This window comes from Arthrobacter sp. 10N44_2, assembly GCF_056394385.1.
The window spans coordinates 1-55,419 of record NZ_JBFTHT010000021.1 but is presented as its reverse complement, the minus strand read 5'-3'; the positions used below and the strand labels follow the sequence as shown (position 1 = coordinate 55,419).

The 55,419-nt window shown below is 68.7% G+C and carries 53 protein-coding genes (1 of these 53 only partly in view); 22 read left to right on the top strand and 31 right to left on the bottom strand.

The features are described from left to right. The 5 genes from ftsH to dacB form a co-directional block, all read right to left on the bottom strand. Positions 1-846, bottom strand: partial view of an ATP-dependent zinc metalloprotease FtsH gene (gene ftsH / locus AC1DBX_RS18435; RefSeq protein ID WP_476932410.1) — the start only. 1,221 nt of this gene lie to the left of the window's left edge; the window shows 846 of its 2,067 coding nt (coding positions 1-846); it begins with the start codon at positions 844-846; its stop codon lies beyond the left edge, outside the window. 198 nt (positions 847-1,044) lie between these two features. Continuing rightward, positions 1,045-1,596 (bottom strand): hypoxanthine phosphoribosyltransferase, encoded by a 552-nt coding sequence (gene hpt, locus AC1DBX_RS18430; protein WP_018774939.1) that lies wholly within the window; start codon positions 1,594-1,596, stop codon positions 1,045-1,047. A 30-nt stretch (positions 1,597-1,626) separates the two neighbouring features. After that, entirely contained in the window at positions 1,627-2,661 is a 1,035-nt protein-coding gene (gene tilS, locus AC1DBX_RS18425) for a tRNA lysidine(34) synthetase TilS (protein ID WP_476932416.1), read from the bottom strand. Positions 2,662-2,759: 98 nt separating this feature from the next. Continuing rightward, a complete protein-coding gene (locus tag AC1DBX_RS18420) occupies positions 2,760-3,899 on the bottom strand; it encodes a zinc-dependent metalloprotease (RefSeq protein WP_476932409.1) in 1,140 nt (379 codons plus the stop codon). 126 nt (positions 3,900-4,025) lie between these two features. Next, positions 4,026-5,519, bottom strand: a complete 1,494-nt coding sequence (dacB, locus tag AC1DBX_RS18415; RefSeq protein ID WP_476932408.1) for a D-alanyl-D-alanine carboxypeptidase/D-alanyl-D-alanine endopeptidase — start codon at positions 5,517-5,519, stop codon at positions 4,026-4,028. Positions 5,520-5,661: 142 nt separating this feature from the next. Between dacB and AC1DBX_RS18410 the strand changes: the two genes are divergently transcribed. The 3 genes from AC1DBX_RS18410 (at position 5,662) to AC1DBX_RS18400 (ending at position 7,715) form a co-directional block, all read left to right on the top strand. Beyond that, complete coding sequence (locus AC1DBX_RS18410; protein WP_018774943.1) at positions 5,662-6,153, top strand: inorganic diphosphatase; 492 nt, start codon at positions 5,662-5,664, stop codon at positions 6,151-6,153. Positions 6,154-6,280: 127 nt separating this feature from the next. Next, a complete protein-coding gene (locus AC1DBX_RS18405) occupies positions 6,281-7,036 on the top strand; it encodes a DUF429 domain-containing protein (RefSeq protein ID WP_476932415.1) in 756 nt (251 codons plus the stop codon). Between the two features lie 79 nt (positions 7,037-7,115). After that, positions 7,116-7,715 (top strand): hypothetical protein, encoded by a 600-nt coding sequence (locus tag AC1DBX_RS18400; RefSeq protein WP_223915353.1) that lies wholly within the window; start codon positions 7,116-7,118, stop codon positions 7,713-7,715. A 51-nt stretch (positions 7,716-7,766) separates the two neighbouring features. Here AC1DBX_RS18400 and AC1DBX_RS18395 read toward each other — a convergent pair whose 3' ends face one another. Beyond that, positions 7,767-8,702 carry an HAD family hydrolase gene (locus AC1DBX_RS18395; protein WP_476849918.1) on the bottom strand — a complete coding sequence of 312 codons (936 nt, stop codon included), beginning with the start codon at positions 8,700-8,702 and terminating at the stop codon, positions 7,767-7,769. Positions 8,703-8,847: 145 nt separating this feature from the next. Beyond that, positions 8,848-10,128, bottom strand: a complete 1,281-nt coding sequence (gene serS / locus AC1DBX_RS18390; RefSeq protein ID WP_230008894.1) for a serine--tRNA ligase — start codon at positions 10,126-10,128, stop codon at positions 8,848-8,850. A gap of 78 nt (positions 10,129-10,206) precedes the next feature. On the opposite strand from serS, the gene AC1DBX_RS18385 reads away from it, so the two are divergent. After that, positions 10,207-11,271 (top strand): diacylglycerol/lipid kinase family protein, encoded by a 1,065-nt coding sequence (locus tag AC1DBX_RS18385; RefSeq protein ID WP_476932407.1) that lies wholly within the window; start codon positions 10,207-10,209, stop codon positions 11,269-11,271. A gap of 50 nt (positions 11,272-11,321) precedes the next feature. Here the strand turns inward: AC1DBX_RS18385 and AC1DBX_RS18380 are convergent, their stop codons facing one another. The 3 genes from AC1DBX_RS18380 to AC1DBX_RS18370 form a co-directional block, all read right to left on the bottom strand. Further along, complete coding sequence (locus AC1DBX_RS18380) at positions 11,322-11,543, bottom strand: hypothetical protein (protein WP_018774949.1); 222 nt, start codon at positions 11,541-11,543, stop codon at positions 11,322-11,324. Positions 11,544-11,637: 94 nt separating this feature from the next. Then, positions 11,638-12,621 carry a prephenate dehydratase gene (pheA, locus tag AC1DBX_RS18375; protein WP_223914712.1) on the bottom strand — a complete coding sequence of 328 codons (984 nt, stop codon included), beginning with the start codon at positions 12,619-12,621 and terminating at the stop codon, positions 11,638-11,640. Between the two features lie 18 nt (positions 12,622-12,639). Beyond that, positions 12,640-12,966 carry a rhodanese-like domain-containing protein gene (locus tag AC1DBX_RS18370; RefSeq protein WP_223914713.1) on the bottom strand — a complete coding sequence of 109 codons (327 nt, stop codon included), beginning with the start codon at positions 12,964-12,966 and terminating at the stop codon, positions 12,640-12,642. Positions 12,967-13,254: 288 nt separating this feature from the next. On the opposite strand from AC1DBX_RS18370, the gene AC1DBX_RS18365 reads away from it, so the two are divergent. From AC1DBX_RS18365 to AC1DBX_RS18350, 4 genes are all read left to right on the top strand, one after another. Further along, on the top strand, positions 13,255-14,730 hold the full coding sequence (locus AC1DBX_RS18365; RefSeq protein WP_476932406.1) for an amidase: 1,476 nt from the start codon (positions 13,255-13,257) through the stop codon (positions 14,728-14,730). A gap of 477 nt (positions 14,731-15,207) precedes the next feature. After that, a complete protein-coding gene (locus AC1DBX_RS18360) occupies positions 15,208-16,353 on the top strand; it encodes an alcohol dehydrogenase catalytic domain-containing protein (RefSeq protein ID WP_476932405.1) in 1,146 nt (381 codons plus the stop codon). 127 nt (positions 16,354-16,480) lie between these two features. Next, a complete protein-coding gene (locus AC1DBX_RS18355) occupies positions 16,481-17,986 on the top strand; it encodes a peptide MFS transporter (protein ID WP_218670209.1) in 1,506 nt (501 codons plus the stop codon). 4 nt (positions 17,987-17,990) lie between these two features. Next, the gene (locus AC1DBX_RS18350; RefSeq protein WP_476886761.1) at positions 17,991-18,845 is read left to right on the top strand and encodes a phosphotransferase; all 855 of its coding nucleotides are present in this window, start codon (positions 17,991-17,993) and stop codon (positions 18,843-18,845) included. Between the two features lie 31 nt (positions 18,846-18,876). Here AC1DBX_RS18350 and AC1DBX_RS18345 read toward each other — a convergent pair whose 3' ends face one another. After that, a complete protein-coding gene (locus tag AC1DBX_RS18345; RefSeq protein ID WP_476886762.1) occupies positions 18,877-19,584 on the bottom strand; it encodes a DUF4190 domain-containing protein in 708 nt (235 codons plus the stop codon). A 148-nt stretch (positions 19,585-19,732) separates the two neighbouring features. On the opposite strand from AC1DBX_RS18345, the gene pgm reads away from it, so the two are divergent. After that, positions 19,733-21,382, top strand: a complete 1,650-nt coding sequence (pgm, locus tag AC1DBX_RS18340; protein WP_476886763.1) for a phosphoglucomutase (alpha-D-glucose-1,6-bisphosphate-dependent) — start codon at positions 19,733-19,735, stop codon at positions 21,380-21,382. 1 nt (position 21,383) lies between these two features. Here the strand turns inward: pgm and AC1DBX_RS18335 are convergent, their stop codons facing one another. The 3 genes from AC1DBX_RS18335 to AC1DBX_RS18325 form a co-directional block, all read right to left on the bottom strand. After that, positions 21,384-22,532 carry a GGDEF domain-containing protein gene (locus AC1DBX_RS18335; RefSeq protein ID WP_476932404.1) on the bottom strand — a complete coding sequence of 383 codons (1,149 nt, stop codon included), beginning with the start codon at positions 22,530-22,532 and terminating at the stop codon, positions 21,384-21,386. A gap of 173 nt (positions 22,533-22,705) precedes the next feature. Continuing rightward, positions 22,706-23,275, bottom strand: a complete 570-nt coding sequence (locus AC1DBX_RS18330; protein ID WP_476932403.1) for a hypothetical protein — start codon at positions 23,273-23,275, stop codon at positions 22,706-22,708. Positions 23,276-23,619: 344 nt separating this feature from the next. Further along, a complete protein-coding gene (locus AC1DBX_RS18325) occupies positions 23,620-24,225 on the bottom strand; it encodes a malonic semialdehyde reductase (RefSeq protein ID WP_476932402.1) in 606 nt (201 codons plus the stop codon). Positions 24,226-24,456: 231 nt separating this feature from the next. Between AC1DBX_RS18325 and AC1DBX_RS18320 the strand changes: the two genes are divergently transcribed. Beyond that, positions 24,457-25,812, top strand: coding sequence for a uracil-xanthine permease family protein (locus tag AC1DBX_RS18320; RefSeq protein ID WP_223914722.1), 1,356 nt, complete (start codon positions 24,457-24,459; stop codon positions 25,810-25,812). 139 nt (positions 25,813-25,951) lie between these two features. On the opposite strand, the gene AC1DBX_RS18315 is transcribed toward AC1DBX_RS18320, so the two are convergent. Then, positions 25,952-26,473, bottom strand: coding sequence for a hypothetical protein (locus AC1DBX_RS18315; RefSeq protein ID WP_476932401.1), 522 nt, complete (start codon positions 26,471-26,473; stop codon positions 25,952-25,954). 83 nt (positions 26,474-26,556) lie between these two features. Then, positions 26,557-27,474, bottom strand: a complete 918-nt coding sequence (locus tag AC1DBX_RS18310) for an SDR family oxidoreductase (RefSeq protein ID WP_476859527.1) — start codon at positions 27,472-27,474, stop codon at positions 26,557-26,559. Between the two features lie 218 nt (positions 27,475-27,692). Between AC1DBX_RS18310 and AC1DBX_RS18305 the strand changes: the two genes are divergently transcribed. Both AC1DBX_RS18305 and AC1DBX_RS18300 read left to right on the top strand, forming a co-directional pair. After that, complete coding sequence (locus AC1DBX_RS18305; RefSeq protein ID WP_028275968.1) at positions 27,693-28,193, top strand: DUF6328 family protein; 501 nt, start codon at positions 27,693-27,695, stop codon at positions 28,191-28,193. Continuing rightward, positions 28,190-28,897, top strand: coding sequence for a DUF6766 family protein (locus AC1DBX_RS18300; RefSeq protein ID WP_476849932.1), 708 nt, complete (start codon positions 28,190-28,192; stop codon positions 28,895-28,897). The genes AC1DBX_RS18305 and AC1DBX_RS18300 overlap by 4 nt, the downstream gene beginning before the upstream one ends. A 37-nt stretch (positions 28,898-28,934) precedes the next feature. On the opposite strand, the gene AC1DBX_RS18295 is transcribed toward AC1DBX_RS18300, so the two are convergent. After that, positions 28,935-30,059: a glycerate kinase gene (locus tag AC1DBX_RS18295; protein WP_476870219.1), complete on the bottom strand. Its 1,125-nt coding sequence runs from the start codon at positions 30,057-30,059 to the stop codon at positions 28,935-28,937. Between the two features lie 184 nt (positions 30,060-30,243). Between AC1DBX_RS18295 and AC1DBX_RS18290 the strand changes: the two genes are divergently transcribed. After that, positions 30,244-30,975 (top strand): histidine phosphatase family protein, encoded by a 732-nt coding sequence (locus AC1DBX_RS18290; protein ID WP_476932400.1) that lies wholly within the window; start codon positions 30,244-30,246, stop codon positions 30,973-30,975. 77 nt (positions 30,976-31,052) lie between these two features. Here the strand turns inward: AC1DBX_RS18290 and AC1DBX_RS18285 are convergent, their stop codons facing one another. From AC1DBX_RS18285 to AC1DBX_RS18245, 9 genes are all read right to left on the bottom strand, one after another. Beyond that, positions 31,053-31,895: a glycerophosphodiester phosphodiesterase family protein gene (locus tag AC1DBX_RS18285; protein ID WP_476859532.1), complete on the bottom strand. Its 843-nt coding sequence runs from the start codon at positions 31,893-31,895 to the stop codon at positions 31,053-31,055. Between the two features lie 92 nt (positions 31,896-31,987). After that, on the bottom strand, positions 31,988-32,251 hold the full coding sequence (locus tag AC1DBX_RS18280) for a hypothetical protein (RefSeq protein ID WP_476870222.1): 264 nt from the start codon (positions 32,249-32,251) through the stop codon (positions 31,988-31,990). Between the two features lie 194 nt (positions 32,252-32,445). Then, positions 32,446-33,264 (bottom strand): HAD family hydrolase, encoded by an 819-nt coding sequence (locus tag AC1DBX_RS18275; protein ID WP_476886776.1) that lies wholly within the window; start codon positions 33,262-33,264, stop codon positions 32,446-32,448. 155 nt (positions 33,265-33,419) lie between these two features. Beyond that, a complete protein-coding gene (locus AC1DBX_RS18270) occupies positions 33,420-33,932 on the bottom strand; it encodes a YbhB/YbcL family Raf kinase inhibitor-like protein (protein ID WP_476886777.1) in 513 nt (170 codons plus the stop codon). A gap of 13 nt (positions 33,933-33,945) precedes the next feature. Beyond that, positions 33,946-34,899: a carbohydrate kinase family protein gene (locus tag AC1DBX_RS18265; RefSeq protein ID WP_230010142.1), complete on the bottom strand. Its 954-nt coding sequence runs from the start codon at positions 34,897-34,899 to the stop codon at positions 33,946-33,948. 96 nt (positions 34,900-34,995) lie between these two features. Continuing rightward, positions 34,996-36,357, bottom strand: coding sequence for an MBL fold metallo-hydrolase (locus tag AC1DBX_RS18260; protein ID WP_476859534.1), 1,362 nt, complete (start codon positions 36,355-36,357; stop codon positions 34,996-34,998). Between the two features lie 30 nt (positions 36,358-36,387). Beyond that, the gene (locus tag AC1DBX_RS18255) at positions 36,388-36,690 is read right to left on the bottom strand and encodes a rhodanese-like domain-containing protein (protein WP_028275958.1); all 303 of its coding nucleotides are present in this window, start codon (positions 36,688-36,690) and stop codon (positions 36,388-36,390) included. 140 nt (positions 36,691-36,830) lie between these two features. Continuing rightward, entirely contained in the window at positions 36,831-38,213 is a 1,383-nt protein-coding gene (nhaA, locus tag AC1DBX_RS18250) for a Na+/H+ antiporter NhaA (protein WP_476859535.1), read from the bottom strand. Positions 38,214-38,349: 136 nt separating this feature from the next. Next, positions 38,350-39,147 carry an alpha/beta hydrolase gene (locus tag AC1DBX_RS18245; RefSeq protein WP_223914733.1) on the bottom strand — a complete coding sequence of 266 codons (798 nt, stop codon included), beginning with the start codon at positions 39,145-39,147 and terminating at the stop codon, positions 38,350-38,352. Between the two features lie 255 nt (positions 39,148-39,402). Between AC1DBX_RS18245 and AC1DBX_RS18240 the strand changes: the two genes are divergently transcribed. Next, entirely contained in the window at positions 39,403-40,509 is a 1,107-nt protein-coding gene (locus AC1DBX_RS18240) for a GTP pyrophosphokinase (RefSeq protein ID WP_223914734.1), read from the top strand. Between the two features lie 177 nt (positions 40,510-40,686). Here the strand turns inward: AC1DBX_RS18240 and AC1DBX_RS18235 are convergent, their stop codons facing one another. Together AC1DBX_RS18235 and AC1DBX_RS18230 are read right to left on the bottom strand one after the other, a co-directional pair. Further along, positions 40,687-40,971 (bottom strand): DUF1540 domain-containing protein, encoded by a 285-nt coding sequence (locus tag AC1DBX_RS18235; RefSeq protein ID WP_028275954.1) that lies wholly within the window; start codon positions 40,969-40,971, stop codon positions 40,687-40,689. A 126-nt stretch (positions 40,972-41,097) separates the two neighbouring features. Further along, positions 41,098-42,618 (bottom strand): SulP family inorganic anion transporter, encoded by a 1,521-nt coding sequence (locus AC1DBX_RS18230; protein WP_476932399.1) that lies wholly within the window; start codon positions 42,616-42,618, stop codon positions 41,098-41,100. A 251-nt stretch (positions 42,619-42,869) separates the two neighbouring features. Between AC1DBX_RS18230 and AC1DBX_RS18225 the strand changes: the two genes are divergently transcribed. Continuing rightward, on the top strand, positions 42,870-43,949 hold the full coding sequence (locus AC1DBX_RS18225; RefSeq protein ID WP_476932398.1) for a bile acid:sodium symporter family protein: 1,080 nt from the start codon (positions 42,870-42,872) through the stop codon (positions 43,947-43,949). A 5-nt stretch (positions 43,950-43,954) separates the two neighbouring features. Here AC1DBX_RS18225 and AC1DBX_RS18220 read toward each other — a convergent pair whose 3' ends face one another. The 3 genes from AC1DBX_RS18220 to AC1DBX_RS18210 form a co-directional block, all read right to left on the bottom strand. Beyond that, a complete protein-coding gene (locus AC1DBX_RS18220; protein WP_476870227.1) occupies positions 43,955-44,530 on the bottom strand; it encodes a LacI family DNA-binding transcriptional regulator in 576 nt (191 codons plus the stop codon). Between the two features lie 81 nt (positions 44,531-44,611). Beyond that, the gene (locus tag AC1DBX_RS18215) at positions 44,612-45,232 is read right to left on the bottom strand and encodes a GNAT family N-acetyltransferase (protein WP_476932397.1); all 621 of its coding nucleotides are present in this window, start codon (positions 45,230-45,232) and stop codon (positions 44,612-44,614) included. Beyond that, positions 45,229-47,235 carry an FAD/NAD(P)-binding protein gene (locus AC1DBX_RS18210; RefSeq protein WP_476932396.1) on the bottom strand — a complete coding sequence of 669 codons (2,007 nt, stop codon included), beginning with the start codon at positions 47,233-47,235 and terminating at the stop codon, positions 45,229-45,231. The genes AC1DBX_RS18215 and AC1DBX_RS18210 overlap by 4 nt, the downstream gene beginning before the upstream one ends. 241 nt (positions 47,236-47,476) lie before the next feature. On the opposite strand from AC1DBX_RS18210, the gene AC1DBX_RS18205 reads away from it, so the two are divergent. The 7 genes from AC1DBX_RS18205 to AC1DBX_RS18175 are packed head-to-tail and all read left to right on the top strand — an operon-like array spanning position 47,477 to position 55,145. Continuing rightward, positions 47,477-48,574 (top strand): amino acid ABC transporter permease, encoded by a 1,098-nt coding sequence (locus AC1DBX_RS18205; RefSeq protein WP_476932395.1) that lies wholly within the window; start codon positions 47,477-47,479, stop codon positions 48,572-48,574. Further along, entirely contained in the window at positions 48,571-49,431 is an 861-nt protein-coding gene (locus AC1DBX_RS18200) for an amino acid ABC transporter ATP-binding protein (RefSeq protein WP_476932394.1), read from the top strand. Before AC1DBX_RS18205 ends, AC1DBX_RS18200 begins: the two co-directional genes overlap by 4 nt. An 8-nt stretch (positions 49,432-49,439) precedes the next feature. Next, on the top strand, positions 49,440-50,504 hold the full coding sequence (locus AC1DBX_RS18195; RefSeq protein ID WP_476932393.1) for an ABC transporter substrate-binding protein: 1,065 nt from the start codon (positions 49,440-49,442) through the stop codon (positions 50,502-50,504). Beyond that, positions 50,501-51,661: an LLM class flavin-dependent oxidoreductase gene (locus AC1DBX_RS18190; protein WP_476870232.1), complete on the top strand. Its 1,161-nt coding sequence runs from the start codon at positions 50,501-50,503 to the stop codon at positions 51,659-51,661. The genes AC1DBX_RS18195 and AC1DBX_RS18190 overlap by 4 nt, the downstream gene beginning before the upstream one ends. After that, positions 51,645-52,532, top strand: coding sequence for a DUF1684 domain-containing protein (locus AC1DBX_RS18185; RefSeq protein WP_476932392.1), 888 nt, complete (start codon positions 51,645-51,647; stop codon positions 52,530-52,532). Before AC1DBX_RS18190 ends, AC1DBX_RS18185 begins: the two co-directional genes overlap by 17 nt. Further along, positions 52,529-53,689, top strand: a complete 1,161-nt coding sequence (locus tag AC1DBX_RS18180; RefSeq protein WP_476932391.1) for an LLM class flavin-dependent oxidoreductase — start codon at positions 52,529-52,531, stop codon at positions 53,687-53,689. Before AC1DBX_RS18185 ends, AC1DBX_RS18180 begins: the two co-directional genes overlap by 4 nt. A gap of 10 nt (positions 53,690-53,699) precedes the next feature. Next, complete coding sequence (locus tag AC1DBX_RS18175; protein ID WP_476932390.1) at positions 53,700-55,145, top strand: NtaA/DmoA family FMN-dependent monooxygenase; 1,446 nt, start codon at positions 53,700-53,702, stop codon at positions 55,143-55,145. The last annotated feature ends 274 nt before the right edge of the window (positions 55,146-55,419 follow it).

The following is a 55,419-nucleotide window of genomic DNA, read 5'->3' as shown; positions in this document are numbered from 1 at the left end:
GCCGATTCCGGCGCCGCGGTGCCGGCCGACGGCGTCGATCTCATCGACGAAGATGATCGCCGGCGCGTTGGACTTGGCCTGCTCGAAGAGGTCGCGGACACGGGAGGCGCCCACGCCGACGAACATTTCCACGAAGTCGGAGCCTGAGATGGAGAAGAAGGGTACGCCGGCCTCGCCGGCAACCGCGCGGGCCAGGAGGGTTTTGCCGGTGCCCGGAGGGCCGTAGAGCAGCACGCCCTTGGGGATCTTGGCGCCAACGGCCTGGAACTTGGCCGGTTCCTGCAGGAATTCCTTGATCTCCTCGAGTTCCTCGACGGCCTCATCGGCGCCGGCGACATCGCTGAAGGTCACCTGGGGCATGTCCTTGTTGACGAGCTTGGCCTTTGACTTGCCGAACTGCATCACCTTGGACCCGCCGCCCTGCATCCGGGAGAGCAGGAACCAGAACAGGACGCCGAGCAACAGCACGGGCACCAGCAGGGAGAAGAGCCCGGAGAACCAGTTGTTTTCGATCGGCTGGTCGGTGAAGCCGCCGGACGGTTTGGAGTCCGTGACGGCCTTGACGACGTCCTGGGCGCGGGCGTTGACGAAGTAGAACTGGACGTTCTTGCCCTTGTCCTGCCCGTCGACCTGAAGGTTGTCCTTCAGGACCAGGTCCACCCGGTTCTCGGCGTCAAAAATCTTGGCCTGTTCAACCTTGCCGCCGGCTGTCAGCAGCTCAAGGCCCTTGTCGGTGTCGATCCGGCTGGCGCCGCCCGGCGCAAGCGTGGCAAATGCCAGCAGCAGCATGGCCACCACGACGACAATCCAGATGCCGGGGCCCTTGAAGAAACTCTTAGCTTTCATCTGTTCGGGGCTGGCCCCGTCCCTCCTGGTAGTGCTGCACGGCGACCGGTCTGCGCGCGTGTGGTGCTGCGTCAGCTTCTAGCTATACACCGTCGGACTACCTCACGCACGGCAAAGGGCAAAAGTTCCCTGTGGGCGTAGCGGGGCCGGGCCTCCGGCCGCCCGGGGCCCGGGCGGGGTTGCCATCGCGTGAACGATTTACTCGTAGACGTGCGGAGCCAGGGTGCCGACGAAGTCCAGGTTGCGGTACTTCTCGGCGTAGTCCAGGCCATAGCCCACCACGAACTCGTTGGGGATGTCATAGCCGACGTACTTGACGTCGATCTTGACCTTGGCGGCCGTCGGCTTGCGGAAGGCGGTGCAGATTTCCACCGACGCCGTGCCGCGGGATTCCAGGTTCGTCTTGAGCCAGGACAGCGTGAGACCGGAATCGATGATGTCCTCGACGATCAGGACGTCTTTGCCCATGAGGTCGGTGTCGAGGTCCTTCAGGATGCGGACGACGCCTGAGGACTGCGTGCCCGAGCCGTACGAGGACACGGCCATCCAGTCCATGGAGACGTGGGTGTGCAGCGCACGGGCCAGATCCGCCATGACCATGACGGCGCCCTTGAGCACGCCGACGATCAGGAGGTCGCGGCCCTCGTAGTCCTTGTCGATCTGCGCCGCGAGTTCGGTGATCCGTTGCTGGATCTGTTCCTTGGTGTAGAGAACGTGTTTGAGGTCTGCCTGGACGTCGTTTGAATCCACCAATGGCTCCTGTGTAGATGCGGGGTGCGACTAATTTCGGGGCGGCTGTTGAGGCCGGAATACAAGCTTCCCACAGCGGGCGGCTTCGCGGGGAACACTTGCGGCGGACAGCTCCGCCGCAAGGAGCTGCGCGAGCGAGAGCCGGTAGACGCTGACCGCGCCGGGAAGCTCCACCGGGCCGGCCGATCCCTGCCGGCGCAGGAGCGCTTCCGCCGCGAGCAGCCGCTGGTAGCTGGGCTGCTGACCGCCGACGGCGGCGGCGGCCTTGGCGATCACCCGGAACCTCACGGCTGGGGCCAGGTCCCTCAGCCCGGCCTCCGGAAGGCTGATCTCCTCCCCTGTCTGCTGGCGCAGCCGCTCGAAAGTGTCGTTCGCCACGTCCTCCAGGTAATCGGCGTCGAGCTGCAGGATCGCGGCCGTGCGGGCGAGCGATTCGGCAACGCCGGGGCCAAGCTTGTCCTCCAGCAGGGGCAGCACCTCAACCCGGGTCCGGGAACGCGCGTACACGGGATCGGTGTTGGACGGGTCGTGCCAGGGCTCCAGGTCCTCCACCCGGCAGATCTCCAGGGTGTCCGCGCGCCGCAGGCCCAGGAACGGGCGCAGCAGCCGGCCGCGGGCCGGCCGCATCCCGGCGAGGGACCGGGTACCCGACCCGCGCGCCAGGCCCAGGAGCACTTGTTCCGCCTGGTCATCGAGGGTGTGGCCGAGCAGGATGGCGGTTGCACCTGCCTCGTCCGCGGCGGCCTCAAGGGCAGCATGGCGGGCGTCCCGGGCGGCGGCCTCTGGGCCCGCGCCGCTGGAGGCGACGTCGACAGTCCGGATCGTCACGGGAGAGAGCCCGAGCTCCTCGAGGGTCCGGGCCGTGGTGGCCGCGACCCCGGCCGAGCCCGGCTGCAGCTGGTGGTCCACGACGACGGCGCCGACAGAGACAGGATGGCCGTCCACGTGGCCCCGGCGCCCGAAATAGGCGGCGACGGCGGCGAGAGCCAGCGAGTCCGGCCCGCCGCTGCAGGCAACCAGGACGCGGTCCGGGTAGCCGGCCGCGGCGAGGGCGTCCTGCAGCATTTTTCGTGCCGTGCCGACCACCGGCGCGAGGCGGCCGGGCCGGCGTCGTCCGCTGGAAATCGAGGTCGAACCGGCGCCGTCGGGGGCAGTCATGGCGGCTAGAGGCCCATCCGGTCGAGCCAGAGCCGGGAGTCGTGGATCTCGGGTTCGCTGGGGAGGTGGTCCGCGGACTCCCAGACTTTGTTGAAGCCTCCCATGCCGGCGGCGGCCACCACTTCCCGGACGAACTTGGCGCCGTCACTGTACTGGCGCATCTTGGCGTCGAGGCCGAGCAGGTTGCGGATGAATTTCTCGATCATGCCGCGGTCCTGGCCGCGGTCGTTGAAACGTTGCCGGATGGTCTTCACCGAGGGAACGATGCTGGCGTCCACGGCGTCCATGACCACATTGGCGTGACCTTCGAGCAGGCTCATGAGGGCAGTCAGGCGGGACAGGGCCGCCTTTTCCTCCGGGTTCTGGAGCAGGTCCAGGATGGCGCCGCGTCCGGGCGCGGCGCCGGGTGCCGCGCGGTCCTTCAGCGATTTCGCGGCCGCCGAGGCCCGTTCCATCAGGGAATCGACATTGCCCAGCAACAGTCCGCTGAGGTTTTCGATCTCCTGGAGCATGTGGTGCCGCAACCACGGTGCGGCGGCGAACTGCACCCGGTGGGTCTGTTCGTGGAGGCAGACCCAGAGCCGGAAGTCCGCGGGTTCGACTTTCAGTTCGCGTTCCACGGAGATGATGTTCGGCGCTACGAGCAGCAGCCGTCCGGAAGCGGGGGCCGTGGAGTTTTCGGCCAGCGCGGAGAAGGGATCGTACTGGCCCAGGACTTTGCTCGAAAGGAAGGCCAGGATGGCGCCGAGCTGGCTGCCGGTGATGGCCGCGCTGACCCCGGCAGCTCCGGGGCTGAGGGAACCACGGCCCTCCAGCAGCTTTCCCATGGCGGGCTTGAGCATGACGGCGAAGCTCTGCGTGTTGGCCTTGGCCCATGAGGCCCGGTCCACGACGAGGACCTCGGAGTCGCGCAGGTCCCGGGCGGCGTCCAGTCCGGTGATGTGGTGGACGTGCGGCACGGAAATGTCCGCCATGAGCCGCAGATTTTCGACGGCGGCGCCGATCTCGGCGCTGCCCAGGACGGGGCCTGCCGGCGTCAGCCGGGCTGCCGTGGACGCGGCGAGCTCCCAGTTGATGAGATCCGGGACCTGGACCGATGCCGCACTCGGCGTCTTGGGTGATGTCTCGCTTGCAGAGGACTCCATGGGGTCCATCAGATCACAGGGCCCCGACAATGCGCCTTAATTTTCGCTGACCGGCGAACCGGCCGGGGCTCCGTGACCCCGGGCCGAAGGGCCAGACCGGCGCGGGGTCCGGGCCGGCCCGCGCTGTCAGCGGCAGCCGCAGCCGGCGAGGACGGCGGCGGAGCGGTCCAGTGCGGCTTTGTTCGCGGCGCCGGGGGTCAGCCCGTTGCCGACGAAGGAAAAGACCAGGAGCCGGCCGTCGGCGTCGACCACGGAACCGCTAAGCGCAATGACCGTGTTCAGTGTGCCCGTCTTGGCGCGGACCAGCCCGGCGCCCGCGGCCGAGGCCGCATCCGTGTAGCGGTCCCCCAGGGTGCCGGTGAGCCCGGCGACCGGGAACCCGCTCAGGGCTGCGCGCAGCCGGGGGTCTGTGCCCGAGGTCATGGCCCGGACCACGTCCGTGAGCTGCCGGGCCGAGACCCGGTTGGCCAGGGCAAGGCCGGAGACGTCCGCGGCCCGGAGCGAGTCAGTGGGAACGCCCATGTCCTTGACCTGCTGCAGCACGGCGGCAATGGCGTCGTCGCTGCTGCCGGGCCGGCCGACGCCGAGCGCGGTCATCCGTCCCATCACCTCGGCGAGGTAGTTGTCCGAGGTCTGCAGCATCATGTCCACCTGCTGCCCCACCGTGGCGGACTGGACCTCGGCCAGGACTTTGGCGTGCCCGCCCTCCGGCGCGTCACCGGTCCGGCCCCGGGCGACGCCGGGGGCAACGGACAGCCCCCCGGCCGCCGCGGCCGCCGTGAGCCGGGCGGCGAACACCTCGGCGGCGGTCATGGCGGCGTCCTGCGGGCGGGGTCCGGTGGTCTTGGCGGGATCGAACCTCGCGGAGTTCAGCGCCAGCGGGTACAGCGGGGCCATCTCCCCGGCGGCGACGTCCTCTGGGCTCCACGCCTGGCTGAGCGAGGGGCCGCTGAAGAGGGAGTCATCCAGCAGGACGGTCACCGTGCCGGTGACGCCGCCGGCTTTGAGGGCATCGATAGTGGCCTTCGCGAGCGTGGTCAGCCCGGCGCGGCCCAGAACGGCGCCCGGGGCCGATTCCCCGGCGCCCAGGAGGACATCGCCCCCGCCGGTCAGGACCACCGAGCCGGGGGTCGGCCCCGCCAGCACCCGGGTGCTGAAGCGGCGGTCGGGGCCCAGGACGCGCAGGGCCGCGCCGGCTGTGAGGAGCTTCATGTTCGACGCCGGAACGCGGGCCTCGTCGGCAGCCTGGTCGAAGAGGACCTGCCCCGTGGCGGCGTCCTGGACGATGCCGGTGAAGGTGCCGGCGCCGTCGGGCTTAAGGGTCTGGTTCAGCTGCGCGGCGAGGGCGGCCCCGGCCGGAACCGGCGCGGAAGCGCTGAGGGGCCCGACTGCCCCCGAACTGTTGCCGGGAGGGCTCAGTGTGGCGGGGATCTGCTGCCAGGGCGGTGCTGTCTGCGAGGCGTCGGAGGACCTGTCATGGCCGAGGAACGCCGGGGCGATGGCGATGCCTGCCGGCACTGCCACTGCCACCACGAGGAGGGTCTGGAGCAGCAGCGCGGGCATCCTGCGACCCCTGCCGGGCGCCGGCTGGGTACCCTCGCGGCTGGTTCTCGGTTTCATGCTGCTGCTGGTCCTTAGTCCTGAAATGTCCCCACTAGTTCCTGAAACCAGCGCCTCTCGCTATATCCTCAATAGTAGTCGGCGGCACCGACAGCCCTTATGCACGTGCCGCGCACCCCCTGAATTCGTCAAGGAGCATTCCATGAAGCATGACGTGACCATCGAGATCCCCAAGGGATCGCGCGTCAAGTACGAAGTCGACCACGAGACCGGCCGCGTCCGCCTGGACCGCGTCCTGTTCACGTCGATGCAGTACCCCACCCACTACGGTTTCTTCGAGAACACCCTGGGTGAGGATGGGGATCCGCTGGACGCGCTGGTGCTCCTGCAGGACTTCGACCTCTACCCCGGCGTGATCGTCGAGTCCCGCCCGATCGGCGTGTTCAACATGACCGACGACGGCGGCGGCGACGCCAAGGTCCTGTGCGTCCCGACCGATGCCCGGTTCGACCACATCAAAGAGATCAGCGATGTCAGCGAGTTCCTGATCAAGGAAATCGAGCACTTCTTTACCCGTTACAAGGACCTGGAGCCGGGCAAGTGGGTCAAGGCCGAGGGCTGGGGCGACCGTGCCGCCGCCGAAGCCGAACTGGCAGCCTCCATCAAGCGTTACGTTCCGGCAGCCGGCCACTGACCGTTCCTGCACTCCAGCGCGGGGTCACGTACCGCCCATCCGGGGTTCCGGAACGGGCGGTAGGTGACCCCGCGTTTTTGTTGGGCGTTTTTCGATTGGCGTTCAGTCAATTGGCTGGGGCGCGATGATGCGGACTCTCGGCGTCGACCTCGCTGCCGCCGCGAAGAAGACGGCGGCGGCCGTCATCGAATGGGATGGCGGCGCGGCGCGCCTGGCGCATCTGTCGTTGAACGTGGGCGACGAGGAGATCCTCCGCCTCTTCGACACCAGCGCCATGACGGGGATCGATTCCCCCCTCGGCTGGCCGGATGCGTTTCTTCCCTTCATCGCCGGGCACCTGAGCTTCGAACCCCATCCGGTGCTGGACCATGACGGGATCGAGGGCCGCCGGCTGCTCGCCTACCGCGACACCGACCGTTTCGTCACCGGCAACACCGGCATGATCCCGCTCAGCGTCTCCGCGGACCGGCTGGCCCACCCGGCGATGCGTTGCGCGGTGATTCAGGCGAAGATCGCAAGGGAGTACGGTCCGCAGGCCAGGGACGGCAGCGGCCGGCTTGCCGAGGTGTACCCGGCGGCGTCGCTGAAGCTCTGGGGGATCCATGCCCGCGGCTACAAGGGGCGCGGGGCGCCGGAGGCGGAAATGCTGTCCTCAGCGGTGGCGGACCTGGCCGTGAAGGCGCCGTGGCTGGACCTGGCGGAGTACCGGGCCGATCTTGCGGCGTCCGATGACATGTTCGATGCCCTCATCGCCTCCCTGTCCGCGCGGGCCGTCGCCGTCGGCGCGACGCTGCGGCCCGGGCCCGGGCACGCCGCGGCGGCCCTGACCGAAGACTGGATCCACCTGCCCTCCGGCCAGCTTTCCGGCCTCGCTTCCCGGTAACCGCCTCTGTTACGGCCCCGGCACAGCACGCCCGCCAACAACTTGCCCCGCAAGTGCCAGCAGGTAGTGTGTCATCAGAATGTTCACGCTGACCATCAATCAAACCGACAGCCGGCGCGACGGCGACCGCGTGCCGCAGCTCCTCAAGGACCTGCGGCACATTCCGGCGCGCCTTGATTTCGACCGTTCCGTCGAGGATGAGGTCCAAGGGATCCTGGACTGTCCGCATCAGACGGTGGAAGCGGCCATGATCGCCCTGCGCAGCGGCAGCTGGTACGTGGGCATTGGCGTGGGCCCGGTCAATGAACCCCTGCCGAACCAGATCAAGGACGCCTCCGGGCACGGGCTGATCTATGCCCGGCGCGCGGTGGATCGCCTCCGGAACCACAAGGACCGCGTCCGGGTGGCCGTGGAGGGTCCGCTGGCCGATCTTGCCGCAGAGGCGGAAGCCGTGCTGCGCCTCCTGGGCCACATTGTGCACGACCGCAGCCACGCGGAATGGCGCGTACTGGACTTGCTCACCCCGGGGGTGCGGGGTCAGCAGAAGGCGGTCGCAGAGGAACTCGGGATCACCACCCAGGCCGTGAGCAAGGCCGTGGCCCGGTCCCAGTGGAATGAAGAACACGCGGCCCGGCCCGCTGCGGCGCGGCTCCTGGGCCTCATCCTCGACGTCCGCTAGCCGTCCCGGCCCCTCCCCGGAACCGCCCGACCCTGCCGCGCCTTTGAGGCCTTAGAGGAGGCTGCGAAGCACGTGCGCGGCGCCGTCGTCGTAGACCGATTTCGTCACTTCGTCAGCGGCGGCAATCACCTCAACGGGGGCCTGGCCCATGGCCACGCCGCGGCGCGCCCAGGTCAGCATCTCGATGTCATTGCGGCCGTCGCCGACGGCGACAGTGCGGTGCGTTTCGATGCTGAGCCGGTCGCGGAGCTGTTCCAGTGCGCTGGCCTTCGTGACACCGGCAGCGGCGATGTCCAGCCACGCCGTCCAGCCCACCGAATACGTGACGCCGGCGAGCCCGATGTGGCGGATCGCGGTGTTGAATTCTTCGGGCGTATTCTCCGAGCTGAAGACCACCACGCGCACGGCGGTTGCCTCCAGCATGGTCTGGAAGTCGACGCCGACCGCTTCGACGCCGAAGCTGGCGTCCTGGAAGCGTTCCGTGGACAGGAAGTTGCCGTCCCCGTCCTCGAGCGCGTACTTGGCCGAGGGCAGCCGCTTGCGCAGCGCGCGAAGGACCGGCCCGGGGTCAAACGTTGCCTTGTGGAGGATTTCGTAGCCCTCGGGCAGGCCGGAGTCGACGCGCAGGATCACACCGCCGTTGGAGCACACGGCGTAACCGTTCTCGATCCCGATGTGTTCGATGACGGGCAATGTGGCGTTGAGCGAGCGGCCGGTCGCGATCATGACGTGGTGGCCTGCGGCCACCACGGCCTGGGCGGCCTCGCGGACGGGAACCGACATGTGCCCGTCGTGGTCCACGAGGGTGCCATCGACGTCCAGGGCGATCAGCATCTTGTCGCCGGCCCGGTTCCGGGAGTTTCCCACCCGGGCCGCGCTGGCCGGGGCCGCCGTGTTCTGGTCTGTCGTGTTCTGGTCTGTCGTGTTCTGGTGTGTGGTGCGCCGGTCATCGTTGCCGGCGACTGAGGATTCAGTCATTGTTGTCATCTCACAAGTAGAGCAGAGACCCCCGACTGCCGCTAGGACACACGCCACAGCGAGGCGTGAACTTGCGGTAAACACCCACGGAATGTCCCCGTTGTGGGCGTTTACCCGGCGGCCATCGGAGGCCTGGCTGGGGTCGGGACCGGGGTTAGAGGACGGGGAAGACCGTCATGCCGCCGAGGTACTTCTGCAGGGCGGCGGGGACGTTGACGGAGCCGTCGGGGTTCTGGTGGTGTTCCAGGATGGCGACGATCCAGCGGGTGGTGGCCAGGGTGCCGTTGAGCGTGGCGACTGCCCGCGTGCCCTTGGGCGCGCCGTCCTCGTTCAGAACCCGTTCCCGGATGTTCAGCCGGCGCGCCTGGAACGTGGTGCAGTTCGACGTCGAGGTCAGCTCCCGGTATGCGCCCTGGGTGGGGACCCAGGCCTCACAGTCAAACTTCCGGGCCGCGGAATTGCCCAGATCGCCGGCGGCGGTGTCAATGACGCGGTACGGGAGCTCGCACTTGGCCAGCATCTCCTCTTCCCATGCCAGCAGGCGGGCGTGCTCGGCGGCAGCGTCCTCAACCGTGGTGTAGATGAACATCTCCACCTTGTTGAACTGGTGGACCCGGATGATGCCGCGGGTGTCCTTGCCGTGCGAGCCCGCCTCGCGCCGGTAGCACGAGCTCTGGCCGGCATAGCGGATGGGGCCGGCCGAAAGGTCCAGGATCTCGTCGGCGTGGTAGCCGGCGAGGGCCACCTCCGAGGTGCCCACGAGGTACAGGTCGTCTTCGGCGAGACGGTAGATCTCGGCGTCGTGCTTGACGTCAAAGCCGGTGCCCTGCATGGTTTCCGGTCGGACCAGGGTGGGCGTGATCATGGGGACGAACCCGGCGTCGATCGCCTGTTCCATGGCCATCTGGAGCAGCGCCATTTCCAGCCGGGCGCCGACGCCGCGCAGGAAGTAGAAGCGTGAACCGGAAACCTTCGCCCCGCGTTCCATGTCGATGGCCCCGATCAGCTCACCGATCTCGAGGTGGTCCTTCGGCTCGAAGTCGGGGAATTCGCGCGGCGTGCCCACCGTCTTGACCACAATGTAGTCGTCCTCACCGCCGGCCGGGACGCCGTCCTCGATCAGGTTCGGGATGGTCCGGAGGAGTTCGTCCTGGGCGGCCTGGACGAGATCGGCCTCGGCCGATGCCGCCTTGACGGAGGCCGCCAGAGCCTTGACCTCGGCGAGGAGGGTCTGCTTTTCCTCGCCCTTGGCCTGCGCGACCTTCTTGCCGTACGCATTCTGCTCGGCCCGCAGGTTCTCGAACCGGATCAGGGCTGCCCGCCGGGCCGAGTCCCCTGCGATGATCGCGTCCACCGCGGATTCGTCGGCGCCTCGGGCGCGCTGGCTGGCACGGAACTTGTCCGGATTTTCGCTGAGGTCTTTTACGTCGATCACCAGACAAGAGTATCCAATCCGGTCACGGTTGCCCGGCAAGCCGGCCTGCATGCGCTGGCGGGATACTGTTGGATCACAATGCGCGACTGGCTGCTCTACCTCGTCATCGCTGGGGCCCTGGTCTTTGCCGTCTCCAGCTGGTGGGGGGTGCGCCGGCTGAAGGCCAAGCACACCCGCCGTGCCGTGTGGGAGGAAACCCACAGCCCGGGCCCGGGCCGCCAGAAGGTGGCCGTGGTCCTGAACCCCATCAAAGCCAAGTCTGCCGAGGCCCGGGGCCTGATTGAGGCAGCGTGCGCGGCGGCCGGCTGGCCGGCGCCCCGCGTCTTTGAAACCACCGCAGAGGATCCCGGCTTCTCGCAGGCGCGGGCTGCGGTGGCCTACGGGGCCGACGTCGTCCTGGCCGGCGGCGGCGACGGTACCGTGCGTGTGGTGGCGGAGGTCCTCGCCGGGACGCACACCGCCATGGGCGTGATCCCGCTGGGCACCGCAAACCTCTTGGCCCGCAATGTGCATCTGGAGGTCAACGACCTCGCCGGCAACGTGCAGGCCGCCCTGTTCGGGCACCAGCGGTTCATCGATACGGCGCGGCTCACCCTGGAAAATTCGCTCACCGGGGAGTCAGCGCAACACACGTTCCTGGTGATTGCGGGCATCGGCATGGACGCCGAAGTAGTCAGCGACACCCTTGACGGCCTGAAGAGGGCGGTGGGCTGGCTGGCGTACACGGAAGCCGGGGCCAGGCACCTTCTGGGGCGCCGCAAGAAGGTCTCCATCGCGCTGGATGACCAGCCTGAGCAGGCCCGGAAGATCCGCAGCGTCCTGTTCGCGAACTGCGGCCTGATCCCCGGGGGAATCGACTTCATCCCGCAGGCCATGATCGATGACGGGATGCTGGACGTGGTGGTGATGAGCCCGCGCAGTGCGATCGGCTGGCTGGCCATGTACACAAAGATCGTCCTGAAGCACAAGAAAGACCTGCCGGTCATGACGTATTACCGGTGCGGCAAGATCACCATCCGGTGCCCGGAACCTATGCCCACCCAGGTCGACGGCGATCCTTCCGGCGAGGCCACGATGGTCACCGTCGAGGTGGACCCGGGATCCCTGCTGGTGAGGGTAAAGGACGGCGCCAAAGGCCGCTAGGCCGACGGCGGCTGGAGCGCGCCAGGCTGGAGTGCGCCAGGAGCGAGGGACTAGGCGCTGGCGGCCTTCTTGGCCTCTGCCGCCTTCTTCGCCTCGGCCGCAGCCTTGGCGGCCCGGGCTTCGGACTGCTCACGGATCATTGCCTGCTCCTCTTCGAAGCGCAGGCGGTCCGCGCGGTCGGCGTCGTCGCCGTCCCAGTCCTGATTTTCAGCTGTGGGCTTGGGATTGACAATCATTCCCTGGCCGTCATTTTCTGTGCTGGTGCCTGACATGACCCGCTCCCTCCCGTAGGGGAATTCCCCAATATGGATCAGGCAAGCATACGCACAGTTGGGAGGGCGTGGAAGTGCGCCATATGGCATTTGCCTACGCTCTGGGCGAAGCCCCCGGGGTATATTCCGGCACAGCAGATGCGCCGCCCAGTATGTCTTTCACCCACGCATGCGCGGCGCGGAATGCCTGGTCGGAGGTGTGCGGCGCGACGCTGGTCCGGTGGCCGTCGGCACGCTGGTAGGACCCGAGGAAGCGGGTGGCCGGGCTGATCCGGTGAAGACCTGCGAGCGCGTCGGCCACCCGGGCGTCGGCGACATGGCCGTCGGCGTCAATGCTGAAGAAATAGTGGCCCAGGTACTGCCCGGTGGGCCGGGATTCGATCCGGCTCAGGTTTACGCCGCGGGTGGCGAACTGGTCCAGGATCTCCATCAGCGCACCCGGCCGGTCCTCGGGCAGCGGCACCACGACAGTGGTCTTGTCGGCTCCGGTGGGGGCCGGCAGTTCGCCCGGGCGGCCCACCAGCACGAACCGGGTGACGGCTCCGGGGTTGTCGCCGATGTTTTCCGCCAGCACCTTCAGGCCCGGCTGCTCGGTGGCCACGATCGGGGCGCAGATCGCGGCGTCGTAGTGGGCGCCGTCGCCATCCAGCAAGCCCATGGCGGCAGCGGCGGTGGAAGAACCGGGAATGTATTCCGCATTGGGAATATTAGAGTCCACCCAGAGCCTGCACTGGGCCCAGGCGTGGCCGTGGGTGGAGACGCGCCGGATGTCCCCGAGCGCCACGCCGGGCCTGGCCACCAGGACGAAACTGATGGGCACCAGAGCCTCCCGGAGGATCCGGAGTTCCTGGCCGGTGGCGATGGCGTCGAGGGTGGCGGTGACCCCGCCCTCGACCGAGTTTTCGATCGGTACCATGGCCGCATCGGCGGAGCCGTCCCGCACCTTGTCCAGCGCCGTGTTCACATTCGAGGACGGAATGCGGATGGCCTCCGCCGCGTCCGGGACCTGCATCAGGGCCGCTTCGGTGAAGGTGCCCTCGGGTCCGAGGAATGTGTAGGTGAGCGTCGGTGCGGGCATCAGTTCTTCCTTCTTCAGTTACAGGACAACCGGTTTGAGGCCGTTGTCGGACACCAGCGGCATGCCGGTCTCAACCCACTGGTCCATGCCGCCGGCCACATTCACGGCGGAATATCCCATTCCGACCAGCCACTGGGTGGCCCGGAAGGAGCGGCCGCCAGTGCGGCAGATGACGTAGACGTCCTCGTCCGGGTCCAGCTCCTCGATCCGGGCCGGCAACTGGTCCATGGGAATGTGCAGGGCACCCTCGGCGTGGCCCGCAGCCCACTCATAGTCCTCGCGGACGTCCACGATCTTGGCACCATCGGGGATGCCAGACACGCTTACGCTCTGGAAGTCGCTCATGTTGACCCTTTCCGCAGAATTCAAGCTCCGATCCCAGCGTATCCCCCGCCGCTGGCACCGCACCCCCGCTGGCGGCACGTTACGCTTCTGGGGACCGCAAAGGAGACCTCATGGCTGCCGAACACCCCGCGGAGCGGCCGGTCCGCGGCCCCCGCCACGGGACATGCCCTCCCCTGGCCGCGCGCGCTGGGCATGATGCCAACGTGTCCTTCCGCCGGTCCCAGGAAGGGGCATGTCCCCCGGGTAGCCGACCCGCGCGGCCCCACGTACGGCCGGAGCCCCGCCTCCTTGGCTGAAATCCACGAACTCTCCGCCGTCGAGCTCCGCGATGCGCTCCGTTCCGGCGAGCTGTCCGCCAGGGCCGCCGCCGATCATTTCCTGGACCGGATCGAAGCCGAGAATCCGCACCTCGGTGCCTTCATCACGGTCACCGCGGAACAGGCGCGGAAAGACGCCACGGCAGCTGACCGGCGCTACGCCCTCCGGAGCCGGAACGGCGGCGCCTTGCCCCTGCTGCATGGAATGCCGGTCGCCTTCAAGGACCTGACGGATGTGGCAGGGGTCGTCACCACGCATGGAAGCGCGGCCCTGGAACGCAAGCCGGCCTTGGCCGACGGCGCAGTTCCCGCCGCGCTCAAGGCCGCCGGGGTCCTCTCGCTGGGCAAGACACAGGTCCCGGAGTTCGGCCTGACCGCCTACAGCGAGAACCGGATCGCCCCGCCGTCGCGCAATCCGTATGCACTCAGCCGCAGTTCGGGCGGCTCCTCGGGCGGCAGTGCTGCCGCGGTGGCCGCGGGGCTGTTGCCGTTCGCCCCCGGGTCCGACGGCGGGGGCTCCGTGCGGATCCCGGCCGCGGCATGCGGACTGGTCGGGTTGAAGCCCGGACGTGGGCTTCTGCCGGCCGGGGAAAGCTCAGGCGATCCCGCGCAGCTCGTGGTTGCCGGACCGCTCGCCCGCTCCGCCGCCGACTCCGCGCTGCTGCTGGATGCTCTGGTGCCGGGCCCGGACAATCAGGGTGCGGGCGAACAGGGTGCGGGCGGTCCGGGCATGGGCAGCCGGACGCACGCCGGCTACCTCGAACTGACCGCCAGCGAGCCCCGACCGCTGAGGATCGGCATAAGTCTCGACAGCCCGTGGCAAGCGAAGTTTCCCTTCATCCCGGACAGTGAGGCGCTCGACGCACTCGCGGACGGCATCTCGCGGCTGGAGGCGGCGGGGCACGAGACGATGGAAGCCGCGATTCGCTACGACAACCGCTACCCGGATGCTTTCACCACAGCCTGGACGGCCGGCATTGGCAGCGCGCGCATCTCGCCGCAGCGCGAGGCGCTCCTGACACCGCTCACCAGGACTTTCCGCCGGCGGGCACAGCAGCGCAGTGCAGCCAAACTTAACGAATCCCTCGGGTTCCTCCGGCAGTTCCAGCAGGACACGATTGTCCAGTACGCCCAATGGGACCTCATAGTGACGCCGGCCCTGGCGCAGACACCCCGTCCGGTGGGCTGGTTCACGGGCGCGACCCACGGCGGAGGCTACTGGCCGGCCGCGGAATGGGCGGGCGACGCCGACGGCGACTACCGCAAACAGTGCGAGTACGCTCCCTGGTCATCCATGGTCAACGTTTGCGGGCTGCCGGCCATCAGCATCCCGGTGCACTGGACCGGCGGCGCCCCTGGTTCCGGCCTGCCGATGGGCATCCAGGTGATCGGGCCGATGGGCTCCGAGGGGCTCCTGCTGCAGGTGGCCGCCCAATTGGGCTTCTAGCCGTGGACCCGGCACTCACCCGTGGGCATGCCCACTCCTGACGCCGCGCAGGGGACATGTCCGGAACTCACATCGGGCACCGGACATGTCCGCCCGTAGCCGAGGCGGGTGGACATAATGCCATCATGTCCACGCCCGGGCGCCACGAATGAGCATGTCCCCCGGTGAGGCCCAGGAACTCAGCCAACACTCACCCCCCGGGCACCAAAAATGAGCATGTCCCCCGGTGAGGCCCAGGAACTCAGCCAACACTCACCCCCGGGCACCAACAATGGGCACGTCCCCAACGGGCATCCAGGAACTCAGCCAACGCACACCCCCGGGCACCAAAAATGAGCATGTCCCCCGCTGGGGCACAGGAAACCAGCCACCCCAAGCCCGCGGCCGCAGTCGGACCTCCCCAGCCCCCAAATGGACGCTGGCGGCGGCAGGCGGCTATCGTTCACTCAAACCCGACCAGGCCGCGAAAGAGGATCGATGAAGATCACCGGTGCAGTACTTGAGGAAATCGGCCGCCCCCGCCCCTTCGCGGAGTCCAGGCCGATCAGCATCTCCGAGCTGGAACTGGCGGCTCCCGGGCCCACCGAGATCCTTGTCCGGATGGAGGCCGCCGGAATCTGCCACTCGGACCTGAGCGTCGTCGACGGCAACCGGGTCCGGCCCGTTCCCATGCTGCTGGGCCACGAGGCCGCGGGCCGCATCGTGACGGTCGGTTCCGGCGTCACGGACCTGCAGCCCGGTCAGCGGGTGGTCATGTCCTTCCTGCCCCGATGCGAGAACTGCGCGAACTGCGCCGAGGACGGCCGGCTGCCCTGCACGGCAGGGTCCAAGAGCAACAACGACGGGACCCTGCTGCACGGATCCCTGCTCCTGAGCCGCGACGGCGAGCCCGTCCACCACCACCTGGGCGTCTCAGGCTTCGCCACCCACGCCGTCGTGGACCGCGCTTCCGCCGTGCCGGTGGACGACGACATCCCCGCGGACATTGCGGCAGTGCTGGGCTGCGCCGTGCTGACCGGCGGCGGCGCGGTGCTCAACGCGGCCCGGCCCCGCCCGCAGGACAGCATCATGATCGTCGGCCTCGGAGGGGTGGGCATGGCGGCGCTCATTACCGCCGTCTCGCAAGGAATCTCACGGATTGTCGCTGTGGACACGCTGGAGCAGAAACTCGATCACGCCCGCCGCCTCGGCGCCCACGAGACATACACCCCGCAGCAGGTCCTCGACGCCGGGGTCAAAGCCAGGTTCGTGATCGAGTGCGCGGGAAATCCCCGCGCGTTCGAGACCGCGTTCGCCGCCACCTCCGCCGGCGGCACCACCGTCACGGCGGGACTGCCCTCCCCCGAGGCCCGCGCCCAGCTGGCGCCGCTGACCGTCACCGCCGAAGCCCGGACGATCGTGGGCAGCTACCTGGGCTCCGCCGTCCCGTCGCGGGACATCCCGAGATACGCCCAGTTGTGGCGGGACGGGAAACTGCCCGTCGAGGAGCTGATCTCGGACCGCATCGCCCTGGCCGATATCAACCGGGCCATGGACCAGCTGGCGGACGGCCTCGCCATCCGGCAGATCATTATGTTCGACGCCGGCGAGCCCGCCCAGGAGCCCGCCGACGAGCCCGTCTAGGACACAGCCGCCCAGCCCGGAACGCCCCGCGAAACCGGCGGAAAGAGAGGCAAAACACGGCCGCGGTTGCTTGCCTCGAGCCTGCTCGAATGTGACAATCGCGCGTCACAATGTCACCATTAAGTAAATGAGCACAACTCATTTATCCAATCCCCCCGCTATAACGCCGGGCGATCCCTCGTTACGTCCCCCCACCAAGACACCGGGCGACACCTCGTTTTTTGGCCACCCAAAGATGCTGGCCAGCCTTTTCTCCGTAGAGATGTGGGAGCGCTTCTCCTTCTACGGAATGCAGGGGATCCTCCTTTACTACATGTACTTCACGGCTGCCCAGGGTGGCCTTGAGATTCCACAAGCTTTGGCGGCCGGCCTCGTCGGCGCCTACGGCGGCGGCGTCTACCTCTCCACAATCCTCGGCGCCTGGCTCGCGGACCGGCTCTTCGGGTCCGAGCGGGTGCTGTTCGGCGCGGCCGTCCTGATCATGGCCGGCCACATCGGGCTGGCACTCGTGCCCGGCATACCCGGCCTGATCGCCGGACTGGTGCTGGTGGGCGTCGGCTCCGGCGGCCTGAAGGCCAATGCCACCGCCCTCGTCGGCAGCCTGTATGGGGAGAAGGACGAACGCCGCGACGCCGGGTTCTCCATCTTCTACATGGGCATCAACGCCGGTGCGCTGATCGGCCCGCTGGTCACCGGCTGGCTGCAGGAAAGCCAGGGCTTCCACTGGGGCTTCGGCGCCGCCGCCGTCGGCATGGCCATTGGCCTTGTCATCTACTCGCTGGGCCGCAAGAAGCTGCCCGAAGAAGCACACCGGGTACCGAACCCGCTCCCGGCCGCCCAGCGCACCCGCTACGGCCTCGTCTTCGCCGGCATCGCCGTGATCATCGCCGTGCTGCTCGTGACCGGCACGGTGAACGCCGAAAACCTGGCCATGTCCATGGCCTACGCCGCAATCGGCGCGTCGGTGCTGTACTTCGCGCTGATCTTCAGCAGCAAGAAGGTCACCCCCACCGAGCGCGGACGGGTCGCAGCGTTTATCCCGCTGTACATCGCCTCCGCGGCGTTCTGGGCCCTGTTCCAGCAGCAGTTCACCTTCATCGCCGTGTACTCGGAGGAGAAGCTGGACCGGAACCTGTTCGGCTGGGAAATGCCTGCCGCCTGGGTCCAGTCCATCAACCCGGTGTTCATCATCATCTTCGCCGGCATCATGGCCGCCCTCTGGACCCGGCTCGGCCGCAAGCAGCCCGGTTCGGCCCTGAAGTTCTCGATCGGCCTGTTCGTGATGGGCCTTGCTTTCCTGGCGTTCATCCCGCTGGCCGGCGGTGGCAAGACCCCTCTGCTGGCTCTGGTTGGAATCCTGCTTCTGTTCACGCTTGCAGAGCTGTTCCTTTCCCCCATCGGCCTGTCTGTGACCACCAAGCTGGCGCCCAAGGCCTTCCACACCCAGATGGTGGCACTGTTCTTCCTCTCGGTGTCCCTGGGCACCACCCTGGCCGGCATCCTGTCCGGCCTGTACAACCCGCAGGACGAGCTGCCCTACTTCATCGGCATCGGCGGAACCGCAATGCTGCTGGCTGTGGGCCTGGCGGTCGCCTCACCGGCGATCAAGAAGCTCATGGGCGGCGTACGCTGACCCGATGAGCACCGCACATCGCGTTCCGGTTGCTTCGCGCGTCTACACCCCCGCCCCCGGCGAGGCGTCCGACGTCGAACTCATGCCGGCAGGCGATGTCACCGACGGCGTGGTGCGGGTTGGCGGAACCATCCGCCGCCCGCACCAGCCGCAATCCCTCGCCGTCGCCGAGTACCTCGACTGGCTGGACGACGCCGGTTTTGCGGGCTCCCCCCGCTTCCTCGGCCGCGACCCGCAGGGCCGGGACGTCCTGACCTTCGTGCCGGGAGACTGCGCCGGGACGCCGCCGGAATCCTGGGTGCAGTCCGAGGACCTGCTGGCCTCCGTGGCCCGCCTGGTGCGGCGTCTGCACACCGCGTCCGCCGGCTTCGTGCCGCGGGCCCACGCGTTTCCGCCCCGGCCGGTGCGGCCAAACCCCGCCGACGCCGCCGGACTCATCTGCCACCTGGACGTGACACCCCAGAATGTGGTGGTCCGGGGCGGCCTGGCCGCGGGACTGGTGGATTTCGACCTCGCCGGACCCGCCACGGCACTTCACGATTCGCTCAACACCGCCATGCACTGGGTGCCGCTCCGCGACCCGTCAGATAGGTGGCCGGGCTGGGAAGACCAGAATCCGTTCCGCCGGCTGCGCATCTTCGCCGATGCCTACGGCTGGAGCGAGGATGAACGACGCCGGCTGCCCGGCGCCGGGATCGACGCCGCGGCGCTCAGCTACGAGCGGATGCGGCACAACGCCGCCGCCCTGGGCGGCGGCTGGGCGCGGATGTGGCAGGAGGGCGTGGGCGGCCAGATCAACCGCCGGCGCGCTTGGCTTGAGGCCAACGCGAAGCCCCTGGTGGCCGCGCTGACAACCTGACCAGGCGCGGCTCCGGCGCCACAGGGCAGACCTAGGCTCCGTACCCGCTGTTGCGCGCGGTGCCGATGACCAGTCCGAAAATGACCAGGACCAGGATGGTGACGGCGATGCCCACGTAACCCATCACCAGGCCGGCGATCGCCATGCCCCGGCCGGCCGGTTCGCGGCGCAGGGCCATGTGCCCCAGAATCACGGCGGCCAGCTGTGGGAGCAGGAAGAATCCGAATCCCACCAGTGCCGCGATTCCGCAGCACATGCTGGCGATGCTCAGACTCTTGGGCGACGGCGGCGCGCCGTAGTACGCGGGCTGGCCGTAGGCGTTGGGGCTGCCCGGCTGGGCATACGGCGACGGCTGGCCATACGGGGCGGCCGGCTGGCCGTAGATCGGGGGGTACGGGCTTGAGTACTGGCCGCGGTCAGGTGCCGCCTGGCCGGTGTAGGGCTGTTGTCCGGTGTAGGGCTGCTGTCCGACGTGGGGCTGCTGTCCGACGTGGGGCTGCTCGCCCGTGTCGGGCTGCTGGCCAGTGTGAGGCTGCTGGCCTGTGTGAGGCTGCTGGCCCGGGTAGGGCTGCTGCGGGGATTCGGGTTGCGCGAACTGCTGCGTCGCCGACGGTCCCTGATCCTGGCCGGCGGGTGGTGCCTGCCCCGGCGAAACGTCGGGTTGCTGGTCCGGGAGGCGCAGGGTCGGCTGGTAGCCCTCCGGGGTCTCGTCTTTGCCTTGTTTTGGCTGTTCAGTCATGGCTTGTCCCCTCAAGAAGTCTCTGGATCCAGAGTACCGCCGCACGGTTGGCTTGGGACCGGGCCTATTGGCGGGTTTTCTTTCGTCACAGGAGCGGGTTTGGCGCGAAACCGTGTTGCACCCCGCCCTCGTCTGGCATGCTGGTGCCATGGCTAGCCGCGCGGGCACAGTTGCCCAACCCCAAGACCTTGTTGACCTCACTGCGCTTTTGGATGCGTACTACGACATTTCGCCGGACCTCTCGGACCCGGGCCAGCGGGTGGCCTTCGGCACCTCCGGGCATCGGGGATCGAGCCTGAAGGCGTCCTTCAACGAACCCCACATCCTCGCCATCACGCAGGCGATCGTGGAATACCGGGCAGGCCAGGGCATCACCGGCCCCCTCTACATGGCCAAGGACACCCATGGCCTGAGCGAGCCCGCACAAAACTCCGCCCTCGAGGTGCTGGCAGCCAACGGCGTGCACGTCCTCATCGACGCCCGCCACGGCTACACGCCCACCCCTGCCCTGAGCCACGCCATCCTGACGCACAACCGCAATGCCGCCCCTGGCGCGCCGCAGGCCGACGGCATCGTGGTGACCCCCAGCCACAACCCCCCGGGCGACGGCGGATTCAAGTACAACCCTCCGCACGGCGGCCCCGCGGACACCGACGCCACCGGCTGGATCGCCAACCGCGCCAACGAGCTGCTGGAAAACGGCCTGCGCGGCGTCAAGCGGATTCCGGTGGCCGAGGCCCTGGCCGCCGGGACCACCGGCAAGTTCGACTTCCTGAGCAGCTACGTCGACGACCTCCCGTCGGTACTGGATCTCAACGCGATCCGCGAGGCGGGCGTCCGGATCGGCGCCGACCCGATGGGCGGAGCGTCGGTGGACTACTGGGGCGAGATCGGTGAGCGCCACCACCTGAACCTCACCGTGGTCAACCCCACCGTCGACCCGCAGTGGGCTTTCATGACGCTGGACTGGGACGAGAAGATCCGGATGGATTGCTCCTCGCCGTCGGCGATGGCGTCCCTGATCAACCGCATGTCCGACGGCGCCAAGTTCGACGTCGCCACAGGCAACGACGCCGACGCCGACCGCCACGGGATCGTCACCCCGGACGGCGGGCTGATGAACCCAAACCACTACCTCGCCGTCGCCATCGATTATCTGTACCGGCACCGGACCGGCTGGAACCCGCAGTCCGTGATCGGCAAGACCCTGGTTTCCTCATCCATCATCGACCGCGTGGCCGAGAGCCTGGGCCGCAAACTTGTCGAAGTGCCCGTGGGCTTCAAGTGGTTCGTCCCCGGGCTGCTGTCCGGAGAGGGCGCCTTCGGCGGCGAGGAATCCGCCGGTGCCTCCTTTAACAAGATGGACGGGAGCGTCTGGACCACCGACAAGGATGGCATCCTGCTGGCTCTGCTGGCCTCGGAGATCACGGCGGTGACGGGCAAATCACCGTCGCAGCTGTACAAGGGCCTCACCGACCAGTTCGGCGACCCCGTCTACGCCCGGATCGACGCGGCCGCCACCCGGGAGCAGAAGGCGGCGCTGGGCAAGCTCTCGCCGTCGGACGTCACCGCGACCGAACTGGCCGGCGAAACGATCACGGCCAAACTGACCGAAGCGCCGGGCAACGGCGCCGCGATTGGCGGCCTCAAGGTCGTTACCGAAAACGCCTGGTTCGCGGCCCGGCCCTCCGGCACGGAAGACGTCTACAAGATCTACGCCGAGTCCTTCAAGGGTACCGAGCACCTCAAGCAGGTCCAGGCCGAGGCGAAGGCGCTGGTGGACGGGGTTATCTCGTAGTTCAGCCGCCGGTGGCCAACTCGGCGCGGTCCCTGCCAAGCGTCTTTGCCTGGTAGAGGGCCGCGTCGGCCGAGATCACTGCGGCGTCGAGGCCGCCCGGGCCGGCGCCGGTGGACGCGATACCGTAGCTCACGGTGGGCAGCCGGGGAATGACTGCGGAGCCGGATTGATGGAGCCGGACGCTGATGTCGGCAGCGATTTCCCGTGCCCGGTCCGGCGTGACGCCAGGCAGCAGGAGGATGAATTCCTCGCCGCCGTAACGGCCCACGAGGTCGGTGGAGCGGACGGTGCCGGAGCAGGCCCTGGCAAAGGCCTGCAGAGCGGAGTCTCCGGCCGAGTGGCCGAACTGATCGTTGATGGCCTTGAAGTGGTCCAGGTCCGCGAGGATGATCGATGCCGTGGTGCCGGTCCGGCGCAAACGGCGCAGTTCGTTTTCGGCGAGGTCCAGGAACGCAGAACGGTTGAGCAGGCCCGTGAGGCCGTCCACGGTGGCCCGTGCCCGGAGATCCTGGGTCTGCTGTTCGTAGCTCAGCTCGGCCATGGTGAAGGAAGCAACCACGAGCGTGATCGTCGAGAAGACGGTCATGGGGACGGAGCCGAACACCAACGTGAAGACCGCACCGTCCGGTCCGTTCGCCAGGAAAGCGACCAGGCGGCCCAGGTAGAACACGGCCAGGATGCCGGCGCCCACGGCGAGGGGACGGTGGACGCGCGAGTAGTCGCGCTCGAGCAGGAACAGCTCCCGGGATGCCAGGCCGATCAACACGGCCATGAATCCCAGGTACACCGGGCCTCCCGCCCAGACGTTGGTGGCCGGGTGGCCGAGGAAGGAAGCGACGGCGGTGGCGGCAGGACCGGCCGCGAGCTGCCAAGGCCGGAGGGAGGGGGCACGGAGGGATCGTCCGCCGGCCCAGATGCTGGCGGCACCGGCGACCAGCAGGACGTTGCCGGCAGGGATGGCCCACCCCTGCTGCGCCGTACCCTCCAGCAGGTACGCGGCGTTGCCGACCAGGAACAGCAGGAGCGCCATGCACCACCAGCCGCTGTAGTGCGACCGGGTGCGCCGGAACGTAATGAAGTAGAAAAGCATGAGCAGTGTGAGGTCGACAAGCGCCAAGGCAACCCGCAGTGTCGCGGCGTCAAGCATCATTTAGTGGTCCCCCCGGTCCGCTGTGACTTGCCCGAAATACTCACTTCGTCTTCGAATAACCGTCGAATAGCTGCCGAAGTTGACCCAAGTATGGCACCCGGTCCGCAGGAATCCAGCGCCGGCGTCGCGGATATGACGCCGGGCCCTCCCAAGACGCCGTTCTGGCGCCTCGCCTACGCCTGGCCGGCGGTCCACAACTTCAGGATCCGGCGCGTGGCGTGCCCGCCGTCGGGCGCCATGTCCACGAGCGCTATTCGGTCAAGCGCGAACGTGTCGCCCTGCCGGAGCCGCTTGTCGCCGTGGTGCGAGACGTGCGGCCGGTACCCCTCCAGGGTGTAGGCAGGCGTGGAGATCCGGCCGGGCAGCTGATCCACGATCCGGACCAGCTCGTTGTGGAGGACCTGCAGCTCGTCGCTGGGTTCAATCAGGTTGACCGGGATTGACCCTGCGCGCCCGAACCCGGCTTCGCCGCCCACGCTGATCCGGCAGCCCAGGGCAGCGGCCACCGGGTCCGCCATGAGGGCGGCGATGTGGTCGGCGAGCGGATCGCCCGCGGCCGGCGGCGTGCCCGGCGCGGGTTCGGCGCGGGTTTCCTGGCCGGGTTCGACGACGTCGGACTTCACGACGCCGGCCTTGACCACGTCGAACTTGACCAGGGTGAGATGCAGCGGCCAGTCATCCCGGGGAAACTCGAGCCCTTCGGCTACTGGTTCCACGAAGGCCACCGCGATCAGGTTCCGCATGGGAAAAGTGTGCCACGCCGCGGCGCCTCCGGGGCCGGGCAGGCGCCGCAAACTCACAGTGCCGGCGGCGACGGCGCGGACTAAAATGGGAAGTGGCCTTGGATGTGGGCCTTGCGCTGAACCGCAGAATCGCATCCCGCGTGCCTCCGGCCTGTCCCCCATGGTGCCGGAGGCACCTCCGCGGGAGGACAGTGCCGGAGGCACCTCCGCGGGAGGACAGTGCCGGAGGCACCTCCGCGGGAGGACAGCGCCGCAGGCACCTCCGCGAAAGGACAGCGCCGCAGGCACCTCCGCGAAAGGACAGTGCCGCAGGCACCTCCGCGGGAGGACGGCGCCGCAGGCTGTTAGACGGTGCGGACGACGTCCTCGTAGGCGAATTTCGGCTTGGCTTCGCCCCAGGCGTCTGCCCCGGGCTGGCCGATGTTGACCACCAGGAAGCTCTTCTGGCTCCCGTCGGGGAAGAACGCAGCGTCGATCTTGGCGAAGTCGGCACCGGTCATGGGACCTGCCGCGAGGCCCAGGGTGCGGACCGCGAGGATGAAGTAGCCGGCCTGCAGGTGGGCGTTGTTGTTGCCCGTGGCCGCGGCGAGTTCCGGCGCGGCGTCATACATGGCTTTGGGGGCGTTGTAGCCGGGAAGGAACGCGTCCCACTGGTCCTGCCACGCGGTGTCGTAGCTCAGGACCGCGACGAGCGGCGCTGATGCCGTCTTGGCGCGGTTTCCGGCGGCCAGCGCATCAACAAGCGTGGCGCGGGCTTCGTCGGAGCGCACGTACGTAACGCGCAGCGGCTGGGAGTTGAACGCCGTGGGGCCGAACTTCGTCAGTTCGTAAATCGCGCGGGCCTGCTCGTCGGTGACGGCGCCGGTGAAGGCGTTCGCCGTGCGGGCTTCGGCAAAGATGGCGTCGACGGCGGCTGCCTCGATTACTGCTTCATCGTGGGCGAGTGTCATGGGCATCCCTTTCGCTGGGCCGGCGCACTCTTGGGCGGCCGGCGTCTCCTGCTGTCAATAGTTGCAACTTCAACGGACGGCGCCTGCTTCCCGCTGCGTCCTGTGACGTCGGGCACACTGGCCCGGCCCGCAGCACGCCGGCCCGACGGGACGGCCGGTAAATGCTGCGCGGTAAAGTTGCTCGGGAAGATTCCTTCCCGCCCGCCCCACATTCTCTGAAAGGCTCCCGGCATGAGCATGCTCGGCACCAAATGGAAGCTCCACGGCAACGGCAAGTCCGTCCGCCCCGGTGAGGTCGTCAGGCCGGATGAGCGGCTCACCTGGCCCCTGACGGTAGGGATCGGGATGCAGCATGTTGTGGCCATGTTCGGTGCTACCTTCCTAGTCCCGATCATCACGGGCATGCCGCCAGCCACCACCCTGTTCTTCTCCGGCATTGGCACGCTCCTGTTCCTGGTCATCACGCAGGGACGGGTGCCCAGCTACCTCGGTTCCAGCTTCGCGTTCATCGCGCCGATCATGGCTTCCCAGCAGCAGTTCGGCGTCCCCGGGGCACTCGGCGGCGTGGTCCTGGCAGGCGCGACCCTCGCCGTCGTCGGCGCCGTAGTGCAGAAGTTCGGCGCCGGCTGGATCAACCGGGTCATGCCGCCGATCGTGACCGGCGCGATCGTGGCGCTGATCGGCCTGAACCTGGCACCCGCGGCGAAGGCCAACTTCGACCAGGCCCCCGTCACCGCCTTCATCACCCTGGCCGTCATCATCGTGGTCAGCGTGCTGTTCCGCGGCATGCTGGGCCGGCTGAGCATCCTGGTGGGTGTCCTGGTGGGCTACCTTGTTGCGATGATCCGGGGCGAGGTGGACTTCTCCAAGGTGGACAGTGCTGGGTGGGTGGGCCTGCCGCATTTCCAGACCCCCGAATTCCACCTGGGCGTCGTGGGCCTCTTCGTGCCGGTCGTACTGGTGCTGGTGGCAGAGAACATCGGCCACGTGAAATCCGTGTCCGCCATGACGGGGCAGAACCTCGACGGCGTCTCCGGCCGCGCGCTGCTGGCCGACGGCGCCGCCACCGTACTTGCCGGTCTTGGCGGCGGGTCCGGGACGACCACGTATGCCGAGAACATCGGCGTCATGGCCGCCACGAAGGTGTATTCGACGGCGGCGTACTGGGTGGCCGGCGCCTTCGCTGTGATCCTGAGCTTCTCGCCGAAGTTTGGCGAGCTTATCGCCACCGTCCCCGCCGGCGTCCTGGGCGGCGCGGCCACGATGCTTTACGGCATGATCGGCGTGCTGGGCGTGAAAATCTGGGTCCAGAACAAGGTGAACTTCTCCAACTCGATCAACCTGACCACGGCCGCCGTCGCCCTGATTGTCGGGATTGCCGACTACACCTGGACCATCGGCGACTTGAAGTTCACCGGGATTGCGCTCGGCTCGGCCGCGGCCCTGGTGATCTACCACGGCATGAAGGCGATCGCGAAGGTGCGCGGCACGGTGGCCGAACCGGAAACCGAAGATTCCGCGCCGGCCGCAGCTTCGACGGCCGCGGTCAAGGCAGCGGTCAAGCGCTCCCCCAAGAAGCGCCGCTAAAGAACGCCGCCCGGAAGCGCGCTGCGGGCGGGCAACCCCGCCGACGAGAAAGGCCGGACTCCGCCCACGGGCAGGAGTCCGGCCTTTTCGCTGTCACGGCCGGCAGCGCCGGCAGCGGCGGGGCGCGACGGACCTGGGACTAGCCGGCGTCGAAGGCGTTCTTGTCATCGTCGCGGTCCTTCGGCGACTTGTTCTCCGGCAGGTCCGTCCCGGAGCCGTCCGGCAGCCCCGCCGCGTCCTGTCCGGACTCAGAGGAGAAGGGCCGCCCGGCGTCGGGCTCTTCCGTGTTGGCACCGTCCATCTCCGCTTCCGACGACGGCACTGCCGTCTCGGAATTCTCCGAGGCGTCCGGGTCGAAGCCGGGGGTTGCGCTGGCGTTTTCTGAACTCATTTGTTCCTCCGCTCCTCCGAAGCGTCCTGCTCCGGGTTCTCCTGCACTGTCTTGGTCTTCTGCACCGAACTGGCTCAGGTCCGGCGCGCCGGCCGGATACGTCTCGCCGTCGGGGCTGTCCTGGTTCAGCCCGGCGGCGTCGAAGGCCTCCTCCTCGCGGGGCTGGGCAAATTTCTTCCCATCGCCGCCCATCTCCTGCTCGGCGGTCGGCGTGCCGTAGCCGCCCGCTTCCTCGGTGACGGTCTTGGGATCCTGCTGGTTTTCAGTCATGTCATTCCTCCTGGTACTGGAAACTCGTGCTGGAAATGGGACTAGCTGGCAGTGGACGGGTCCGGAGCGGGTTCAGAGCGGGTTCAGAGACCCTTGCCTCCGGTGACCGGAAGCACGGCTCCGGAAATATAGGATCCGTGGTCGGAGGCGAGAAGGACATAGGCGGCCGCGAGCTCCGCCGGCTGCCCCGCCCGCTGCAGGGGCGTGTCCTGGCCGAAGGACGGGAGCTTGTCGGGCCATTCGGTGGCCGGAATCAGCGGTGTCCAGATGGGACCCGGGGCCACGGCGTTGACCCTGATCCCCTTGGGTCCGAGCTCCTGGGCCAGGGCTTTGGTGAAAGCCACCTGGGCCGCCTTGGTCATGGCGTAGTCAATGAGTTCCGGGGACGGGTTGAAGGCCTGGATTGACGCAGTGGTGATGATCGACGCTCCCGCTTCCAGATGCGGGACCGCGGCACGGGCCGTCCAGAGCAGGGAGTACAGATTGGTTTTGAAAACTCGATCAAACTCTTCGGTGGGCAGTGATTCGAAGCTCTCGCGGTTCTTCTGGTAGGCCGCATTCAGCACCAGGACGTCGAGGCGCCCGAATTCGGCCAGCGTCGCCTTCACGATGTCCGCCGCGAAGTCCTCGCTGCGGCCGTCGCCGGGGAGCAGCAGGGCCTTGCGGCCGGCCTTTCGGATCCACTCGGCGGTGTCCTGCGCGTCGTCTTCTTCCTCCGGCAGGTAGGAGATGGCGACGTCGGCCCCCTCACGGGCGAAGGCGATTGCCACCGCCCTGCCGATCCCGGAGTCGCCGCCGGTAATCAGGGCGGCCTTGCCGCTCAGGGCACCGCTGCCGCGGTAGCTTTCCTCGCCGTGGTCCGGCTTGGGCTCCATGGGCGCGGTGAGGCCGGGCTGCTTCTGGACCTGTTCCGGGAACGGGCCGGAATGGTAGCCGGCGCGCGGATCGCGCGGCTGTTCGGGCTGCTTGGGCTGATCCTGCCGTTCGCTTGAGTCGCTCATAGTCCGCCTAACAACGTGTCGGTTTCCAGGATGTTCATCGGTCCCATGGGGCCTGGGCCCGCTGAATCCATCCCAGCGAAGTAATCAGTTTCTACCCTAACCACAATATCGTCAGCAAGCTTAGTACCAACTTGTTTTTGGCAACTCTCAAGCCTAGGTTGAGGGTGGGGCCGCATGTTGTGGCGGCCTTGGTTTCAGGATTTTGCGGAGGAGTACCGATGACTGGCCCAGTAGTGCCGAAGAACGACGGCAGGGACGAGTCCGTTGCGGAGCGGATGGACCGCAACTGGGTCGAACTGCTGCAGGAACTGCGCGTACTGCAGACCGGCGTCCAGATTCTCGCCGGCTTCCTCCTGACGCTGCCGTTCCAGTCGCGCTTCGAGACGCTCGATGACTACCAGACCCGCCTGTATCTCGCCAACGTCGTCTTGGCCGCCCTGACCACGGCCACGATCCTGCTGCCCGTGAGCGTGCACCGCCGGCTGTTCCGGCAAGGGCTGAAGCAGGCCCTCGTGAGCAGCGCGGACATCATCGTCAGGTTTTCGTTGACCGGGGTGGGGCTGCTGAGCGTGGGCACCACCTCACTGATCTTCGATGTCACCGTAGGCCGGACGGCGGGCGTGATCGCCGGCGTCGGGCTGCTCGCCGTGCTGGTGCTGCTGCTGGTACTTGTCCCTGCCTGGATCCGTCGACGGGCCCGCAAAGAGGAGTCGCTATGACAAACGTTTCACATGAGCGCCACACCGCAGGCACGGGAACCATGGGCAAGTGGGTCAAGGAACATGGACTGCTTCTGGCCAACATCGGGCTGTTCGTCGTGTTTTTCGGCGGCATGGTCCTGAGCGGGGCAAGCACCTACAGCGACGAGCAGCTTGCCCACGGCGAACCTGCCGTGACCGTCCTGCAGTACCTTGGCACCGGGAACTTCCTGGAGGCGACTTTCGAGAACTGGGAGTCGGAATTCCTGCAGATGGGCATGTACGTCATCCTCACCGTCTTCCTGTTCCAGAAAGGGTCCTCCGAGTCCAAGCCGGTGGGCCGGACCGCCCCGCAAGACGAGGATCCCCGGCAGGCAAAGCTCAAGGAGTCCACGCCGTGGCCGGTGCGGCGCGGCGGCTGGGTCCTCAAGCTCTATGAACACTCGCTTTCGATCATGTTCCTCCTGCTGTTCCTGGCGTCGATCGCCCTGCACGCGGTTGGCGGCGCGGAGGACTACAACAGTGACCAGCAGGCGCACGGCCAGCCCACCGTGACGGTGCTGGGCTATCTGGCGACGAGCCGATTCTGGTTCGAGTCCTTCCAGAACTGGCAAAGCGAGTTCCTCGCCGTCGCGGTCCTGGTGGGCGCCTCGGTCTACCTTCGCGAGAAGGGCTCCCCCGAGTCCAAACCCGTGGCCGAACCGCACTACGAGACCGGCGCCTAGGCGGCAAGCTGGCCGGCGCAGCCGGCCAGCAGGGGCGTCAGGCGCCTTCGAGGACCTGGCTGGTGACCCAGGTAAGGTACTTTGCGGCGTTTGCTACTGCGTCCTGGGGGCTGCCGGCGACGTCCAGCAGCTGCGCCGCGGCCACCACGCCGTGACGGGCAAGGTCCTCCGGGGTGACGAGGATCCGGCCGGCCACCACGACCACCGGAATGCCAAGGGCCTGGGCGGCATCGGCGAGGGCGATCGGCGCCTTGCCTGTCAGCGATTGGCTGTCCATGGAGCCTTCTCCGGTGATGACCAAATCAGCCACCGCGAGTTTCGCGTCCAGCCCGGTGAGGCCGGCCACCAGCTCGAAGCCGCCTTCCAGGGCGGCCGTGCTGAAGGCCAGGAACGACGCCGGGAACCCGCCGGCCGCCCCGGCGCCGGGCACGTTGACGTCCCGGCCGGTACTCTGGCGCAGGACCGAAGCCCAGTTGCGCAGGCCGGCGTCGAGCAGTTCCACCGCATCGGCGTCGGCGCCTTTTTGCGGTCCGAACACGTGTGCCGCGCCGTCACTGCCGAACAGCGGGTTTTGGACGTCGACGGCGATCCTGAACTTCACCCCGGCCAGCCGCGGGTCCAGGCCGCTGATGTCCACGGACGCGACGTCGGCAAGCGACCCGCCGCCGAGGGGCACCACGTTGCCGGCGGCGTCCAACGGCTTGAGTCCGAGGGCGCGGAGGGCCCCGCTGCCGCCGTCGCTCATGGCCGAACCGCCTACGCCCAGCACGATTTCCGTGGCACCGGCGTCCAGTGCGGCGGCGATCAGCTGGCCGCAGCCGTAGCTGTGGGCGCGCAGGGCGTTGGCCGGTGTGGGCTCCATGTGCGCCAGCCCTGAGGCCTGCGCCGTTTCAATCACCGCGGTGGCGCCGCCGAAAGCATCCGCCCGGATGGCCCACGCGGCACCGATCGGGGCCAGGATCGGGCCGACGACCGCGTTGAGCCGTTCCTCGTAGCCGGCCGCGACGGCCGCCTCGAGGGTTCCTTCGCCGCCGTCGGCCACCGGGAACTGGATGGCGTCGGCCTCGGGGTAGACGCGGAGGGCGCCTTCGGCAATGGCCGCGGCGGCTTCGACGGCGGTGAGGGAACCCTTGAACTTGTCCGGGGCGATGAGGATGCGCATGGCTCTATCCTGCCAGCCCGGCGGCCCCGGTGTTGCTCGATCGCCGGTGCAGGGGACAAATCCGCGCCACCGGGAGTAACCTTTCTGCCACACATATTCCAGCCCGGGCCCGCCCGGCAGAGGACGACGTTGGAAAGCAACGGATAGGGGGACGGTGAGCCACTATGGACACGGCGTTCCGGGCGTGAGCGAGTTACTGCTCGTGCGGCACGGTGAAAGCCAGGGCAACGTTGCCGCCACGCTGGCTCAGCAGGCCGGCGCGCATGTCATTGACGTCCCGGCCCGGGACGCGGACGTCGGATTGTCGGACACGGGACGGGAGCAGGCGCTGGCCCTGGGCAGACTCCTCGCGGACTACCCGGACGGCCGGCGCACGCCAGTCTGGTCCTCGCCCTACCTGCGCGCACGCCAGACCGCGGAACTCGCCGTCCAGACCGGCGGCTGGCAAACATCTATCCTGATCGATGAGCGGTTGCGCGACCGTGAGCTCGGCATCCTGGACATGCTCACTTCGGCCGGGGTGGAAGCCCGACTCCCGGAGGAGGCCGGCCGGCGGCGGTGGCTCGGCAAGTTCTACTACCGGCCCCCGGGCGGCGAGTCCTGGGCGGACGTCGTGCTGCGGCTTCGCTCGCTGCTCGCCGACCTCGACACCAGGCATCCGGGCGGGGGCGTCCTGCTGGTCTGCCACGATGCCGTGATCCTGCTCATCCGCTACATCCTGGAGGGGCTCTCGGAGGAGCAGCTGCTGGACATCGCGGCCGCGTCCACCATCCTCAACGCCTCCCTCAGCCGCTTCATCCGGCCCGGCGGCCGGGGGGAATGGCAGCTGGAGGGGTTCAATATGGCCGACCACCTCACGAGCGAAGGTGTCCCGGTAACCCAGCACTCGGGAGACGCCGATGTCCACCCCCGCTAACTCCCGGCAAGCGAAACGCCGCCCCCAGGCCGCGGCCGTCACCCCCGCTTTGCTGCGCGCCTGGCCGGAGCGATCCTTCAGGACCAGGTCCCGCGCTCCTGGAGGACCGACTTGAGCAGGTCCGCGCGGTCCGTGACAATCCCGTCGACGCCAAGGTCAAGCAGCCGGTGCATTTCCGCGGGCTCGTTGATTGTCCAGACGTGGACCTGCAGCCCGTGCCGGTGTGCCCGCCGGATGAAGCCCGGCGTCACCACCGGCACGGCGCCGTAGCGGACGGGGACCTGCAGGGCGTGGACTCCGCGCAGAGCCCGGCGCACCACGGCGGACATCAGCGGCGTCGGCAGCACGGGGCCCAGCAGGACGAACACGGCGTTGGACACGATGCCGGCCGAGCTCGCGGCGGGACGGCTCAGCTGCTTCAGCACTGCCCGGCGCCGCCGGTCCGAGAAACTGGCCACCAGCACGCGGTCGTGCAGTCCGTGGCGTTCGATCGCCGAGGCCAGGGTGCCCACGGAGTTCCAGTCCTTGACGTCGATATTGAGCCGGACGTCCGGGAAGGCAGCGATCAACTCATCGAACCGCGGGATCGGTTCGGTCCCGCCGATCCTGGCCCGGGCCACGGTTGAGGCGGGAAGGTCAGCGATTTGGCCCCGGCCCTCCGTGATCCGGTCCAGGGTCTTGTCGTGGAAGAGCACCAACACGCCGTCGGCCGTGGTGTGCACGTCCGTCTCCAGATGCCGGAACCCGAGGTCGACGGCGGCGCGGAACGCGGCCATCGAGTTCTCCAGCCCGTCCAGTGAGAAGCCCCGGTGGGCCAGCGCCAGCGGCGCCCGGGAACCGCCCGGGGCCGGGGTGGCGGCGCCCTCCGGGCCGCCGTCGCGATCCCCGCGAGGGGCAAAGTAGGGGTGCAGGTCAGTCACTCCTGAAGCGTACCTTGGTCTGCCGGGACCGGGATTCGACCGGGGCTTGGGGGCCGGTACTGGCGGGCCGGGTCAGCGGGCCTCAGTGGGCCTCAGTGGGACGGGCTGTCAGGAGCCTGCTGGCGGATTTCGACGCCGTCGCTGCAGTGCAGCAGCGTGCGGCCGCGGCCGCCGTCGAGGTCGACCCAAACGACGCTGTGGTCCGCCGTCACGGCGTCCACAAGCCCGCCGGTCTCAAGGCCCGGGGCGAGCCGGACGCTGACGCGGTCGCCCTGGCGCAGCTGCCGCCAGTGCCGGTCCGGTTCCACCGGGTGCAGGGGTTGTTCGTCCGTGTTGTTGATGCGGTGCCTGGCCATGATGTCCCCATTCTCGGTCAAACGTTTCGTCGCGAGCTTCCAGCCTAGGAGGCCAAGGTGAACGCCAGTTGACCGCGAGCTGGGAATCCGGTGTCCGCCGGGAACCGGGCGACCGGTGCGGGGACCTGGGCCGGGGCGTGGGCGTGGGGACCTGGGCCGGGGCGGGCGTGGGGAGCGGGTGCGGGACCGGGGTTTTAGGGCAGCCGGACGCCGAGTTCGGCGAGCTTTGACTCGAGGATCTGGGCGACGCCGTCGTCGTCGAAGTGCGGGGCCTGCCGGCCGGCGGCCCGGATCGCTTCCGGGTGGCCGCTGGCCATCGCGTAGCCGTGCCCGGCCCAGCGAAGCATCTCGATGTCGTTGGGCATGTCCCCGAATGCCACCACGTCCGCGGCGCCGATGCCGAGGGACGACGCATATTCAGCCAGGGCCACGGCCTTGTTCACGCCTGGCAGGGACAGCTCGAGGAGCGCCATGTTCGGCGCCGAGTGCGTCGCGGCGGCCAGATGGGCGACGGCGGGCGTCACCTCGGCCAGGAACTCATCGGCGGTGCCTTCGCGGACAATGGCCAGGAACTTCGCCACGGCGTCCGCCTCCGTGAGGGTGGAGTGAAGCGGGGCCGGGGTGAATTCCGCGAGCAGTTCGCTCGAGCCGTTTTCGATAAAGCCCGGTTCCAGATGGAAGCCGGTCAGGGTTTCGGCGGCAAACAGCGCGGACGGACGCAGCCGCTTGATGATGCGGCGGGCCTCGAACATGGCGTCGAGGTCCAGTGTCCGCGCCGAGAGCAGGCGGTCGGCCTCGAGGTCCCACACGACGGCGCCGTTGGAGCAGATGACCGTTCCGGCATGCCCCAGCTGGTCCTGCAGGGGGTGGAGCCAGCGCGGCGGCCGTCCGGTGACGAACACCAGTTCCAGCCCGGCGTCGCGGCAGGCGTGGAACGCGCGGACGGTCCGGTCGCTGATTTTGCCGTCATGGCCGAGGATCGTTCCGTCAATGTCACTTGCTACCAGCCGCATAGTGCCAGTCTACGTGCGCCGGGGCGGCAGGCCCTCGCGGCCGCATTCGCCGAGTTCGCCGGACCGCGTCGGGTTCGCCGGACAATCACGGCGAATTGGGGAGGTTCCGGCGAACTCGGCGACAGGGGCGACAGGCTCGGCGGGCGGCGGCGGGCTCAGTGACGTTCGAAGATGCCGGTCAGCGTGCCCCGGCCCAGGGTGTGCTGCGACAGCTTCGCCTCCAGGCTGCCCGGAGCGGTGTGCTCGTTGAGTCCGGACGGTGCGATGTCGAGCGCGTGGACGGTGATGACGTACCGGTGCGGCCCGTGTCCGGGAGGCGGTGCGGCGCCCAGGTAGCCATGGAATCCGGCGTCGTTCTTCAACTGGATGGCGCCCGCGGGAAGGAGCCTGCCGCCCTCGGCGCCCGCTCCTGCCGGCAACGAGGTGACGTCGGCGGGGACGTCCAGCACGGCCCAGTGCCAGAAGCCGCCGCGCCCCGGGGCGTCGGGGTCGAACATCGTCAGCGCGTAGCCCTTGGTGCCGGCCGGGGCGCCACTCCAGCTCAGCTGCGGGGATTCGTCCCGGCCGCCGGCGCGCATTTTGCCGCTGCGCTGGGCGGCCGGGAGCGTCTGGCCCTCCGCGTAGGATTCACTGCGGACGGGGAACACCGGAACATCGTGCCGTGTCATGGCTGCCTTTCACTCACTGCAGGGGCTGGGCCCCCATTTCCATCCGTGCCAGTTCCGCGCGCGTGGGCGGGTTCGCGCCGGCGCGGGACACGGTGACCGCCGCTGCCCGGGAGGCATGGGCGAGGACATCGCGGAGGCTTTCGGCGGAGAGTTCGCGCAGGCCCTTGCGGTTTTGTGCCCCGTCCAGGCCCAGATCCACCACGCCGGACAGGAGCGCGGCCATGAAGGAATCCCCGGCGCCGACTGTGTCCGCGACGTTGATCTCAGGGGCCGGGAACTGCGCCTCACCGGCGGCGTTGATGCCCCAGGGCCCCTTGCTGCCGCGGGTCACCACCACCATTGCCGGCCCTTCGGAACCGCCCAACGCCTGCCAACGGCGGGCCGAGTCCAGCGGGTCCACGCCCGGGTAGAGCCATTCGAGGTCCTCGTCGGAGGCCTTCACAACGTCGGCGAGGCGCACAAACTTTTCGGCCTGCCCGCGGGCGTAGTCCACGTCCGGGATGATGCTGGGACGGCAATTGGGGTCGAAGCTGATGGTGGCGGACGGGTGGGCGCGCTCGACGGCGGCAAACACGTCGGCGGCGCCCGGCGCCAGCATGGTGGCGATCGAACCGGTGTGCAGCAGCGTGGTTCCCTGGAGCAGGAACGGCAGTCGCGCCGCGACGCCGGGAAGCTCCCAGGCGAGGTCGAACGTGTACGTGGCGGCGCCGGCGTCGTCGATCAGGGCGGAGGCCACACTGGTGGGCAGCTCGTCGGGTCCCAGCGGGAGCAGCACGGAGCTCGACTTCAGGTGCGCGGCCAGGGCCTCGCCATACGCATCGCGGCCGTAGCGGCCGATGAACTGGACCGGATGGTCCAGCCGCGCCAGCCCCACCGCCACGTTGAGGGGGCTGCCGCCGACATGGGCCTGGACGCCGGAGGACCGCTGGACAACATCAACCAGCCCCTCGCCAATAACTGTGAGCATGACCATACTCTGCCAGAGAATGCGCTCCGGTGCCGTGTGTTGCGCCCCGACCCGCTTCCGCCCTGCCGGCGTCACTGCCGGCATCACTGCCGGCGCTCAGGCCGCGGTGGTGTCCAGCGCGATCCCCGCGGACGCGGCATGGGCAAACCTGGCGTCGATGTGGACCACGTCCCGGCCTGCCCGTTGCAGGAGGCTGGCGGCGACCCCGGCACGGTACCCGGAGCCGCAGTGCACCCAAAGTTTCCCGGCGGGAATGTCGCCGAGGCGCAGCAACAGTTCGTGCAGCGGCACGTTGACCGCGCCCACCACGCGGGCGGCAGCGAATTCGTCGGCCCGGCGCACGTCCAGGACAGTGTCCTCAGGCGCCCGGCCGGCGAGCATGCCGTCCCAGCCCACGCGCGGGTAGGAGGCGAGGCCGGCCTGCGGGGCGAGGGCGTGCGGCTCGGAACCGAGCGCGGCGTCGGGGGATTCGATGCCGATCCGGGAGAGGTCGCGGATGGCGTTCTCAACGTCTTCCCGCGAGCCCACCAGGGTCAGCGGTTCGCGCCACGGCAGCACCCAGCCGAGATAGGTGGTGAAACTGGAGCCGGAGCCATACTCAAAACTGACGCTGCCCTTGAGGTGGCTGTTGGCGAACGCCACGCGCCGGCGCAGGTCCACCACCCACTCGCCGCCGTCCAGGCGCCGGGTGAGTTCGGCGGCATCGAGCGATGCCGGAACGGCCAGCTCGGCAGGGCCCGGGCCCCGGACATTGGCCGGGCTCATGTGCGCGTAGTAGGAGGGGTGGTCCGTGAGGTTGGCGATGAGCTGGCGGACGAAGTGGTCCTCATCGGGGTCCGTCAGGGCGTGGTTGGCGGCAAGCTGCTCACCGATGGTGGAGGACCGGGCACCGCTGGCGGGTCCGGAGGAGCAGAACGAGCCGAATCCGTGGGTCGGGAACAGGGCCGCGTCAGGGCCGGCCTCTGCGGCGAGGCGACGGACCGAGGCGTACTGGTCGTGGGTCAAGCCAACGGTGTCCGCCTCGGCGACAAGGTCCGTGCGGCCCACCGAGCCATACAGGAGGCTGCCGCCCGAGAAGACGGCCTGCTTCCCGCCGTCGTCCACGATGAACGACAGGTGGGTATGCGTGTGGCCCGGCGTGGCGACCGCCTTGACCGTAAGCGAGCCCACGCGGACCGTTTGGCCGTCCGTGATGGGAGTGCGCTCGAACCCGACGGCGTCCGCGGCGTTGACGAGATAGCTGGCGCCGTGGGCGCGGGCCAGGATCAGCCCGCCGGTGATGTAGTCATTGTGCATGTGCGTTTCGGCCACGTGCGTGATGGCTACCCCGGCGTCACGGGCGGCCGCCTCGATGCGGTCCGTGTCGCGCTGCGGGTCGATCGCCAGCGCCACCGAGCCGTCGTGGACCAGGTAGCTGCGGTCCCCGAGCTGCGGGGTCTCGATGACGATGACTTCCATGGTCCCTCCGGTGCGGTCAGCCCTTGAAGGTCAGCCCCGGTTGACGGGGTGTCCCTCGTCCTGCCACTTCATGATCCCGCCGGTGACGTTGACGGCGTCGTATCCCTGGTCCTCCAGGTAGGTGGCGGCCTGGGCACTGCGGCCCCCGGCGGCGCACATGACGTAGACGGTGCCGCTGGCCGGGACCTCGGCGAGGGACTGGACGAACCGTGAGAGCGGGATGCTCCGGGCGCCGGGAACGCGGACGGCGACGTATTCGTCTTCCTCGCGGACATCGACGATTTCGGTGGCATCGCCCAGGGCGGCCAGGTCCTTGACGGAAATGCTCTTCATGCCTGTTCCTTTCGCGGGCGCCAGATGGCCCGGCGCGCGTATTCCAGCTCAATCATGATACCCCTTGGGGTATCATTGACCCTCCGGACGGCCCCTCCCGCCACACCCCTAAATATAGCCCGTCGGCCTGGCCTGCCAACCTAGCCTGCGGGGCGGTCCTGCTGGTAGACGTCCGGGATGCCGTCGTGGTCCGAGTCGACCTGTTCCGCCTCCTCCGCACGCCGGTACTGGTGGTTGCGTGTCCGGAGCACCGTGGTGGCAAGGAGCGCGGCGAGCAGTGAGGCCGCGAGGATCCCTACCTTCGCGTGGTCTTCATGCGCGGTGCCCTGGCCGAAGCTCAACTCGGCAAGCAGTAGCGAGACCGTGAAACCGATGCCGGCGAGGATGGCGAGGCCGAAGACGTCAATCCACTTGAAGGACCCGTCCAGGCGGGCCCGCGTGACTTTGGTGATGAGCCATGTGGTGCCGAGGATCCCCGCCGGCTTTCCGGCAACCAGCGCCACGATGATGCCCACCGCCACGGGGTCCGTCAGGGCGGCACCGAGGCCCTGCCAGCCGCCTATGGCCACCCCGGCGGAAAAGAACGCGAAGACCGGGACGGCGATCCCGGCCGAGATGGGGCGGAACCGGTGTTCGAAAATCTCCGCCAGGCCCGGGCCGGCTTCAGGGCCGCCGCTGGCCTTCGAACGTTTGACGGGAATGGCAAATCCGAGCAGGACCCCGGCCACGGTGGCGTGGATGCCTGATGCGTGCACGAGGGCCCACGTCGCGAAGCCGAGCGGCAGCAGAATCACCCAGGCTGCGGCTGCGTGCGTGCCGAAGAACCGCCGGTATTTGTGCGCCAGGAACGTGTAGAGGCCCAGCGGGAGCAGGGCCAGCAGGAACGGCTCGGGGTGGAGATCGCTGGTGTAGAAGATCGCGATGATGGCGATGGCCAGGAGGTCGTCGACGACGGCGAGGGTCAGCAGGAAGATCCGCAGCGCACTGGGCAGGTGGGAACCGATGAGCGCCAGCACCGCGACGGCGAAAGCGATGTCGGTGGCGGTGGGAATGGCCCAGCCGTGCAGCGTTTCGGGACCGGAGAGGTTGATGGCCGCGTAGATGAGTGCCGGAACGGCCACACCGCCAACGGCGGCGGCCACCGGAACCACGGACTTGCTCGGCTCGCGCAGGTCGCCGGCGACAAACTCGCGCTTGAGTTCGAGCCCCACCAGGAAGAAGAAGATGGCCAGCAGTCCGTCGGCGGCCCAGGCGCCCAGGCTCAGGTCCAGATGCCAGGGCGCGTAGCCGATGGTGAAGTCGCGCAGTGCGAAGTAACTCTCCGAGGCCGGTGAGTTGGCCCAGATAAGGGCCACCATCGCCGCGGCGACCAGCAGGGCGCCGCCCACGGTTTCCTTGCGGAGGATCTCGCCGATCCGCAGGGCCTCGGCATAGCTGCCCCGGCCGAAAATGGTGAGGCGGGGCGGCGAAGGAGGAGGCGGTGTTGGTGAAGAGGGTGTTGGCGAAGGAGGCAAGGCGCTCATGGGATCCTCAAAATGGGGTCGACGGAACTATGCCGACCAGACTTCCCGGCGCACCTGCGCTCCAGTCTATTCGCTTTCGCCGGCCAGGGGATGCCGTCAGGGACACCGTGGCCCCATCCCGGCCGCCGGGCGGACTTCAGACCAGCAGCTGCTGCACGAGTTCACGGCATTTCCGGTACGCGGGTGCCTTTGGATCGATGAGCGCGAAGTGGTCGCCCGGGACCTTGAGCAGCTGGACCGGCGCGCCGGCGGCCTTGGCTGCGCCGGCGTAGGTCTCGGACTGGCTCACCGGCACGGTATCGTCCTCCGTGCCGTGAACGGCATATACGGGCACGCCCAGCGGCACCGCACTCATGGGGTCGGCAAATTTATGCCGTTTGGGATATTTCTCCGATGAGCCGCCCAGGAAGTTGCTGACGGCGCCGTTGCTGAGGTTGAGCCGCTCGGCGGCCGCGAGGTTAAGTACCCCCGACTGGCTGACGACGCCGGTGAGCTGCACCGCGCCGTCGTCGTCGCCCCGACGCGTCAGCTGACGGTCCGCGTCCGGGGCACCAAGCCCCGCGAGCCGGCGGCGTCCCGCCGCCCAGACGGCGAGGTGGCCGCCTGCCGAGTGGCCCAGGGCCACCACGCGGTCCAGTCCCAGCCCGTGCTCGTCGGCCAGTTCTCCGAGCTTGTCGATGCCGGCCAGGACGTCGGCGAACGTGTTGGGCCAGCCTCCGCCGTTGCCGGCCCGCCGGTACTCCAGGTTCCAGGCCGCCATGCCGTGCGCGGCGAGGTCCTTGGCAAGGGGCTCCCCCAGTTCTGCGCCGTACTGCGAACGCCAGTACCCGCCATGGATCACCACCACCACACCCTTGGGCGCGGCAACATCCGGGAGGAAGAGCTCACCCCACTGGCTGGGGTCCTCGCCATATTGGTACTTGTGCCTCTTCACAGCGTCCTCCTTGGGGCCCGGTGAACAGGCGGCGGAGACTGCCCCCAGAGTCACCGCCGCTGCGGCCGCGATCATAGTCCGCCGCCGCATTTCAGCCATATGCTGAGCCTACCTTGGGCACCAAGCGGCCCAGCGCAGGCCGGACCCCTCGCATGCCGGACCCCTCCCATGCCTGCTGCGCCGCCCTTGCCTGCGGGCGTGCCCGGCGTTGCCAGCCTGCGGGCCGGTGCCGGTGGTGCGCCGTAAGCTGGATCCATGGCGAGCAACTGGGACCGTTTGGACGTGAGCCTGCGCGATTCCGTGCAGGAGAACGTGGAGTTGTACGAGCGGGTCCGGCCTGCCCTGAAGCTGGTCACCCGGGAGGTCCTGCTCACGCTGCGGACCATGCTCAAGGACACCGAAGTCACGCCGTTGTTCGTCACCGGACGCACCAAGACCGTTGAATCCTTTCGCGAGAAGATTTCCCGCATTGAGGAACCGCTGGAGCCGGGCGGGCCACCTGTGCTGAAGTTCCCGGACCCGTTCCGGACCCTGAATGACATGGTGGGAATCCGTGTGATCACGAAGCTGCCGGCGGAAAACGCGGTGGTGGCGAATCTGATCAAGCGCCAGCGCCAGCTCTTTGACTGCCGGGGGGACCGGGAAAAGGACATCGGCTCGATCGAGTCCGGCACATACGGCTACTCGAGCCGGCACCTGATCCTGCGGACCATCCAGAACGAGGCCGTCAAGGACTACCAGCTGGCCTTCAACCCGGACGTCCCGCCGAACGGCAGCTACTTCTTCGAGTGCCAGATCCGCACCGTCTTCGCCCACGCCTGGAGCGAGATCGAGCACGACATCCGGTTCAAGGCCGAGGACCCGCGGGCCTGGACCCCGCACTTCGACCGCCAGTTCACCGCGACGGCCGCCATGCTGGAGACCGTGGAGAGCGCGTTCTCGGACCTGCACGAACGCTACGAGGAGGTCCGCGGCTACTGGGACATGGACGGTGAGGGTGCCGCGCAGCTGACGCCCAACCGGATCCGGGACGTCTGGCGGACCCTGCTGCCGCACGTGGACCGGAAGGTCGACGACGACTGGGGCTGGGCCGCGGAGCTCATGGCCGCCCACGGCCTCAACCAGACCATGCAGCTCGCCGGGCTGCTTAGCGCCAACCGGATCACCGAGGTCCGCAAGGCCCTGGACCACCGCTACTCCCCCGGCCCGGACCGGCTCCTCGATGACCTGCTGCTGTGGCAGTACGGCACCGAGCACATCGAGCTCACCGCCGAGCCGGCCGACGCCGTCCCGCACCCCCGGCGCGACAGCCTCCTGCGGCGGCTCAAGCAGATCGAACGGTACCGGCTCACCCAGGGCTAGCGCGCGCCTGCCTGCATCTGCGGATGCCCTCTGCCACCACCGATTCTCCCCACCTTTGAACCAGCGACGCCGGGCCTCACCGGCGGTTCGGCCCGACACGCCGGGTGCCGTCCCCAAAGGCGGGGAATTTCAGCGCCAGCGGGGCGGATGTTCGATGGACGCGGAAGGCGGGTGCGGCTACGTGTGGGCGTAGGTGAGGCAGTCGGCGTTGTCGACGCCCGGGCCCACGTGAACTTCGGGCGCCTTGCACATCAGATGGTCGTTGTGGGTGCACTCGGAACGCTGGCAGGCGCCGACGTCGGCCAGCACCTTGGGGAGCCCGCCGTGCACCCCGATGTCTATGAAGGTCGCGCACGAGGCATGATCTGCGGCGCCGCCGACGGTAATGGCGGCCGCGTTGCAGTGGGAGTGGTCATTGAAGGAGCAATTGCTCACGCTGCAGTCGGCTACGTGCGTCGTCATTGGATTTCCTCCATGCTCCGGCCACCCGGACGGGCGGCGCCGTAAATCCACGCTAGGCCGCACCAAGGCAAACAAAAAGACCCAAACGTGTGACCTAATACCGGCCCGACCGGTCGCGCCGCCCCGTCAGTTCCCCGCGCCGAGCTTGCCGGCCAGGCGTTCGCGCATCAGGGCGCTGGCCCGGTTCAGGCCCACGACGTCGACGCTCTTGCCGTGCTGCCGGTACTTCTCCGTGATGGCATCCAAAGCGGCGATCGTGGAGGTGTCCCACAGGTGGGAGTCGCGCATGTCGATGACGACGCGCTCGGGGTCCAGTGCGTACTCGAACTGGGTGTAGAGGTCATTCGCGGAGGCGAAGAACAGCTCGCCGTCCACGCGATACGTGGCCCGGCCGCCGTCGTGCTCCGTCACGGTGCGCTCGACGGTGACGAAGTGGGCCACCCGCCTGGCGAACAGGACCATCGCGACGAGTACGCCGACGCCGACGCCGATTGCCAGGTTGTGCGTGGCAACGGTGACCACCACCGTCGCCGCCATGACGGCGGTTTCGCTCTTGGGCAGGGCCTTGAGGGTGGCGGGCCGGATGCTGTGCCAGTCAAAGGTGGCAACTGATACGAAAATCATGACGGCCACGAGCGCGGCCATCGGGATGAGGGACACAATGTCTCCGAGTGCCACCACGAGGATGAGCAGGAAGACGCCGGCCAGAAGGGTGGAGATCCGGGTCCGGGCGCCGGAGGCTTTGACGTTGATCATGGTCTGGCCGATCATTGCGCAGCCGCCCATCCCGCCGAAGCAGCCGGTGACAATGTTCGCGACGCCCTGCCCCCAGGCCTCGCGGGTCTTGGCTGAACGCGTGTCCGTGATGTCATCCACGAGCTTCGCGGTCATGAGGGATTCGAGCAGGCCCACGAAGGCCATGGCCAGCGCGAACGGGAAGATGACCTGCAACGTTTCGAACGTGTTCGGCACGTTGGGCAGTGACAAAGAGGGCAGCGAGTCCGGCAGTGCACCCTTGTCCCCCACAGTGGGAACGACGACGGCGGCCGTCACCGTGATGAGCGTCAGGGCCACAATGGCCACGAGGGGTGCGGGGACGGCTTTGGTGAGCCTGGGCAGGCCGAAGTCGATCAGCAGGCCCAGCGCGGTGAGCGGGTAGACCAGCCAGGGCACTCCGATCAGCTCGGGCACCTGCGATAGAAAGATCAGGATGGCCAGGGCGTTCACAAACCCCACCATGACCGGGCGGGGGATGAACCGCATCAGTTTCGCCACGCCGGAGAGGCCCAGCACGATCTGGAAAATGCCGGCCAGAATCACCGCCGCCACAAGGTAATCCAGTCCGTGGGACTTCACCAGTGGGGCGATCACCAGGGCGACGGCGCCGGTGGCCGCAGAAATCATCGCCGGACGGCCGCCGACGAAGGCGATGGTCACTGCCATCGTGAAGGACGCGAAGAGCCCGATCCTCGGGTCCACGCCGGCGATGATCGAGAAGGCGATCGCCTCAGGAATCAGAGCCAGTGCCACCACGAGGCCGCCCAAAACCTCGGTCTTGAGCCGTCGCGGGGACGTCAAGGCGCCTCGGACCGATTGCAGTTGCGCGGGCGTGGCGGCCGGGGCCTGCGCGTCGATACTGGTGGCCATCGCTGGCTCCGTTCGTGGTCAAGGAGGCCGAACGGCCTCCAGATGTCAAAGAATGTGCAGAAATCAGGGAAGGTGGGGCGCTGCGTCGCGCCGGGGTGGGGAGTTCGCCTTTTCGGGCTCACCCACGCAATGAACCCTACCCGTCGGATTCCCGCCCGCACGGCCGCACGGCGGCATAAAAATCTGACATATTTGTCCGACAGGTGGTCACGAAGTGGCCACCCCGTGGACGCCGGTGGCACCATTCTTGGATGCTTGAGGCAACTAAAACTTCGAATACCGCCCGGGACGCGGGCACTGCCGCCGACGTCCCGGCCAATCCCGCCCTCGCCGCCGAGGCAAAGATTGCCCGCATCGCGGTGACGGTCTTCCCGGTCCTTGTGGTGGTGGCCGGACTCGCCGGCTTCCTGCTCCCCGGCGCGTTCAAACCCCTCGCCCCCAGCGTGCCCTTCCTGCTGGGCATCATCATGTTCTGCATGGGCCTGACGCTGACGCCGCCCGATTTCGCGTCGGTGGCCAAGCGGCCCTGGGCCGTGGCCCTGGGAATTGTGGCGCACTACGTCATCATGCCGGGGGCCGGCTGGCTGATCGCCGTCGGCCTCCACCTCGAGCCGGAGCTTGCGGTGGGCCTGATCCTGGTGGGCTGCGCGCCGTCGGGCACCGCCTCCAACGTGATGGCGTTCCTCGCCAAGGGCGACGTCGCCCTGTCCGTGGCCGTCGCCTCCGTGTCCACCCTGATCGCGCCGATCGTGACGCCGCTGCTGGTGCTGTTCCTGGCCGGCTCGTACCTGAACATCGACGCCGGGGGCATGGTCCAGGACATCGTCAAGACCGTCCTCCTGCCGGTCATCGCCGGACTGCTGGCCCGCCTCTTCCTCAAGAAGCTCGTGGCCAAGGTCCTGCCCGCGCTGCCGTGGGCCTCGGCCGTCGTGATTTCCCTGATCGTCGCGATTGTCGTGGCCGGCAGCGCCAGCAAGATCGTCGCCGCGGGCGGCATCGTGTTCCTCGCCGTGGTGCTGCACAACGGCTTCGGCCTGGGTCTGGGCTACCTGGCCGGCAAGCTGGGGCGCCTGGATGACAAGGCGCGCAGGGCCCTCGCCTTCGAGGTCGGGATGCAGAATTCCGGCCTGGCTGCCACCCTCGCCACCGCGCACTTCGGCGCGTTGGCGGCGCTGCCGTCTGCGGTCTTCTCCCTGTGGCACAACGTCTCCGGCGCGATCGTGGCCGCGTGGCTGGCCCGCCGTCCCCTCCGGGAGGCCGCAACCCAGGAAACCGCAACGCAGAACGCGGCACCGCAGAACACAGCACCGGAGGCCGCGCTGAAAGCCTAAGGTTCCTAACCCCGCAACTGTGCCAGCAGCAGAATGACGGCGCGCCCGGCCAGGATCTCGGGGGTGTCCGTGCCGGCGGGGACCACCTCGTGTCCGCCCTGGACAGCAAGGCTGCCGGGCCCGGCGTCGTCCGTGATGAACACGTGGGGCGTGCCGCGGCCAGCGGGCTCTGCCATGGCGCCGGAATCGTCGTCCGTCTTCGGCGCGCTGGTGTGGATCACGCCGTCGGCTCCGCCGGAGAGCATGAACTGCCGCCAGTTCCCGCCCAGCAGGATGACCGGCTGGTAGCCGTGCTCCGGCAGGATCCTGGCCAGCACCGTGGCGATGGCCCTGTCCCGGGGCTGCTCGAGGTCCGGGACGGCCACGGCCACCAGCTCCGTCCGGCCCCGGCGCATTCCCCGGGCGGCACTGTTGGCCACATAGCCAAGTTCGCGGACCGCGGCGTGCACCCGGTCCTGGGTGGCTTCGCTGATCCGGGTGGTACCGCCGGAGCGGCCGGAGAGCACATAGGAGACGGTGGTCAGGGAGACCCCGGCCGTCTGCGCGACATCGCGGATGGTGGGCTTGGATCCAGGCCGCACTGATGACTCCCGGCTGTTTCTCCGCCGGGTCCGCGGCGGCTCGTGAAAACTTTGTTTTAGGGCAGACCCCCTGTGTGAACTCTAGCCCGAAGCGCCGGTTCCCGGCCCACACCGACCAAGCAGCGCGGCGGGGTTCGCGGCGGGGTTTGCGGCGGGCAGGTCCTTGGTGAATGCCAGCGGCCCGATGGTTTCCGGGTCGGCGGAGAGATCGAACTGTGCCTCGTAACCGGTGCTCAGGTAGAGGTGTTTCGCCTCCGGCTGGCGCGGGCCGGTTGTCAGGTAGACCTTCCGGTAGCCGCGACGGCCGGCCAGCGCCTCCAGCTCGGCAAGGACAAACCGGGCCAGTCCGCGGCGGCGGTGCGCTGAATGCGTCCAGATCCGCTTGAACTCGGCGGTCTGCGGGCCGTGCCGGCGGAACGCGCCGCCGGCCACGGATTCGCCGTTCTCGCGCACAATCAGCAGGGCCCCGCCCGGCGCGGCGAATTCCTCGGCCGGGTAACGGTTGAGTTCCTCCGCGGCGGCCCCGCGGCCAAAGAGGCTGCCGTAGCGGGTGTCGTATTCGAGCGCGAGCTCGTCCAGGAGCGGACGGACCCTGGCATCGCTCATGGGGAGATTGAGGACCGTCAGCGCGGCGGTGTCCACGGGCGGGGTGTCCACGGGCGGGGTGTCCACGGGCGGGGTGTGTAGTGGGGACGGGGTCATGACGGGTCCTTTCCGCCGGCGGCGGCCTGCGGCACCGCCCGGCCGGCGTCCGTTTGATCGTTGTTCGCCAGGCCGCTGTCGGCCGGGCCGGTGTTGGGGTTCGCCAGCAGGTTCAGGACTCGCCGGGCCAGGGCATCGTTTTCGCGGAACGGCGCGGCGTTGGTGCCGGGCCGGGCGAAGGCGCCGGCGCCCCAGCCGGAAGTACCGGGCCCGACGCCGAACAGCCGTTCGCGCCGCTCCCCCACCGGACTGATGAGCTCGTTGTGGGCGGACACCAGGAGCCGTCCGGTCGCGTGCGTGCCGTCGGCAGTGAGGAGCTGCTGTTCAGTGCCGAGCCCGGAGGCGTGCAGCTGGCGCAGCAGCGGGTTCGCGGAGCGGGCCACCGACGGCGCCGGGAGCCGGGCCTCGATCAGGGCCGGCGCTGACACGCTGATCCCGGATTGGGCCGAGCGGGCGACGAACCGGCCCGAGTACTCCGCGGCCTCGATCTCCAGTCCCGGGCCAATGAACTGCAGCAGACCGGCCCGGTGGATCGCCAGCATCTCCCGCAGCCTGCGCGGCGGCGGCCCGGAATCCACGAAGCTGAAGAAGCCGTGCCACCAGCCCTGGACCTCCCGCTGCGATCGTGCGTTCAGCCGCTCGGACGGCACCAGCCGGCCCAGGTCCATGTAGGACTTCAGCAAGGAAGTGAACAGGGCCAGGGTTTCCGAATGGTCCGGCCCGGTGCGCAGCTCAAGGTCGCGGCCAATGTACGCTGCCACCGCCGACTGGAAGTCTGCGTGGCCGGCGAAAACGCGGCCGGCGAAGGGATGGTCCAGCCGTTCGAGGTCCAGGTGGAGCCCTACGTCCGGGACGGACCCGGCGACGAGCCGCCGGCGCTCCTGGCTGTACCAGTCCGCAGCGGCGAACCGTTCGGCGAATTCCCGCCAGCCGATCCGGACCCGTTCCGGGTAGCCGGTGAACAGCTCGCGGTAGTACGCGTAACCGGCGTCCTTGGCGATCAGGGGCCACAGCTGGGCGCGGAAGTCCACCTCGCCAGGCGCATCCAGCAGCGCCGTGACGGCGTCGGCCGTGAAGAACGCCGGCTCGCCCGCTGCGTCGCCGCGCAGGGCGGACGTGATCTTGGAGTGGTAGGGCACGCCGCGGCGGGAGCCGGCCCACAGCCGCGGCTCGGCACCGGAGGGCACGTAGCGCAGGCGGCCGCCTGGCAGCTCCTCGAATCTGCCGCCGCGGCCCTCCATGAGCAGGACCAGCAGGTCCACGAAGGCCAGGCCCATGCCGGAGACAATCACGTCCTGGCCGGCGGCGAGGGGTGAGTAGTCGACGTCGGTGGTGTAGCTGGGCGCCGCGTGGAACGCGCCGTGCCGGGCGGCAAAACCTGCCCACGCCGCAGACTCCTCATTGGGCAGCGAATCCGTGTGCCCCAGGGAGGCGATCACGACGTCGGCGTGCAGTACCGCGCCGCCGGCCAGCCGGACGCGGTAGCGTTCCGGACCTTGGTCGGCTTCATGCTGCACCGGCTCGACGGCGGACGCCGTGTCCCGGTGCACGGTGACGGTGGTGTCCGGTCCGAGGGCGGCGACGGAGCGGCGGAAGAACCATTCCAGGTAGACACTCTGCAGCTGCCGAGTGGGGAAGGTGGCACCGGTGAGGGCGGCCAGCTGGCGCCGGAGTTCCGCCGGCAGCTCCGGAACATCCGCGATGGACCCGTCCAGGACCCCGGCGGCCCACTTTGCCAGGCCGGGGCCGTCGACCGCGGGTCCCTCGCATTGGACGGAGGCATCCGTGAACATCGTGACGTCCGCCGCCGCGGAGTTGAGCATCAGCCCGGGATGCTGCTCGTAACGCCAGATCCTGCCGGCACCCGGGGTGTGCGGCTCCACGACGTGGATCTGCAGGGCGCCGTCGAGCAGCTCCGGCCGGTTGGCGGCGAGGCGTTCCAGCAGCCCGGCCGCGCGCGGGCCGCCGCCGATGAGGACCACGGATGGGGCATTCACTGGCATGACGGTCTCCTGGCTCGGGTGCGGAGCCCTCATGCTAGGCACCCGAAATGGAGCCGGTCGAGGCGCCGGTCACGGCCGTTCACCCCGCGTAATGCGGCGTAAATCGAGGCAAGAATTCGTCGTGTGACGCCGTGCGAACCTGCGTGAACGTATGCAACCTGCCGCCTTGCCGCGCGTTTTCGCACGGCCCTAGATTGGCAGCCAACTACCCCCACAGCAACTGGAAGAAGCGAGGTGGCGCATGAGTTCAACAGCAACCCCGGTGGCACAGTCCTCCCCGGAGCCGGCGTCCGCCGGCATCGAATCCGCACCCGAGACCGCGGAGGTCCGGCCCGCAGGACCCGTACCCGCCGGCGAGACCGCACCGGCCGGAACTGTCGGCTCCGGTTCGGTGGGCCGCAAGGCCGCAACCGACTACGCCGACTACCGGCTGGTCCCGGCCCGCCATCCGTGGCGCTGGGTGGGCACCGCCGTCGTCGCCGTGGGCGTGGCCGGCATTGCCTGGTCGCTGGCCACCAACCCGCGCTGGGAGTGGGGCGTGGTGGCGCAGTGGTTCACCGCGCAGTCGATCGTGAACGGCCTGCTGGAGACCCTGAAACTGACGGCGATCTCCGGGGCGCTCGGCTTCATCCTGGGGTTCATCCTGGCGCTGATGCGGCTGTCCGCGTCGCCCCTGCTGGTCTCCGTCTCCTGGACGTTCTCCTGGATTTTCCGGTCCACGCCGCTGCTGGTGCAGATGCTGCTCTGGTACAACCTGGGCTACCTCTACGAGAAAATCAGCCTGGGGCTCCCCTTCACGGACGTGCGCTTCTTTGAGGCGCAGACCACCACCCTGATCAGCCAGTTCGCCGCGGCAGTCCTCGGCCTGACCTTGAACCAGGCCGCCTACTCCGCCGAGATCATCCGCGGCGGCATCCTGTCCGTGGACCAGGGCCAGCTCGAGGCCGCAACCGCCCTGGGCATTCCGGCCTGGCGGCGTTCCACCAGGATCGTCCTGCCCCAGGCCATGCGGGCCATCCTGCCCACCGCCTTCAACGAGGTGATCGGCCTCGTCAAGGGCACCTCGATCGTCTACGTCCTGGCCTATTCCGAGCTGTTCTACACCGTCCAGGTCATTTACAACCGCACCCAGCAGGTCCTGCCGCTGCTGCTCGTGGCCACGCTCTGGTACATCGTCATCACCTCGGTCCTGAGCGTCTTCCAGTACTACATCGAGCGGCACTACTCCAGGGGCGCGGTCCGCACGCTGCCCCTGACCCCGCTGCAGAAGGCCCGCAAATTCCTCGCCATCCATACGCCCGCCGCCCGGGAATCGAACCAGGAAAGGGGCACCCGATGAGCACCGCACTCCGTACGACCACCCAGACCCCGTCCGCGGCCGCTGCCACGGACGCCGTAACCACCCGCGGCCTCGTCGAGATCACAAAGGTCCGCAAGTCCTTCGGCGCCGCGGAAATCCTCAAGGGCATCACGCTGACGGTCGAGCCCGGGGGTGTCGCCGTGATCGTCGGACCGTCCGGATCCGGCAAATCCACCCTCCTGCGCACCATCAACCACCTCGAAAAGGTCGACGCCGGGTTCATCGCGATCGACGGCACGCTGGTGGGCTACGAGGTCCGCGGGCGACGGCTCCACGAGTTGCGCGAAAAGGAAATCCTGAAGCAGCGCACCGAGATCGGCATGGTGTTCCAGAACTTCAACCTCTTCCCGCACCTGACCGCGCTGGAAAACGTCACCGAGGCACCGATCGTCGCGCCGCGGGCCGGAAAACCCCAGCTCTCCAAGGCCGAGGCCCGCGACCGCGGGCTGGAACTGCTGGACCGCGTGGGCCTGAAGGACCGTGCCGGCGCCTACCCGCGCCAGCTGTCCGGCGGCCAGCAGCAGCGCGTCGCGATCGCCCGGGCGCTTGCCCTGGACCCGAAGATCCTGCTCTTCGACGAGCCCACGTCGGCCCTGGACCCGGAACTGGTCAACGAGGTCCTGGACGTCATCCGCGGGCTGGCCAAGTCCGGCACCACGCTGATCATCGTCACGCATGAGATGGGCTTCGCCCGCGACGTCGCCGACACGGTGGTGTTCATGGACCAGGGCCAGATCGTCGAGCAAGGCACACCCCAGGAAATTTTCACCAACCCGCGCGAAGTTCGCACCCGGAGCTTCTTCTCCAAAGTCATCGAACCCGCTTTCAACATCTAAGGAACCCCATGGCAATGAGCTCCGCCCTCCGCACCGCCCGCGCGAGTACTGGTCCCCGGCGGACGCGTGCGGCGCTTCCCGCCGTCGTCCTCATCGGCACCCTGTCCGGCACCGTGGCCCTGAGTGGCTGCGCGGATCCCGGCGCATCTGCCGCGTCCGGCGGGCATCCGGCGACGACGGCTGCCCGCAACGGCGTCGTCTACAACACCTCGCCGGACCAGCAGCGGATCCGGGCCGAGAAGGACGCATCCCTGGCCGCGAAGGTCCCCGCGCTGATCGGCAAGGACGGCAAGCTGACCGTCGCGACGACGGCGGGCGCGATTCCGCTGTCCTTCCACGCCACGGACGACAAGACCCCGATCGGCGTGGAGGTGGACCTGGCCCAGCTGGTCGCGGACAAGCTGGGCCTGGACCTGGACGTCCAGGTGACCTCCTGGGAGAACTGGCCGTTGAAGACCCAGTCCGGCGACTTCGAGGCCGTGTTCTCCAATGTGGGCATCAATGCCGCCCGCGTGAAGCTCTTCGACTTCTCCAGCTACCGCGCCGCGTACATGGGCTTCGAGGCGAAGAAGAGCTCCGGTTACAACATCAAGGGCTCCGATGACATCTCCGGGCTGAAGATCTCGGTGGGCTCGGGCACCAACCAGGAGAAGATCCTGATCGCCTGGAACAAGGAGCTCGAGGCCAAGGGAAAGGCGCCCGCGGTGCTGCAGTACTACTCCTCCGACGCCGACACCATCCTGGCGCTGTCCTCCGGCCGCACCGACCTGAACCTCGCGCCCTACCCGTCCGTCACGTACCGGGAAAACACCCGCGACGACCTCAAGGTGGTGGGCAAGGTCAACGCCGGGTGGCCGTCCGAGACCCTGGTCGCGGCCACCACGCTCAAGGGCAACGGCCTGGCCCCGGCCATCACGGACGCCCTGAACTCCGCCATCAAGGACGGCTCCTACGCCAAGGTCCTGGACCGCTGGGGACTCTCCGAGGAAGCCCTTCCCGAGTCCACGACCGTCACTGAGGGCAACTTCGGGCCAGCCCCTGCAGGGAAGACCCAGACAGGGAAAACACAGTGAGGTTCCAGGTCCTCGACATCATCCCGCACCTGAAGAACCCGGTCACCGGGGAGATCGTCTCCACCGCGGACCGGCTCAACCAGGTGGTGGAGACCGCGCGCCGGGCGGAGGGCCTCGGCTACGACAGCTTCTCCGTCGGGGAACGCCACGCGGGTGAGTTCATCTCCTCCTCCCCCACCACCGTGCTCGCCGCCATCGCCGCCGTCACCACCAGGATCCGGCTGCAAAGCGGCGTGACGGTGCTGTCCGTGCTGGACCCGGTGCGGGTCGCCGAGGACTACGCCACGATCGACCAGCTCAGCCGCGGCCGGCTGGAACTGGTGATCGGCAAGGGCAATGAGGTGCTGCAGTACCCGCTGTTCGGCCTGGACCTGGCGGACCAGTGGGAGCTCCTCGCGGAGAAATATGCCCTGCTCCGCCAGCTGTGGACCGAGGAAAACGTCACGTGGTCCGGGAGGTTCCGCGCCGCGCTGACGGAGCCCACCACCACGACGCCGCGGCCCTTCGCCGGGGCGCCGCGGGTCTGGCACGGCTCCGCCACCAGCCTGGCCTCGGCGGCGCTGGCGGCGCAGTGGGGCGATCCGCTGTTCACGGCCAACGCGATCCAGCCGCGGGAAAACTACAAGGTGCTCATTGACCACTACCGCGAGGAATACGCGCGCCACGGCCACGATCCCCGGCACCAGTACCTGGGCTCCGGATCGGGCGCGGGCGGGGTGTTCATCGCGGACACCACGCAGGAGGCCAAGCGGCAGTTCGGCCCGGTCTACGAGGCCCTCACGACCGGCCGGAACGTTCCCGGCAACAACTCCCCCTACCGGGACATCGACCACGCCGTCGCCGACGGTCCGGCCCTGGTGGGCAGCGCGGAGCAGGTGATCGACAAGATCCTCAGCTACCACGCGCTCTACGGCCACGACCTGCAGTCCATCTCGCTGCCCACCACACTGCCCTTCGCCCAGCAGCTGGAAATCCTCGAGCGCTTCGCCCTGGAAATCATTCCGGCCGTCCGCGCCGCCGCGCCCACCACGCTCTGGGCCGACGGCGACCCGCACGCCGGCCGGCCTGCATTCGCCGGCACTACTGAGACCGACGCCGCCGCCCGCGTCACGGCCGACCACACCCACCACAGGAGCTCTCATGTCCACGCCCACTGACACCGACGGCAGTCCTGACATTCGTCCCGACCGCCGTCCCGACAATGAATTCCAAGCCGCCTGGGCGGACTGGCATGCCGCGCACGAACGCCACCGCGCCGACCCCCACGGCTTCCTCGCCGTTACGCACCTGCATTGGCTCGAGTCCTCACCCGCCCGGCTGGACGGCGCGCCGGGCACCTGGAGCGTCGAGGACGGCGCAGTCCGCCTGGCTTTGGGGGCCGGCGAACGCGTCCTTCGCGACGGGCGGGAACTGAACGCCGACGGGACCGGAGCCACAGTGTTCCTCGGCCCCATCCCCGAGCGCGACGGCCTGAATCTGCGGGTGGAGGATGCCGGCGCCGGCCATACCGTGATCGAGCTCGCCAAACGCGGCGGCCGCTATGTCGTGCGGCCGCGGCATCCCCTGAACCCGCTGCTCACCGGCTACCGCGGGACGCCCGCCTACGCCCCCACCCCTGAATATGCCATTTCAGGAATATTCGTCCCGTTCGCCGAACCGCGGCCCACCACCGTGGGCGCGGCGGTCGAAGGAATCCACCACGTCTACGAGGCCCCGGGGGAAATCCACTTCCGGCTCCGCGGCAAGGACCTGAGCCTCACCGCATTCAACGGCCACACTCCGGGCACGCTGTCTGTCCTTTTCACGGACGCGACCTCGGGCAAAAGCACCTACGCGGCCAACCGCTCGCTCACCGTGGCGGCTCCGGGCGCCCACGGCACGGTCTGGCTCGACTTCAACCGGGCGGTGAACCTGCCGGGCGCCTACACAGACCTCGCCACGTGCCCGCTGCCGCCGGCCGAGAACCGCCTGCCGGTGCCCATCGAGGCCGGCGAACAGATCCCCCACGAACGACAGGACGCATCATGAGCACCCATCCCGCCAAGAACGGCCCCCGCGAACACGGCCTGCTCCTGCTGGAGCTCGACGGCGCCGGCAGCCACCCGGCCGCGTGGCGGGTTTCCCGGACGGCCCCGGCAGCCGTGCTGGGCCCGGAACACCTCCGCGGCGCCGTGCTCGCCGCCGAGTCCGCCGGATTCCACGCGGCGACGTTCTCCGACCCCGGCCTGCCGGACCCCGGGCACCCGGACGCCGCGGCCCGGCTCAACGCCCTGCAGCGCGCCGCGTTCGCCGGCCCCGTGACCCGCTCCCTCGCACTGATTCCGGAAGTGGACACCGCCTACACCGAGCCGTTCCACATCTCCACCCAGCTCGCCAGCCTCGACTACGTCTCCGGCGGACGGGCCGGCTGGCTGGTATCCGCTTCATCAAGCGCGGCCGATGCCGCCGCCGTCGGACGTGACACCCTGCGCGGGGACCGGCTCTCCCGCGAGGCCGCCGATGCGATCGAGGTCGGCCGCAGGCTCTGGGACTCGTGGGAGGACAACGCCGTGATCCGCGACGTCCCCACCGGGCGCTACCTCGACGTCGACAAGCTGCATTACATCGACGTCGAAAACGGCAGCTATTCCGTCAAGGGTCCGTCGATCATTCCGCGGCCGCCCCAGGGCCAGCTGCCCGTACTGGCCCCGGCCGGGCTCCTCACCGCGGAGGCCGTCGCGGCCGGGGCAGCCGACGCGCTCCTGGTCTCGGCCCCGACGCCCGGGCTCCTGGCCGCCGAGCTCGCGGCGACGCGTGCAGGCCTCGCCGCCGGCGGCAACGGTCCTGCGCTGATCGCCGAGCTCGACGTCGTGCTGGACTCCCGCGGCCAGGCCGCCGCCCAGCGGCTGGCCGGGCTGAACGGCCACACCCCGTGGCAGAGCCCGCGCGCACAGTTCATCGGCTCGGCGGCCGGGCTTGCCGATCTGCTCACCGAGGTGCTGGCCTGGGCCGAAGGGGTCCGCCTGCACCCCGCCGTGCTGGACACGGATCTTGAGGAACTGACGCGGCTGGTGCTGCCCGAACTGCGCCGGCGCGGGGTCCTCGCCCCCACCAGCCCGGACGCCACATTCCGCGATCAGCTGGGGCTGGCGCGGCCAGCCAGCCGCTACGCCGCCGCATCCAGCGCCCCCGGCGCGGAAAACTAAGGAGCCCACCATGAGCCACAGCACCCACCCCGCCGCTGAATTCACCGCGTCCGGGTTCATCCCCTCAGGTCAGCTCCAGATGGGCGTGTTCTTCCAGGGCGTCAACTCCGGAACCGTCTGGAAGGCGGCCGAGTCCGGCTCCCAGACCGACTTCGAATCGTTCCGGCGCATCGCCCAAACCGCCGAGCGCGGCCTGTTCGCGGCGTTCTTCCTCGGCGAAGGCCTGCGGCTGCGCGAGCATCTTGGCCGCCCGCACGCGCTCGACGTCGCCGGCCGTCCCGACGCGCAGACCGCCCTCGCCGCCTTGGCCGCGGTGACCACCAAGATCGGGCTGGTCGCAACCCAGAACACCACGTACAACGACCCCGCAGACCTGGCGCACCGGCTCTCCACGCTGGATCTGCTGTCCGGTGGCCGCGCGGCCTGGAACATCGTCACCACGGACAACGCCTGGACCGGCGCCAACTTCCGCCGCGGCGGCTACCTGGACCACGCCGACCGGTACACCCATGCCGAGGCCTTCGTGGAAACCGCCAAGCGGATCTGGGACGCGTGGGACGACGGCGCCGTCGCGGGCTCGGCCTCCGCCGAGCGGTGGTCGGCGGAGGGCGCGGTCCGGCGGGTGCGCCACACCGGCCGGCACTACACCGTCGACGTCACCCCGCGGCTGCCGCGCAGCGCCCAGTACCGGCCGGTGCTGTTCCAGGCCGGGGATTCGCCCGAGGGCAGGGACTTCGCCGCCCGGCAGGCGGACGTCATCTTTTCCGCGCACCCGCAGCTCGATGACGCCCTGGAGTTCCGCCGCGACATCGTGGAGCGCACCCTCCGGGCCGGCCGCGGCGCCCAGGACGTGAAGATCATGCCTGCCAGCGAGTTCATCCTCGCCGCCACGCCGCGAGAGGCCCTCGAAAAGAAGGCCTGGGTCCGCAGTCTGCAGATCGGCCCGCAGCAGGCCATCGCGTACCTCGAACAGTTCTGGGGCCGGGAACTGCAGGGCTACGACCCCGACGGCCCGCTGCCGGACATCGACCCCGTGGTCGAAGAAACCTCCGAAACGCGCGGCAGCGGCTTCCACGGCGCCAAGGCACGCCAGCTGGCCGACCAGTGGCGGGCCGAGGCCACGGAGAAGGGCCTGTCCATCCGCCAATTCGTCTCGGCCAAGACCAGCCGGGGCGACTCCACCTTCAGCGGCTCGTACACCGAGGTCGCGGACCGGCTCAGCGAGTATGCCCGGACCGGTGCCGTCGACGGCTTCAACATCTCGCCGTGGCTGATCCCGTCCGGCCTCGACGACATCGTCAACCACCTCGTCCCGGAACTGCAGGAGCGCGGCGTGTACCCCACGGAGTACGCGGGCAGCACGCTGCGGGAGAACCTCGGCCTGGCCGTGCCGGTGCGCACAGGTGCCAGCGTCGAGGCCGGCATCGATTCAGGTTCGGTCACGGCACAGGCCTAGACGATCTCCGCTGGGTCACCACGCAGTCACAACGAATCCCCGCCGGAGACGTTCCCGGCGGGGATTCGTTGGCTTTCGGCACCGTTCATTCAACCAACGCGGGGTCACATCGCGCCCATAATCCTCTCGCAAAGTCATACGGTCGTTGCAACATTCTGGTTTTGGAGGTTGCGATGCCGAGTGGTTATCGGGCGCCCGATGCGCTGAAGGATGAGTTTTTCTCCCTGGTCCGGCAGGGGGTGTCGGTCAAGGAAGCCTCTGCCCGGATCGGGGT

Bases quoted from the DNA above. Each gene is read 5' to 3' on its own strand.
- AC1DBX_RS18345 (WP_476886762.1), bottom strand. From the start codon at position 19,584: ATGACTGAACAGCCAAAACAAGGCAAAGACGAGACCCCGGAGGGCTAC.
- AC1DBX_RS18360 (WP_476932405.1), top strand. From the start codon at position 15,208: ATGAAGATCACCGGTGCAGTACTTGAGGAAATCGGCCGCCCCCGCCCC.
- AC1DBX_RS18335 (WP_476932404.1), bottom strand. From the start codon at position 22,532: ATGATGCTTGACGCCGCGACACTGCGGGTTGCCTTGGCGCTTGTCGAC.
- AC1DBX_RS18215 (WP_476932397.1), bottom strand. From the start codon at position 45,232: ATGACCCCGTCCCCACTACACACCCCGCCCGTGGACACCCCGCCCGTG.
- AC1DBX_RS18280 (WP_476870222.1), bottom strand. From the start codon at position 32,251: ATGGCCAGGCACCGCATCAACAACACGGACGAACAACCCCTGCACCCG.
- AC1DBX_RS18405 (WP_476932415.1), top strand. From the start codon at position 6,281: ATGCGGACTCTCGGCGTCGACCTCGCTGCCGCCGCGAAGAAGACGGCG.
- AC1DBX_RS18275 (WP_476886776.1), bottom strand. From the start codon at position 33,264: ATGCGGCTGGTAGCAAGTGACATTGACGGAACGATCCTCGGCCATGAC.
- AC1DBX_RS18330 (WP_476932403.1), bottom strand. From the start codon at position 23,275: ATGCGGAACCTGATCGCGGTGGCCTTCGTGGAACCAGTAGCCGAAGGG.
- AC1DBX_RS18305 (WP_028275968.1), top strand. From the start codon at position 27,693: ATGACTGGCCCAGTAGTGCCGAAGAACGACGGCAGGGACGAGTCCGTT.
- AC1DBX_RS18195 (WP_476932393.1), top strand. From the start codon at position 49,440: ATGGCAATGAGCTCCGCCCTCCGCACCGCCCGCGCGAGTACTGGTCCC.
- AC1DBX_RS18315 (WP_476932401.1), bottom strand. From the start codon at position 26,473: ATGACTGAAAACCAGCAGGATCCCAAGACCGTCACCGAGGAAGCGGGC.
- AC1DBX_RS18310 (WP_476859527.1), bottom strand. From the start codon at position 27,474: ATGAGCGACTCAAGCGAACGGCAGGATCAGCCCAAGCAGCCCGAACAG.
- AC1DBX_RS18180 (WP_476932391.1), top strand. From the start codon at position 52,529: ATGAGCACCCATCCCGCCAAGAACGGCCCCCGCGAACACGGCCTGCTC.
- AC1DBX_RS18350 (WP_476886761.1), top strand. From the start codon at position 17,991: ATGAGCACCGCACATCGCGTTCCGGTTGCTTCGCGCGTCTACACCCCC.
- AC1DBX_RS18225 (WP_476932398.1), top strand. From the start codon at position 42,870: ATGCTTGAGGCAACTAAAACTTCGAATACCGCCCGGGACGCGGGCACT.
- AC1DBX_RS18400 (WP_223915353.1), top strand. From the start codon at position 7,116: ATGTTCACGCTGACCATCAATCAAACCGACAGCCGGCGCGACGGCGAC.
- dacB (WP_476932408.1), bottom strand. From the start codon at position 5,519: ATGAAACCGAGAACCAGCCGCGAGGGTACCCAGCCGGCGCCCGGCAGG.
- AC1DBX_RS18175 (WP_476932390.1), top strand. From the start codon at position 53,700: ATGAGCCACAGCACCCACCCCGCCGCTGAATTCACCGCGTCCGGGTTC.
- AC1DBX_RS18380 (WP_018774949.1), bottom strand. From the start codon at position 11,543: ATGTCAGGCACCAGCACAGAAAATGACGGCCAGGGAATGATTGTCAAT.
- AC1DBX_RS18270 (WP_476886777.1), bottom strand. From the start codon at position 33,932: ATGACACGGCACGATGTTCCGGTGTTCCCCGTCCGCAGTGAATCCTAC.
- AC1DBX_RS18410 (WP_018774943.1), top strand. From the start codon at position 5,662: ATGAAGCATGACGTGACCATCGAGATCCCCAAGGGATCGCGCGTCAAG.
- AC1DBX_RS18230 (WP_476932399.1), bottom strand. From the start codon at position 42,618: ATGGCCACCAGTATCGACGCGCAGGCCCCGGCCGCCACGCCCGCGCAA.
- AC1DBX_RS18320 (WP_223914722.1), top strand. From the start codon at position 24,457: ATGAGCATGCTCGGCACCAAATGGAAGCTCCACGGCAACGGCAAGTCC.
- AC1DBX_RS18325 (WP_476932402.1), bottom strand. From the start codon at position 24,225: ATGACACTCGCCCACGATGAAGCAGTAATCGAGGCAGCCGCCGTCGAC.
- AC1DBX_RS18265 (WP_230010142.1), bottom strand. From the start codon at position 34,899: ATGCTCACAGTTATTGGCGAGGGGCTGGTTGATGTTGTCCAGCGGTCC.
- AC1DBX_RS18385 (WP_476932407.1), top strand. From the start codon at position 10,207: ATGCGCGACTGGCTGCTCTACCTCGTCATCGCTGGGGCCCTGGTCTTT.
- AC1DBX_RS18235 (WP_028275954.1), bottom strand. From the start codon at position 40,971: ATGACGACGCACGTAGCCGACTGCAGCGTGAGCAATTGCTCCTTCAAT.
- AC1DBX_RS18355 (WP_218670209.1), top strand. From the start codon at position 16,481: ATGAGCACAACTCATTTATCCAATCCCCCCGCTATAACGCCGGGCGAT.
- nhaA (WP_476859535.1), bottom strand. From the start codon at position 38,213: ATGAGCGCCTTGCCTCCTTCGCCAACACCCTCTTCACCAACACCGCCT.
- AC1DBX_RS18200 (WP_476932394.1), top strand. From the start codon at position 48,571: ATGAGCACCGCACTCCGTACGACCACCCAGACCCCGTCCGCGGCCGCT.
- AC1DBX_RS18240 (WP_223914734.1), top strand. From the start codon at position 39,403: ATGGCGAGCAACTGGGACCGTTTGGACGTGAGCCTGCGCGATTCCGTG.
- AC1DBX_RS18205 (WP_476932395.1), top strand. From the start codon at position 47,477: ATGAGTTCAACAGCAACCCCGGTGGCACAGTCCTCCCCGGAGCCGGCG.
- AC1DBX_RS18185 (WP_476932392.1), top strand. From the start codon at position 51,645: ATGTCCACGCCCACTGACACCGACGGCAGTCCTGACATTCGTCCCGAC.
- AC1DBX_RS18210 (WP_476932396.1), bottom strand. From the start codon at position 47,235: ATGCCAGTGAATGCCCCATCCGTGGTCCTCATCGGCGGCGGCCCGCGC.
- AC1DBX_RS18255 (WP_028275958.1), bottom strand. From the start codon at position 36,690: ATGAAGAGCATTTCCGTCAAGGACCTGGCCGCCCTGGGCGATGCCACC.
- AC1DBX_RS18295 (WP_476870219.1), bottom strand. From the start codon at position 30,059: ATGCGCATCCTCATCGCCCCGGACAAGTTCAAGGGTTCCCTCACCGCC.
- pheA (WP_223914712.1), bottom strand. From the start codon at position 12,621: ATGCCCGCACCGACGCTCACCTACACATTCCTCGGACCCGAGGGCACC.
- tilS (WP_476932416.1), bottom strand. From the start codon at position 2,661: ATGCTGCAGGACGCCCTCGCCGCGGCCGGCTACCCGGACCGCGTCCTG.
- AC1DBX_RS18370 (WP_223914713.1), bottom strand. From the start codon at position 12,966: ATGAGCGACTTCCAGAGCGTAAGCGTGTCTGGCATCCCCGATGGTGCC.
- AC1DBX_RS18300 (WP_476849932.1), top strand. From the start codon at position 28,190: ATGACAAACGTTTCACATGAGCGCCACACCGCAGGCACGGGAACCATG.
- AC1DBX_RS18420 (WP_476932409.1), bottom strand. From the start codon at position 3,899: ATGGAGTCCTCTGCAAGCGAGACATCACCCAAGACGCCGAGTGCGGCA.
- AC1DBX_RS18260 (WP_476859534.1), bottom strand. From the start codon at position 36,357: ATGGAAGTCATCGTCATCGAGACCCCGCAGCTCGGGGACCGCAGCTAC.
- AC1DBX_RS18395 (WP_476849918.1), bottom strand. From the start codon at position 8,702: ATGACAACAATGACTGAATCCTCAGTCGCCGGCAACGATGACCGGCGC.
- pgm (WP_476886763.1), top strand. From the start codon at position 19,733: ATGGCTAGCCGCGCGGGCACAGTTGCCCAACCCCAAGACCTTGTTGAC.